51 protein-coding genes, 1 tRNA gene and 1 riboswitch (2 of these 53 cut by a window edge) are annotated in these 57,671 nt (G+C 45.2%); of the genes, 6 read left to right on the forward strand and 46 right to left on the reverse strand.

Annotation, left to right across the window (positions count from 1 at the left end; all coding sequences use genetic code 11):
• Positions 1–535, reverse strand: partial view of an aminoacyl-histidine dipeptidase gene (locus FYJ57_RS06780; protein WP_154432117.1) — the beginning only. It extends 923 nt beyond the left edge of the window; the window shows 535 of its 1,458 coding nt (coding positions 1–535); the start codon lies at positions 533–535; its stop codon lies beyond the left edge, outside the window.
• A gap of 222 nt (positions 536–757) precedes the next feature.
• On the opposite strand from FYJ57_RS06780, the gene FYJ57_RS06785 reads away from it, so the two are divergent.
• Positions 758–1,705 (forward strand): sporulation protein, encoded by a 948-nt coding sequence (locus FYJ57_RS06785; protein WP_154432118.1) that lies wholly within the window; start codon positions 758–760, stop codon positions 1,703–1,705.
• On the opposite strand, the gene FYJ57_RS06790 is transcribed toward FYJ57_RS06785, so the two are convergent.
• Genes FYJ57_RS06790 through FYJ57_RS06805 form a run of 4 tightly spaced genes read right to left on the reverse strand, consistent with a single transcriptional unit; the run spans position 1,679 to position 3,839 of the window.
• Positions 1,679–2,293: a F0F1 ATP synthase subunit B family protein gene (locus FYJ57_RS06790; RefSeq protein ID WP_022171758.1), complete on the reverse strand. Its 615-nt coding sequence runs from the start codon at positions 2,291–2,293 to the stop codon at positions 1,679–1,681. The two genes, FYJ57_RS06785 and FYJ57_RS06790, sit on opposite strands and share 27 nt — an antisense overlap.
• Positions 2,294–2,328: 35 nt before the next feature.
• Positions 2,329–2,808, reverse strand: coding sequence for a pantetheine-phosphate adenylyltransferase (gene coaD, locus FYJ57_RS06795; RefSeq protein WP_118315998.1), 480 nt, complete (start codon positions 2,806–2,808; stop codon positions 2,329–2,331).
• Entirely contained in the window at positions 2,805–3,386 is a 582-nt protein-coding gene (rsmD, locus tag FYJ57_RS06800) for a 16S rRNA (guanine(966)-N(2))-methyltransferase RsmD (protein WP_277663489.1), read from the reverse strand. Before rsmD ends, coaD begins: the two co-directional genes overlap by 4 nt.
• Before the next feature lie 60 nt (positions 3,387–3,446).
• Entirely contained in the window at positions 3,447–3,839 is a 393-nt protein-coding gene (locus FYJ57_RS06805; protein WP_022171755.1) for a methylglyoxal synthase, read from the reverse strand.
• Positions 3,840–4,073: 234 nt separating this feature from the next.
• On the opposite strand from FYJ57_RS06805, the gene FYJ57_RS06810 reads away from it, so the two are divergent.
• Positions 4,074–4,307 (forward strand): alpha/beta-type small acid-soluble spore protein, encoded by a 234-nt coding sequence (locus tag FYJ57_RS06810; protein WP_022171754.1) that lies wholly within the window; start codon positions 4,074–4,076, stop codon positions 4,305–4,307.
• Positions 4,308–4,394: 87 nt separating this feature from the next.
• Here the strand turns inward: FYJ57_RS06810 and FYJ57_RS06815 are convergent, their stop codons facing one another.
• From FYJ57_RS06815 to FYJ57_RS06830, 4 genes are all read right to left on the reverse strand, one after another.
• On the reverse strand, positions 4,395–4,847 hold the full coding sequence (locus FYJ57_RS06815; protein ID WP_235904471.1) for a DUF6465 family protein: 453 nt from the start codon (positions 4,845–4,847) through the stop codon (positions 4,395–4,397).
• Between the two features lie 160 nt (positions 4,848–5,007).
• Positions 5,008–7,071, reverse strand: a complete 2,064-nt coding sequence (gene recG / locus FYJ57_RS06820; protein WP_154432120.1) for an ATP-dependent DNA helicase RecG — start codon at positions 7,069–7,071, stop codon at positions 5,008–5,010.
• Between the two features lie 195 nt (positions 7,072–7,266).
• Positions 7,267–8,919, reverse strand: a complete 1,653-nt coding sequence (locus FYJ57_RS06825; RefSeq protein ID WP_117524583.1) for a DAK2 domain-containing protein — start codon at positions 8,917–8,919, stop codon at positions 7,267–7,269.
• 23 nt (positions 8,920–8,942) lie between these two features.
• Complete coding sequence (locus tag FYJ57_RS06830) at positions 8,943–9,299, reverse strand: Asp23/Gls24 family envelope stress response protein (RefSeq protein WP_022171750.1); 357 nt, start codon at positions 9,297–9,299, stop codon at positions 8,943–8,945.
• A 354-nt stretch (positions 9,300–9,653) separates the two neighbouring features.
• Between FYJ57_RS06830 and rpmB the strand changes: the two genes are divergently transcribed.
• Complete coding sequence (rpmB, locus tag FYJ57_RS06835) at positions 9,654–9,839, forward strand: 50S ribosomal protein L28 (RefSeq protein ID WP_022171749.1); 186 nt, start codon at positions 9,654–9,656, stop codon at positions 9,837–9,839.
• A 231-nt stretch (positions 9,840–10,070) separates the two neighbouring features.
• On the opposite strand, the gene FYJ57_RS06840 is transcribed toward rpmB, so the two are convergent.
• The 4 genes from FYJ57_RS06840 to FYJ57_RS06855 all read right to left on the reverse strand — a co-directional run bounded on the left by FYJ57_RS06840 (position 10,071) and on the right by FYJ57_RS06855 (position 15,303).
• Positions 10,071–11,186, reverse strand: coding sequence for a D-alanyl-D-alanine carboxypeptidase family protein (locus FYJ57_RS06840; protein ID WP_205839930.1), 1,116 nt, complete (start codon positions 11,184–11,186; stop codon positions 10,071–10,073).
• A 41-nt stretch (positions 11,187–11,227) separates the two neighbouring features.
• Positions 11,228–11,905 (reverse strand): SH3 domain-containing protein, encoded by a 678-nt coding sequence (locus FYJ57_RS15790; protein ID WP_205839931.1) that lies wholly within the window; start codon positions 11,903–11,905, stop codon positions 11,228–11,230.
• A gap of 182 nt (positions 11,906–12,087) precedes the next feature.
• Entirely contained in the window at positions 12,088–13,101 is a 1,014-nt protein-coding gene (locus FYJ57_RS06850) for a nucleoid-associated protein (protein ID WP_117524579.1), read from the reverse strand.
• A gap of 9 nt (positions 13,102–13,110) precedes the next feature.
• Entirely contained in the window at positions 13,111–15,303 is a 2,193-nt protein-coding gene (locus tag FYJ57_RS06855) for a DNA topoisomerase III (protein WP_154432122.1), read from the reverse strand.
• 233 nt (positions 15,304–15,536) lie between these two features.
• Between FYJ57_RS06855 and FYJ57_RS06860 the strand changes: the two genes are divergently transcribed.
• Positions 15,537–15,609, forward strand: a tRNA-Thr gene (locus FYJ57_RS06860).
• Between the two features lie 144 nt (positions 15,610–15,753).
• On the opposite strand, the gene FYJ57_RS06865 is transcribed toward FYJ57_RS06860, so the two are convergent.
• The 5 genes from FYJ57_RS06865 to FYJ57_RS16215 all read right to left on the reverse strand — a co-directional run bounded on the left by FYJ57_RS06865 (position 15,754) and on the right by FYJ57_RS16215 (position 22,302).
• Entirely contained in the window at positions 15,754–16,923 is a 1,170-nt protein-coding gene (locus tag FYJ57_RS06865) for a pyridoxal phosphate-dependent aminotransferase (RefSeq protein ID WP_154432123.1), read from the reverse strand.
• Between the two features lie 75 nt (positions 16,924–16,998).
• Positions 16,999–18,438: a L,D-transpeptidase family protein gene (locus tag FYJ57_RS06870; protein ID WP_154432124.1), complete on the reverse strand. Its 1,440-nt coding sequence runs from the start codon at positions 18,436–18,438 to the stop codon at positions 16,999–17,001.
• A 164-nt stretch (positions 18,439–18,602) separates the two neighbouring features.
• Complete coding sequence (locus FYJ57_RS06875) at positions 18,603–19,436, reverse strand: mechanosensitive ion channel family protein (RefSeq protein ID WP_154432125.1); 834 nt, start codon at positions 19,434–19,436, stop codon at positions 18,603–18,605.
• Complete coding sequence (glgB, locus tag FYJ57_RS06880) at positions 19,433–21,883, reverse strand: 1,4-alpha-glucan branching protein GlgB (protein WP_154432126.1); 2,451 nt, start codon at positions 21,881–21,883, stop codon at positions 19,433–19,435. Before glgB ends, FYJ57_RS06875 begins: the two co-directional genes overlap by 4 nt.
• 122 nt (positions 21,884–22,005) lie before the next feature.
• Positions 22,006–22,302: a DUF6783 domain-containing protein gene (locus FYJ57_RS16215; protein ID WP_321069980.1), complete on the reverse strand. Its 297-nt coding sequence runs from the start codon at positions 22,300–22,302 to the stop codon at positions 22,006–22,008.
• On the opposite strand from FYJ57_RS16215, the gene FYJ57_RS16220 reads away from it, so the two are divergent.
• Entirely contained in the window at positions 22,222–22,428 is a 207-nt protein-coding gene (locus FYJ57_RS16220; RefSeq protein ID WP_328597442.1) for a DUF6783 domain-containing protein, read from the forward strand. The genes FYJ57_RS16215 and FYJ57_RS16220 overlap by 81 nt on opposite strands.
• On the opposite strand, the gene FYJ57_RS06885 is transcribed toward FYJ57_RS16220, so the two are convergent.
• From FYJ57_RS06885 to tgt, 7 genes are all read right to left on the reverse strand, one after another.
• Positions 22,373–23,536 (reverse strand): phosphoglycerate dehydrogenase, encoded by a 1,164-nt coding sequence (locus FYJ57_RS06885; protein ID WP_022171740.1) that lies wholly within the window; start codon positions 23,534–23,536, stop codon positions 22,373–22,375. The genes FYJ57_RS16220 and FYJ57_RS06885 overlap by 56 nt on opposite strands.
• Position 23,537: 1 nt before the next feature.
• Positions 23,538–24,620: a 3-phosphoserine/phosphohydroxythreonine transaminase gene (serC, locus tag FYJ57_RS06890; protein WP_277663473.1), complete on the reverse strand. Its 1,083-nt coding sequence runs from the start codon at positions 24,618–24,620 to the stop codon at positions 23,538–23,540.
• 237 nt (positions 24,621–24,857) lie between these two features.
• On the reverse strand, positions 24,858–26,543 hold the full coding sequence (gene ilvB, locus FYJ57_RS06895) for a biosynthetic-type acetolactate synthase large subunit (protein WP_154432127.1): 1,686 nt from the start codon (positions 26,541–26,543) through the stop codon (positions 24,858–24,860).
• A 17-nt stretch (positions 26,544–26,560) separates the two neighbouring features.
• Entirely contained in the window at positions 26,561–28,231 is a 1,671-nt protein-coding gene (gene ilvD, locus FYJ57_RS06900; RefSeq protein ID WP_022171737.1) for a dihydroxy-acid dehydratase, read from the reverse strand.
• A 36-nt stretch (positions 28,232–28,267) separates the two neighbouring features.
• On the reverse strand, positions 28,268–29,353 hold the full coding sequence (gene leuB / locus FYJ57_RS06905) for a 3-isopropylmalate dehydrogenase (RefSeq protein WP_106492572.1): 1,086 nt from the start codon (positions 29,351–29,353) through the stop codon (positions 28,268–28,270).
• A 451-nt stretch (positions 29,354–29,804) separates the two neighbouring features.
• On the reverse strand, positions 29,805–30,071 hold the full coding sequence (gene yajC / locus FYJ57_RS06910) for a preprotein translocase subunit YajC (protein WP_408636463.1): 267 nt from the start codon (positions 30,069–30,071) through the stop codon (positions 29,805–29,807).
• 157 nt (positions 30,072–30,228) lie between these two features.
• Positions 30,229–31,365 (reverse strand): tRNA guanosine(34) transglycosylase Tgt, encoded by a 1,137-nt coding sequence (tgt, locus tag FYJ57_RS06915; protein WP_154432128.1) that lies wholly within the window; start codon positions 31,363–31,365, stop codon positions 30,229–30,231.
• Between the two features lie 619 nt (positions 31,366–31,984).
• Between tgt and FYJ57_RS06920 the strand changes: the two genes are divergently transcribed.
• Entirely contained in the window at positions 31,985–36,238 is a 4,254-nt protein-coding gene (locus FYJ57_RS06920) for an acyl-CoA dehydratase activase-related protein (RefSeq protein ID WP_328597441.1), read from the forward strand.
• Positions 36,239–36,346: 108 nt separating this feature from the next.
• Here the strand turns inward: FYJ57_RS06920 and FYJ57_RS06925 are convergent, their stop codons facing one another.
• From FYJ57_RS06925 to FYJ57_RS15385, 21 genes are all read right to left on the reverse strand, one after another.
• Positions 36,347–36,832 (reverse strand): acyl-CoA thioesterase, encoded by a 486-nt coding sequence (locus tag FYJ57_RS06925; protein WP_022171731.1) that lies wholly within the window; start codon positions 36,830–36,832, stop codon positions 36,347–36,349.
• A gap of 312 nt (positions 36,833–37,144) precedes the next feature.
• Positions 37,145–38,770 carry a putative polysaccharide biosynthesis protein gene (locus FYJ57_RS06930; RefSeq protein WP_154432129.1) on the reverse strand — a complete coding sequence of 542 codons (1,626 nt, stop codon included), beginning with the start codon at positions 38,768–38,770 and terminating at the stop codon, positions 37,145–37,147.
• Positions 38,771–38,855: 85 nt separating this feature from the next.
• Positions 38,856–39,530, reverse strand: coding sequence for a uracil-DNA glycosylase (locus FYJ57_RS06935; protein WP_022171729.1), 675 nt, complete (start codon positions 39,528–39,530; stop codon positions 38,856–38,858).
• Positions 39,531–39,665: 135 nt separating this feature from the next.
• On the reverse strand, positions 39,666–40,427 hold the full coding sequence (gene hisF / locus FYJ57_RS06940) for an imidazole glycerol phosphate synthase subunit HisF (RefSeq protein WP_154432130.1): 762 nt from the start codon (positions 40,425–40,427) through the stop codon (positions 39,666–39,668).
• A 1-nt stretch (position 40,428) separates the two neighbouring features.
• Positions 40,429–41,052 carry an imidazole glycerol phosphate synthase subunit HisH gene (gene hisH / locus FYJ57_RS06945; RefSeq protein ID WP_022171727.1) on the reverse strand — a complete coding sequence of 208 codons (624 nt, stop codon included), beginning with the start codon at positions 41,050–41,052 and terminating at the stop codon, positions 40,429–40,431.
• Between the two features lie 272 nt (positions 41,053–41,324).
• Entirely contained in the window at positions 41,325–41,819 is a 495-nt protein-coding gene (locus tag FYJ57_RS06950) for a pyridoxamine 5'-phosphate oxidase family protein (RefSeq protein WP_106492579.1), read from the reverse strand.
• Positions 41,820–41,853: 34 nt separating this feature from the next.
• Positions 41,854–42,861, reverse strand: a complete 1,008-nt coding sequence (locus FYJ57_RS06955; protein ID WP_154432131.1) for an aldo/keto reductase — start codon at positions 42,859–42,861, stop codon at positions 41,854–41,856.
• Positions 42,862–43,028: 167 nt separating this feature from the next.
• On the reverse strand, positions 43,029–46,610 hold the full coding sequence (locus tag FYJ57_RS06960; RefSeq protein ID WP_154432132.1) for an ABC transporter ATP-binding protein/permease: 3,582 nt from the start codon (positions 46,608–46,610) through the stop codon (positions 43,029–43,031).
• Positions 46,611–47,064: 454 nt separating this feature from the next.
• Positions 47,065–47,742 (reverse strand): MgtC/SapB family protein, encoded by a 678-nt coding sequence (locus tag FYJ57_RS06965; protein WP_022171723.1) that lies wholly within the window; start codon positions 47,740–47,742, stop codon positions 47,065–47,067.
• 259 nt (positions 47,743–48,001) lie between these two features.
• Positions 48,002–49,141 (reverse strand): GntR family transcriptional regulator, encoded by a 1,140-nt coding sequence (locus tag FYJ57_RS06970; protein WP_154432133.1) that lies wholly within the window; start codon positions 49,139–49,141, stop codon positions 48,002–48,004.
• The gene (locus FYJ57_RS06975; protein WP_154432134.1) at positions 49,104–49,685 is read right to left on the reverse strand and encodes an HAD family hydrolase; all 582 of its coding nucleotides are present in this window, start codon (positions 49,683–49,685) and stop codon (positions 49,104–49,106) included. Before FYJ57_RS06975 ends, FYJ57_RS06970 begins: the two co-directional genes overlap by 38 nt.
• Before the next feature lie 295 nt (positions 49,686–49,980).
• Positions 49,981–51,084 (reverse strand): RNA-guided endonuclease TnpB family protein, encoded by a 1,104-nt coding sequence (locus FYJ57_RS06980; protein ID WP_154432135.1) that lies wholly within the window; start codon positions 51,082–51,084, stop codon positions 49,981–49,983.
• A gap of 317 nt (positions 51,085–51,401) precedes the next feature.
• Complete coding sequence (locus FYJ57_RS06985) at positions 51,402–52,649, reverse strand: chloride channel protein (protein WP_154432136.1); 1,248 nt, start codon at positions 52,647–52,649, stop codon at positions 51,402–51,404.
• Between the two features lie 157 nt (positions 52,650–52,806).
• Positions 52,807–52,880: riboswitch (Fluoride riboswitch) on the reverse strand.
• 76 nt (positions 52,881–52,956) lie between these two features.
• Positions 52,957–53,403, reverse strand: a complete 447-nt coding sequence (locus tag FYJ57_RS06990; protein ID WP_328597443.1) for an FtsX-like permease family protein — start codon at positions 53,401–53,403, stop codon at positions 52,957–52,959.
• A gap of 51 nt (positions 53,404–53,454) precedes the next feature.
• Positions 53,455–55,527 (reverse strand): ABC transporter permease, encoded by a 2,073-nt coding sequence (locus FYJ57_RS06995; protein WP_154432138.1) that lies wholly within the window; start codon positions 55,525–55,527, stop codon positions 53,455–53,457.
• Entirely contained in the window at positions 55,517–56,197 is a 681-nt protein-coding gene (locus tag FYJ57_RS07000; RefSeq protein ID WP_154432139.1) for an ABC transporter ATP-binding protein, read from the reverse strand. The genes FYJ57_RS06995 and FYJ57_RS07000 overlap by 11 nt, the downstream gene beginning before the upstream one ends.
• A gap of 78 nt (positions 56,198–56,275) precedes the next feature.
• Positions 56,276–56,638, reverse strand: a complete 363-nt coding sequence (locus FYJ57_RS07005; protein ID WP_205839933.1) for a sensor histidine kinase — start codon at positions 56,636–56,638, stop codon at positions 56,276–56,278.
• Positions 56,598–57,128 (reverse strand): histidine kinase dimerization/phospho-acceptor domain-containing protein, encoded by a 531-nt coding sequence (locus FYJ57_RS07010; protein WP_205839934.1) that lies wholly within the window; start codon positions 57,126–57,128, stop codon positions 56,598–56,600. The genes FYJ57_RS07005 and FYJ57_RS07010 overlap by 41 nt, the downstream gene beginning before the upstream one ends.
• Before the next feature lies 1 nt (position 57,129).
• Positions 57,130–57,288, reverse strand: coding sequence for a winged helix-turn-helix domain-containing protein (locus FYJ57_RS15375; protein WP_022171431.1), 159 nt, complete (start codon positions 57,286–57,288; stop codon positions 57,130–57,132).
• Positions 57,289–57,299: 11 nt separating this feature from the next.
• Positions 57,300–57,614, reverse strand: coding sequence for a response regulator transcription factor (locus FYJ57_RS15380; protein ID WP_235904472.1), 315 nt, complete (start codon positions 57,612–57,614; stop codon positions 57,300–57,302).
• Positions 57,569–57,671: the final stretch of a response regulator transcription factor gene (locus tag FYJ57_RS15385; protein WP_235904475.1), read on the reverse strand. Its footprint extends 131 nt past the window's final position; the window shows 103 of its 234 coding nt (coding positions 132–234); the start codon falls outside the window, past its right edge; the stop codon is at positions 57,569–57,571. Before FYJ57_RS15385 ends, FYJ57_RS15380 begins: the two co-directional genes overlap by 46 nt.

Genomic DNA, 57,671 nt, shown 5'->3' on the forward strand with positions numbered 1-57,671 from the left:
TGATCCACAGATATCCTTCTTCCTCAGAATCCATGTTGATCATATGTGTTCCTTTCAGTACGGAAGTATCCAGTGCCTTTGCTCCCAGAAGTCCGATTTCTTCGTCTGTGGTAATCACACACTCAAGTGCCGGATGTTTTAATGTATCATCATCCAGAATTGCCAGCATATAGGCAACAGCGATTCCGTCATCACCGCCAAGGGTTGTTCCCTCTGCTGTCAGATAGTCTCCTTCCACTTTCAGTTTCAGACCATCTTTTGTAAAATCATGATCTGAATCCGGTGTCTTTTCTGCAACCATATCACAATGTCCCTGTAAAATAGTAATCGGAGCATCTTCATAACCGGCAGATGCCTCTTTATAGATCACTACATTGTACGCCTCATCCTGATAATATTTCAGATTTCTTTCTTTCGCAAAGGAAACAAGATAATCACTGATTTCTTTCATGTTGGTGGAGCCATGTGGAATCTCACACAATTTTTCAAAAAAATAAAATACTTTTTCCGGTTTTAATCCTTCTAATGCTGTCATTTGCTATAACCTCCTGTAATCTGACGTACTCCGTTCGCATCGTCAGTTTTTGAGCCGCATACCTTACCCTCCGGCCGCAATACATTTATTTTAGAATAAATACATTCAAAAATCAAGGCATATATATAACCAGCCCCATTGAGAGTCACTGTTCGCTCTGTTCCCGGTAACACGCTTTACCCAATGAGCCGTCACTGTAATATCAACTGTAAGGAGATGTCCATGCGTTCTGTAATTCTGTGTATCCTTCTCTTTTTCGTTTTTATTTATCTGCTGTGTTTTCCCCAGGAAGCTTTTCAGTCCTCTGCCTCCGGAGTAACACTCTGGTTTTTTCATGTGCTTCCTTCTCTGCTTCCCTTTATGATTTTCTCGGACTTTTTCATTCATACCGGTCTGGTCTCGGTATTGCTTCGAAAGATCAAAACTGTCTTCCGCTTTTTATTCGGGCTTTCTATGTACGGCTCCTATGCACTCCTGCTTGGCCTTATCTGTGGGTATCCTATGGGCGCAAAACTGACTGCTGATCTGTTCCGTGAGGGAAAAATCACCAAAAGTGAAGCGCAGTACCTGCTGACATTCTGTAATAATCCGGGACCTGTGTTTATCAGCTCCTATATTCTCACAGACACCCTCCATCTTTCTCACGCTTCCGGATATACCTTTTTTATTTTGTATCTTTCTTTATATCTTACTTCGCTGATTTTCCGTCTGATCCTCCGGCCGGACTGTCGTGATGTCACTGTCCCCTCGGATTCTCCGTCGGCACAGACACTCCGCCATTCTCTCAGCCATATGGTCGATGCTTCCATCATGCACGCATTTGAATCTGTCACCAAACTGGGAGGCTATATCATCCTGTTTTCTATTCTGGCATCTCTGGTGGTGCATCTCACTGCTCCCGTGCCTGTACTATCGTTATTTCTCACCGGATTCACGGAAATGACTACCGGAATCGCCCTTGTTGGTGCTTCTTCTATGCACTTGCCCCTCCGTTACCTTCTTTCCCTGACTTTTGCCTCTTTTGGTGGATTGTCCTGTATAGCACAAACAAGGGGAATGCTCTGCGGCACTCCCCTCTCGATTCGTACTTATATTGCAGGAAAAACAGTTCATGGAATCTGTACCCTGCTGGTTGGCTGGCTCTTACTCTTCATCCAGACCTTCCAGTGAAGCATCTGCTTCTGCAGTTTCTTCTGTTTCTGTTGTCTCCGCACCGGATACCTGTGGTGCCAGTTCGGATCTGTTCTGTCTTACTACATCATAGCAACTCTGAATGGATGTAAGATAATTTTTGTACTTTTCTCCTGATTCATTGATTGCAGTAGCAAGAATCTGTTCCATGTTTGCCATCATATCATCGGTATATGAAATAGCACTCAGACGAATATTATTTGCATCCATTGTTGCTTCATCCAGAATCTGCTGTGCCTGTTTGTTTGCATTGGCAATAGTCTCATTTGCCTGTGCATATGCCTGCTGCATTACTTCATGCTGGCTGACCATCTCTTTGGTCTTAGCCTGTGCTTCTGCGATCAGGCTGTCTGCTTTTGCCTGTGCATCAGCCAGTATCGCATCTTTATTGCTGATGATCTTCTGATATCTTTTGATCTCATCCGGTGTTTTCAGACGAAGTTCTCTTAACAGTTCTTCCAGTTCTTCTTTATTGACAACAATCTTTGTTGTAGATAATGGCTGATATTTACAGCTTTCTACAAATTCTTCGATTTCTTCAATAATCTGTTCAATTCTGCTGCTCATCTTTCTTCTCTCCTTATCGATAAGTTCCTGCTTTACTATTTTTTTAATTTTTTATGTACCTCATCCATCACAAATCCAGGTACAAATTTGGAAATATCACCGCCGAACGCTGCCACTTCCTTTACTGTTGTTGAACTGAGATAAGCATATTCCAGACTGGTTGTCAGAAACATTGTATCCACATCCGGTGCCAGCACGCGGTTGGTCTGCGCCATCTGCAGTTCATATTCAAAATCTGTGATTGCCCGAAGGCCACGGATAATCACTTTCGCTTTACACTGTCTGGCAAAATCCACAGACAGTCCACTAAATGCGACGATCTCCACATTTGTCAGATCTTTGGTCGCCTCGTTTAATATTCTAACACGTTCTTCCACAGAAAACAACGGACTTTTTGTAGAATTGTGTAAAACGCCCACAATCACTTTATCAAAAAGCTCTGCGCCCCGTGATATTACATCTAAATGTCCATTTGTAACCGGATCAAACGAACCAGGATAAACAGCAGTTGTCATAATTCTCCTCTTTTTTTCAGAAATACGTGCTGATTTGTCTTGTATTTCTTCACTTTTATGATTTCATAACCAAGTTCCTCCGCCCGCTCCCAGGTAACATCCAGTGACTCCTCGATGATGATCTGTGTATCTTCATCAACAAGAGTAGTTCCCTGTAACGCTTCCAGAACCTGAAATTCCAGTCCTTTTCCATATGGCGGATCCATAAAGATCCAGGAAAAGGCATCCTCTCCATCCAGCTTGTTCACCGCAGACACCGCGTCCGTCACCAACAGAGTAGCATCCTCTTTCAATCTGGTAAATGCCAGATTCTCCCGGATACACTCTGCTGCTTTCCTCTGTTGCTCCACAAACACACACCAGGAGGCACCGCGGCTTAACGCCTCGATACCAATGCCACCGCTTCCCGCAAACAAATCCAGAAATCTGCTGTCTGCTATGGATGGCTGAATCATATTAAATAATGTCTCTTTAATTCGATCGGTAGTCGGTCTGGTGTCCATACCCTCTATGGTTTTAAGACGCAGACTACGTGCTTTTCCCGCAATTACTCTCATATCTTTTATTTTCTTTCTTATCTCTTCTTATCTTGTGACTGTTCAGCGCCCTCGCGGGATACTACCTGCCGAATCGTTACCTTATATCTGGTTTCTCCAGTCAAGGTCGCCTCTGTCAAGTCCCAGAATCAGTGACTCTGCCGTTGCAATATTGGTTGCTACCGGGATATTGTACTGATCACAACAGCTTGCAATCTGGTACACGTTCGGTTCCTTCGGACTTGTCATGTTCGGATTGTGAAATAAAATCACCAGATCCATAGCGTTTCTCTCGATCATCGCCATAAACTGCTTATCTCCGCCCACAGACCCTGCCAGGAACTTATGCACTCTCAGATTAGTAACTTCCTCAATTCGCCGGCCGGTAGTGCCCGTTGCGTATATTTCATGTTTTCCCAAAATCCCTTTATACGCAATACAAAAATCTTCAATCAATGTTTTTTTGCTGTTATGCGCAATAATGCCAATGTTCATCCTCTAACCCGCCCTCTCATCCAAATATAGTTTTATTATATCAAATCACCTGGTTATCTGCAATTGTTTTTGTAAGTTTGTACCAAAAAATCTAAGGTTATCCAGTATTTGCAAAAACTTCTAGTGTTATTTTTTTCTCCTGTCACATACTAACAGCGTAACAACAAGTTACACACACGTAACTGTTTCATACTATCACAGTTACCAAAAAACAAGTCAAGGAGGAAACCAATCATGTCCAAAACTTCTACTAACACAGCAGCAGTACCAGAAGCAAAAGGTGCGTTAGACCGTTTCAAATTTGAAGTAGCAAACGAACTGGGTGTACCCCTTTCTGACGGGTATAACGGAAACCTGACCTCAAAGCAGAACGGATCTGTCGGTGGCTATATGGTCAAGAAAATGATCGAAGCTCAGGAAAAACAGATGAGCCAGGGATCCGGTTATACAGGCGGAAGCATGCAGTAATCGACTGCTGACTTCCTGAACGCACAAAATCTCCCGGGAAAACGCTCTCCCCGGGAGATTTTTCGTTGCATTGTTTTTCAGTCTCTATTATAAGCCAAAACTTCCAGTCTCTTCATTGTTGATCACATAATAAGCTGCATTCTCTTCCGGTTTTACATATACTTTGATGTCCTTTAAGTCTGCTGCTTTTTTACCCATCTCTTTCCAGATCTCTTTTACTTTTGCGGTCAGATCTGCGGATGAGAATTCTTTTCCCGCATACTGCAGATATACTTCTTCTGTCACTACAGCCGCTTTCTTTGTTGTCGTTCTCTTTGCCGGTGTTTTTCTTGCGGTTGTCTTCTTCGCAGGTGCTTTCTTTGCAGTTTCAGTTGTCTTTGCTTCTGCTGCTTTCGCGGTAGTTTTAGCTGCTTTTGCTTCTTCAGCTTTCACTTCGACTTTTGCTGTCTCCGCTTTCACTGTTTTTGTCTCTTCAGCTTTTACTTCCTTTGTTTCAACTGCCGGTTTTGCTGCTTTCGTAACTGTTTTCTTAACTGCCATATTCATAATCCTCCTCAAAATCACACTCAAGTTAACGTTACCGTTTCCTTCGTTACCGGCCATCTGCTTCACAGAATATCTTCTGTAAGTAATAGCCAACTACAGCAGTTAGTTTACCCCATCTTTCCACATTTTGCAAGTTTTTCTTCAAAAACACAGCTTACAGGCCCGGATCTTCTATCTGTCTTCCGGCATATTCTTCCAGTTTTTCTTTCAGCAGACGATGCTGTGGAAGTTCCAGTGTACCATCCAGTGACAGGATATATCCGGCTGCATCACTGGCTTTTTTCAGGATCGATGCATCCCGGAAGATATCAGCGATCTCAAAGTTTAAATCTCCGCTCTGACGTACACCAAACAGATCACCCGGCCCCCGCAGTTTCAGATCTTCCTGCGCAATATAGAAACCATCATTTGACTTATTCAGGATCTGAAGCCTCTTTGATTTTTCCGCCTGATTTTTGCCATGAATAAAAATACAATACGACTGCCACTGTCCACGCCCTACACGGCCGCGCAGCTGATGCAACTGTGCAAGACCAAACCGTTCGGCATTTTCTACCATCATCACCGTGGCATTGGGCACATTGACACCAACTTCCACAACGGTCGTGGAAACCAGCACCTGGATCCTGTTCTCACTGAACGCTTCCATGATCTCATTCTTTTCTTTCGGTTTCATCTTTCCGTGAAGAATCCCAACAGTGACAGAAGATGAAAGTTCATGGCGCAGCCGTTCGGCATAATCGATGACGTTTTCTCCGTCCATTCCCTCACTCTCTTCCACCATCGGACAGATCACATAAACCTGATGACCTTCCTGCACCTGTTTTTCGATAAAGCGGTAAGCCTTGTTCCGATAATTCGTGTCCACAACACAATTTTTTATTGGCAGTCTCTGCGCAGGCAGTTCATCGATGATTGAGATATCCAGATCTCCATAAAGAATAATGCCGAGAGTTCGTGGAATCGGAGTAGCACTCATAACCAGAATATTCGGTTTATGTCCTTTGGATGAAAATTCTTCTCTCTGACGTACACCAAATCGATGCTGTTCATCCGTGATAACCAGACCCAGACTTTCATATGTGACCTTTTCCTGAATCAACGCATGTGTTCCTACAATCATCCTTGTCGCTCCGGATGCGATTGCTTCATAGATCTGACGCTTTTCTTTTGCTGTATTGGATCCTGTCAGAAGCACCGGCCGATATTGTTCCAGCAGCTCATTTTCTTCCAGAAGCTTTGTCAGAGCTTCATAATGCTGTCTGGCGAGCACTTCTGTGGGGACCATGATGGCGCTCTGATAGCCATTTTCTGCTGTCATGATCATCGCAAGGAATGCCACGATAGTCTTACCGCTGCCCACGTCTCCCTGTACCAGACGGGTCATCAGTTTTTCCCCCCGCAGATCCTGTTCAATCTCATACCAGACATTCTTCTGTGCCCCGGTCAGCTGATATGGCAGATTTTCCATCACTTCCTCCGTCTTCCAGACTTCTTTCATCCGGTAATGGTTTTTATCCGCTGCGTTCTGTTCCTTTAGCTGTTTCAGACCCATAATAAAAAGTAAAAACTCATCAAATGCCAGTCGTTTTCTCGCTTCCAGATACTGTTCCTGACCGGATGGAAAATGAATCTGTACCGCCGCAAAATTATATTCTGCCAGTTCATACTCCAGACGAATCTCCTCCGGCAGATAATCCTGTGACAGATCCAGCTGTTCCAGAGCAGCCCTTACCATTTTTGTTACCATATTGTTGCTGAGACCTGCGGTAAGTGCATATTTGGGTTGCATACTGTTCAGTTTTTCTTCATACGCCGCCGGTGTGCAGACCTCAGGTTGTTCCATCACAGACAGATTTCCCTTTTTACTGATTTTTCCGCGAAAAACAAAAGTCATGCCCCGCCGCAGCTGATTACGAAGATAGGGCTGATTAAACCAAGTCACCCTGCATCGCCCGGTTGCATCGGCAATGGTTCCGGAGATTACAGTCAGATTCCGCACTTTTTTCATATCCAGCGATGATGTCAGTGTTGCTAGCACTGCACCAGTCTCCTGATCATTCAGGCTCTCCACGGTCACCGGCTCCCGGTAAATATCATAATCTCTTGGATAATACCGGAGAAGTTGCCCCACCGTAGAAATCCCCACTTTCTGAAATAATTTCTCTGTCTTTTCTCCCACACCTTTCAGTGTTCGGATAGATTCCTTTTCTTTCATCCTTCCCTCTCACCTCTCCGCAGATCCAATATTCCTGTTTTCTTCCCGATCAGATTTTTCTTTTCTTTCTCTGCTGACAGAAAAAGATGCTGAACTCTTAATACTGTCCAGCATCTTTTTCTATTTTCACCCTGTCTCACCGTCAGAACTTTAAACAGACATCCTTTTCAAACGTTCCATAAAACCGTACAGTTTTTATTCTACAGAAATAATACAGTAGTAGATTGGCTGACCTCCGCAATTTACTTCCACATCACAGTAATCATACTGTTCTTCCAGTTCTCCTGCCAGTTTCTCTGCCTCTTCTTCTGTAAAACCTTCTCCGTAATAGATGCTGATCAGTTCCGTCTCATCATCCACCATCTGTTCTACAGTTTCTTTTGCTACTGCTGCCACTTCTTTTCCGACAGCCAGCATACCATGATCTCCGATACCCATGATATCACCTTCATGGATCTCTTTATCATCAATATGAGTATCTCTTACCGCATATGTGATCTGACCGGTCTTTACGCGGGTAATTTCTTCTGTCATATCTTTTTCATTGTCTTCCACAGATTTTTCCGGTACATAATTGATCACTGCTGTAATACCCTGTGGTACAGTCTTGGTAGGAATAACAATGATATCTTTGTCTTTCGTCAGTGCTTTTGCCTGATTTGCTGCCAGAATAATATTTTTATTATTTGGCAGGATAAAGATATGCTCTGCATTCACTTTACTGATCGCATTCAGCATGTCTTCCGTACTCGGATTCATCGTCTGTCCACCCTCGATCAGGTAATCCACACCAAGATCGCGGAAAATCTGTCCGAAACCTTCGCCAATGGACACAGAAATAAATCCTACTTCTTTCTTCGGTGCTTTTGCTGCCTCTTCTGCCTGCTGTGCAGCAATTTTTTCCGCATCTTTAATCAGTTTTTCCTGATGTTCTTCACGCATGTTATCGATCTTGATTCTGGACAGAGAACCATAGGTAAGAGCACGCTGGATCGCCAGTCCCGGATCATTGGTATGTACGTGAATCTTAACCACTTCATCGTCAGCCACGCACACGATAGAATCACCCAGAGAGCTGAGATATGCCTTAAAGTCCACCTCATCTTCTGCAGTAAATTCTTTATTTAATACAATGATAAATTCCGTACAGTATCCAAACTTGATATCTGCTTCTGCCTGCGGAGTAATTTTTACAACTTTTGCACTTTCTCCTCCGTCAAAAGTCAGATCCACTTCTTTTCCCATAAACGCGTCAAAGGCACCTTCCAGGACAACCATCAGACCCTGTCCGCCGGAATCCACAACACCTGCTTCTTTCAGTACCGGCAGCATATCCGGAGTTTTCGCAAGAACTCTGCGTCCTTCTTCCAGTACATCTTCCAGGAATGTCTGCAGATCTTCCGCATCCTCAGCCAGTTCCAGTGCCTTGTCTGCAACACCTCTTGCTACAGTAAGGATTGTTCCTTCTTTGGGTTTCATAACTGCCTTGTATGCAGTCTCCACGCCTTTATCTACGGCACGTGCCAGTGCTACAGCATCCAGTTCCTCCAGATCACGGATTCCTTTGGTAAATCCACGAAGAAGCTGAGAAAGAATAACACCGGAGTTTCCTCTTGCACCACGTAAAGATCCTGAGGAAATAGCCTTTGCCAGGGATGTCATCTGTACATCTTCCAGATTATTGACTTCTTTTACCGCTGACATGATCGTCAGAGTCATGTTGGTTCCAGTATCACCATCCGGTACCGGAAACACGTTTAACTCATTGATCCACTCTTTTTTCACTTCCAGATTCTTAGCTCCTGCCAGAAACATCCTGGCAAGCAGTTTGGCATCTATTGTATTCATCGCTTTCTAAAGCTCCTCCTTCATTAATCAATTACGCGAACGCCTTCTACCAGAATATTGATGTTTTCCACTTCAATACCGGTAAACGCTTCCACTTTATATTTTACATTGGCAATCAGGTTGTCAGAAACCGCACGGATACTTACTCCGTAAGCTACAATGACATGGAAATCCAGGGAAATCTTATTTTCATTTAATGTAACATTGATTCCATGTTTCAGACTGTCTTTCTTCAAGAGTTTTACCAGACCGTCTTTCATATTTACTGCAGCCATACCTACAATACCAAAACACTCCACAGCCACACTGCCTGCATAAGTGGCGATCACATCTGTGTTGATGGTAATTTCTCCCATTCCCGTGTTCATACGCCCTTTCATAGGTCAACCTCCATTCCCGGTTATTGTTCTGTCCGTCTTCTTCATTCCCCGGTTCCTCCCGGTATTGCTGTGCTGACGTATTTTATTTGTTTACAATAACCTGCTCTTTTCTCATTTTATAGCGCTGCTGTTCACTCCGTTCTCAACAACTTTATAACTCATTTTGGGGTGGAAATTCCCTCGCTGATGAATTATACTGTATGTATTATAACCTGTTTTTGTAGAAAAAGAAATATAATTTTTGAAAAATTTATATTTTTGCTTGCAAAATGATAATTCTTCTGTTAGAATATCTAGTGTTGCGAATCTATGATTACGAACGATTACGATAAATAGTGTTAAGGAGGTGCAGTCATGGCAAAGTGTGCGATCTGTGAAAAAGGTGCTCATTTCGGAAACAACGTGAGCCATTCCCATAGAAGATCTAGCAAAATGTGGAAATCCAATGTAAAATCTGTAAAGGTTAAGGTAGACGGTGGAGCTAAGAAAATGTACGTTTGTACTTCTTGCCTGAGATCCGGCAAAGTTGAAAGAGCATAATATTTGCATCCCTTAACTTGAGAAAAAGACCTGGAGGCTGACGCTTTCGGGTCTTTTTTTGTCTGTACACAAAAAGTATACACAAAAGAAGCGTTTTCCATGCGGCCGCACGGAAAACGCTTCTGTCTATTCAAACCTGTTAGTATAGTAAGATCTCTTTTGATGATCTTATCATACCATACACTTCTGACGAATCTTTCTTCTTTTTTCTTAACTTTTCCTTAAAATCTCTCAGGCAGCTCCGTCCGTCTCTGTCATTGCCTGGTCATCCTGTGAATCAGCGGCCGTATCTGCTGCAGATCCCTGTTCTCCTGCCTGTATACGATTATAGACAGCTTTTGCATCCTCGATATGGTATGGCTCGGTGGAAGGTCCTCCCGGGGCTCCTGCAGTCACCAGGATGTATTCTACATCATCTACTTTGGCAAGACTTGCCAGACACTGTCCTGCTTCGCCGGTATATCCGGTCTTACCGCCTTCGATCTCTCCGCCATTTACCTCCGGAGAATCCATCTTCTTGAACATCGTACTCAGAAAATGCAGACCTTCCGGTGCGGATGCTGTAGCACTTGTCGTATATTCTGAGGTGCAGTAGATCTGTCGGAATGTATCATTCTGCAGTGCGTAACTTAACAGCTTGGTCAGATCACGCACTGTTGTATAATGATTTTCATCATGCAGTCCGGTACAGGTTACAAAATGTGTACTGTCCATGCCAAGTTCTGCCGCTTTTTCATTCATCTTTGCCACAAAGTTTTCCTCAGATCCAAACAGATGCTGAGCCAGTCCCACACAGCACTCCGCGCCGGAAGGAAGCATCACACCATAAAGGATATCGATTGCCTTTACCTCATCTCCAGCTCCGAAGCCTGCCAGAGAAGCTCCTTCGGTATACAACCGGTCATAAGTATCCCTGTCGATCGTGATCGTCTCATTCTGATCCGACAGATTTTCCAGACCGACAACTGCTGTCATGATCTTCGTCATGGATGCCGGATAAATCTTTGCATCTGCATCTTTTTCTGCCACCACTTTACCGTCAGAAAGTCTTACCAGAATCCCGGACCGGCTGTTGATATCGCTGATGTCGACCGATGGTACCGGCTCTGGCGTCGGTGTCGGTTCGGCCGTCGGCGCCTCAGTGGCCTCCGCAGACGGTACGGCTTCAACCTCATCTCCCTCTGCTTTTGATGTTCCGCATCCTTTAGAACCGAGCAGAAGCAGGATCACAGTAAACACAACCGCCACAAGCAGTAATCCACCGCCAAACATCATTCTCTGTCTCCGTCTTCTCTGACGCATTCTTTCCTTTTTTGTCATTCTCTTTTTCGCCATAGTCTTTTCCATGCCAAAAAGCATGCCCTCCGTAAATTCTTATGATAAACCTGTCAATCCGTCTGTACCTTCTCATCACTTTCAAAACTGTAGGTTTCTGATTTTTTATCGGCAGAATGATCTGTCTGTTTCGATTTTTCTGTCTTTGTTTCTTCTTTCCTGCTGTTCTTCTCTGACATATAATCTTCGTATACCCAAGCTTCCTGACCCTGATAGCGGATCTTTACCCAGCCGCCGTCCTCACCAAGTTTTTCTACCTGATCTCCCTTGGCAAGTTCACCGATCACACGGCTCTGACTGCTTGCCGCATCACGGACGTTGACCGGAGAGGTGCAGGTGATCATATGACCGCTTTTCTCTTTCTTTTCTATTCCGGACGGTGTCGGTGTTGGTGTCGTCGTCGTTGTATGACTTGGTTCCGGTGTCCCGGAAGGCATCGTCACTCTCTTTTTATCCGTCCTATCACTGCCTTTTGTGGTATTCTTTTTTGTGTCTTTCTCTTTTTCGTCATTTCCGGAAGTTATTTTACTGTCTGCCGTTTCCAGATCCGTACTGTCATCATCTTTTACCTCCGGTGTCTCTCCCTCAAGATCTACTTTCGGTCCGTCATCCTTCTCCACTTTTGTCGTTCCGACAGCCAGTATATCACAGACCACATCCCAGGTTTTGCAGCCGGACAGTCCCATGACTCCCGCCAGCATAAGCGCCAGCAACACTGTTTTTTTCTTCACACTCATAACCCTCTTTGTCTCTTATTTATTATTTTATTGTAACTGTTCAGTACCTTCACAGTTACGAGCCAAAATGCATTGAAAATCACCTTCAGTGATGGCATTTTGGCTTGCATGTCTCAGTGTTTTGGCATATTCATGCCAAAACATTTCGCGGGACAGTGACTACTGAATAGTTACATTTATTTACTGATAATACTTCCTACATTTTTTATTAATACCGAGATTGTTCCGTCCGGATTCGTGATAAAATCAACTTTATCTTTATTCTGATACTGTTCCATCGGGATACGGATCTCGATACCGGTATCGGTGATCAGATTCTGTTTTCCGTATTTTCTGGTCGTCGCCGGATTCTGTGGTTCCACTTCCGTCTCCGTCAGATGGTATTTTTCCAGCTTTTCAATCACCTGTTCCTTCATCTCTTCCTGTTCTTTGAAAATCTTATCGATCAGTACCGGCACGGCAAAGCCCCCATCTTCTTCCAGTGCCTGATTGATGATACTTTTTGTCTCCATCTGCACCTCAAACTGCTCGGACTCATGATAAAACTTTTTCTGCACATCGTCCACTGCTTTTGCCACGATCGCCAGTTTGGATTTTGGTGACAAAGAACCGTGGCACTGTAAAAACAGCTGAGAAAAATAATTTGTTTTTACTCCGTTGACATCATATTTTTTCTCGATGATCTTCAGATTTTTATCTGTCATATCAATCAGTGCCGCCTCTGCCAGTTTCTGATTTTCTCCCGGCAGGATCGCCTTCTGTTTGATGACAGAATTGCTGTTTCCCCATGGATCCGAGTCCGTCATGTGGGTATAATACGTTTTATAGTTCATCTTTAACAGGGCCAGAAAATGCTGCTGTTCCACCTCATATTCTACCACCAGAAGATCCGCCGGCGGAATGTCAATATTTTTATTCATAACACCGTAAAGCAGTTCCCCCAGTTTCTGACTGACCGGGATAAAGTTTTCTTCGTTGTACGCTTCCAGTTCTGCCTGTACCTTAGAATCTTCATCAAAAGAACATTTTTTCATATCATCGCTCTCTAACAGCCGGAAAATATGCGCCCGCAGAAAATCCCCGAAATCTGATCCAAAATCAATCACCTGATCAGACAGAACCGGCATCCCCATCGTAGAATCCATAATATGTATGATCACCTGTCGTAACCGAATATCTTCTTTTTGCATCTTTCCCTCCTAGTTCAGCCGGATATTCTTCAGTGCATCGGCAAATGCGGAATTCACCGGTTCTTTTGCCTCTTTCTGCTGTTTCTTCATATACGCATGCACATCCCGTTTGGATACACCTCCGCCCTCTTTTTTCCGTCGCTCCTGGAATTTGGAAAGGCGTTCTTTGTGTCCGCAGGAGCAGACAAACATACTGTCGTCCCCTTTTCCGATCATTTCCATCCGTTTGTGGCAGATCGGGCATCTGGCGTTCGTTGTCCGGGATACAGTTTCCCGGTATCCGCAGGCACGATCCTGGCACACCAGAAGTTTCGCATTCTTTCCATTGACGGCAAGTAATCGTTTCCCGCAGTTCGGACATTTTTTATTTGTCATGTTTTCATGGCGGAAGGTTCCCTCTTCCCTGCGGATCTCCTGCAGCAGCTCTTTTGTATAGCCGCAGATCTCATTCATAAATACACGGTCATCCAGCTCTCCTTTTGCGATTTTTGAAAGCTTCATCTCCCACTCTGCAGTCAGTTCCGGCTTTTTCAGATCCTCCGGCACTAACTCCAGAAGCTGTTTTGCCTTAGATGTAATATGAATCTCATTTCCTTTCTTTTCCAGCAAAAAGGTGTGAAACAATTTTTCAATAATATCCGCTCTCGTGGCAACCGTTCCCAGCCCTCCGGTTTCTCCTATGGTTTTTACCATCTCACGGTCTTTGTTCTCCATGTATTTTACCGGATTTTCCATTGCCGAAAGCAGTGTTGCCTCAGTAAATCGTGGCGGCGGCGTGGTTTTTCCTTCCCGGATATCCACCTGCACCTGCTTAAACTCCATACCCTGACCGATTTTCGGAAGGGTCTGATCTTTCATATCACGGGAGGACTCATCCTCATCCTCACAGTTCATCTCCTGTACCTGACGGAATCCTTCGTCTATCATGACTTTTCCTCTGGCAACGAACTGTTCTCTTCCACTCTCTGCATAAATAACTGTCTCTTCGTATCTGCACGGCGGACAGAACGCACTTAAAAAGCGGCGCACCACAAGATCATAGATTTTTCGTTCCTCATTTGTCATATGTGTCAGATCCACAAACTGTTCTGTCGGGATGATAGCATGATGATCGGATACTTTTTTATTGTCCACAAAAGACCATTTTTTCGTCTCCGGGTGCTGTGCTTTTACTGTCAGTGCCATCTTCCGGTACGGACCGACCGCACAGGCATCCAGACGCTCGGATAAGGTTCCGACGACATCCGAAGTCAGATATCGGGAGTCTGTTCTTGGATAAGTAAGTACTTTATGATTTTCATAGAGACGCTGCATAATATTCAGAGTTTCCTTTGCAGACAATCCAAACCGTTTGTTCGCATCCCTCTGCAGTTCGGTCAGATCATAAAGCAGCGGTGGATAAACTTTTTTCTCTTTCTTTTCTGTCTTTCTGATGATCAGACTGTGCTTCTCACATTCCTTTTTTATCTCCTGGGCACGCTCCTTCTGATAGGTACGAAGGCTGCCTGTTTTTCCTTCTTTCCAGGTAAAAGTAATACCGTCTGCTTTTGCTGTGATCATATAATAACTTTCCGGTACAAACCGTCGAATCTCATTTTCTCTCGCCTGGATCATCGCAAGCGTAGGAGTCTGTACCCGACCACAGGATAACTGTGCGTTATATTTACAGGTCAGTGCTCTGGTGGCGTTGATTCCGACCAGCCAGTCCGCTTCCGCACGGGACACCGCCGCCCGGTATAAGGGGTCGTACTCTTTGCTGTTTTTCAGATGGGCAAACCCATCCCGGATCGCCTTGTCTGTTACGGAAGACACCCACAGTCTCCGGCACGGTTTCTGGTTTCTTGCTTCTTTTAAGATCCAGCGTGCCACCAGTTCTCCCTCTCTTCCGGCATCCGTCGCGATCACGATTTCTTTGACATCCTGTCGCTGTACCAGTTTTTTCACTGTCTGGAACTGTTTTGCCGTCTGTCGGATCACTTCCGTTTCCAGTTTTTTCGGCATAATCGGAAGTTCTTCCATCTTCCATTCTTTATATTTTTTATCGTATCCTTCCGGGTCTTTTAAGGTTACCAGATGTCCCAGTCCCCAGGTAACGATATAATCCTTTCCTTCCAAAAAACCGTTTCCCTGCGGAGTACAGTGAAGCACCCGGCCAATGTCCCTTCCCACAGAAGGTTTTTCTGCCAATACTAAGGTTTTCATTTTTATCCTCATTTCTGTCTGTTCCGACATCCTTCTTATTCTTTATTTTTCACTCTGGCATTATAGCATACTCTTTCACATATTTCAAAGTCCAACCCCGGTTCCGGTATCCTCTCATTCCCTTCTGATTTTAACAAGTTTTCCTGTTTTTTCAAAAAATTTCATGAAAATGCACAAAAAGTCTTGCCTTTTCCATACAAATCATATATAATATCTTTTGTATTGATTCACAGGCTGAAATAGCTCAGTTGGTAGAGCACTTCACTCGTAATGAAGGGGTCGTGGGTTCAAGTCCCATTTTCAGCTTTTCAGAAACGTTCGCCATTTATTTTCAGGTGGTGGGCGTTTTTTCGTTATCTACCTGCTGAACAGTCACTGACTTTTAAGAAAAGGTGATGGAACTTCTCTGTTCCACCACCTTTTCTTTTGCTATATCTTCTCTTATTTCTTTTACAGTTTTCGGAATGCATACAGAGAACGTTCTACCTTCTCCGTCTCGATGCAGTAAGCCATACGGAAATATCCCGGGCAGCCGAAGGTATCACCGGGCACTAACAGCAGATCCTGTTTCATTGCTCTCTTACAGAATGCAACCGCATCCGGTTCCGGAGCTTTCGGGAACATGTAGAAGGTTCCGCCCGGGCGTACGATCTCAAATCCCATACCAGTCAGGGCATCATAAAGAATATTTGCATTTTTCTCATATACTGACAGGTCTGCGGTATCGTACAGACAATCAGCCACTGCAAGCTGGATCAGGGATGCCGGGCAATTATGCCCGATACCACGGGAAATCTGTCCGCACATATCTACAATGGTTTCCGCCTCATTACAGCTCGGTGACACTGCCACATAACCGATTCTCTCTCCAGGAAGGGACAGCGATTTGCTGAAGGAGTAACAGGTGATGGTATTCGGATAATACTTCGCGATAAACGGTGCATCCACACCCTCAAAAACAATCTCACGGTACGGCTCATCTGAGATCAGATATATCTCATGACCGTATTCTGCTGCTTTTTTCTCCATGATCCGCGCCAGTTCTCTGACTGTATCGGTGGTGTATACAATACCGGACGGATTATTCGGCGTATTGATCAGAACTGCGGTAACATCGTTTGTCAGCATGGTCTCGAATTTTTCAAAGTCAATCTGGAATCCTTTCAGATCCGGCGGAACAACTTTCAGTTTTGCTCCTGTCAGATTGACATACGGGTTGTATTCCGGAAAAAACGGTGCGAAAGTAAGGATGGAATCTCCCGGAACAGTTACTGCACGGAATGCATGTGCCAGAGCTGCTGCCGCACCGGAGCACATGAAAATATGTTCTTTTTTATATGGCAGACCGAAACGTTTTTCCAGAGATACCGCTACCGCCTCACGCACACTGTCGATACCGAGGCTCGGGCTGTATCCATGAAGGGCTACCGGGCTTTCCGTCTCCAGCAGTTCGATCATTTTCTTTGTAAATTTTTCCGGAACCGGCACAGACGGATTACCGAGACTGTAGTCAAATACATTCTCTTTTCCGATCTCTTTTGCCCGTTCGGTTCCGTAAGTAAACATCTCACGGATTACGGATTTTGCTCCTAACATCTTTTTATATTCCTGTGCAATCATAGTTGGTCTCCTTACTTTCTGTCCAGGTTTCCAATCCTTTTTTCTTATCGTTCAGAAACCTGCTTTTCCTTATGCTTAATATACAATTACCGGTGTTCCCACCGATACTGTCTCGTAGATAGTTTTTGCAGCTTCCAGCGGAGTATTGATACATCCGTGGGAGCCATTGGTTTTATATATATCACCACCAAAATTATTACCACGACTCGCCAGATCATGAATACCGACGCCACCGTTAAATGGCATCCAGTAATGAACGAAAGCCGTATATTCCGGTTGCCCGTTCGCATCTTTTGGCCCCTTCATGGTGTATTCTGTGGTCTTCCAGAAGATTGGCCAGCAACCGTTTTTCGGAGTGGCTCTTCCTTCTTTTGATATATCACCGGTAACCACCGGAGTCTCCACCACAAGTTGTCCGTTTTTGTAGCACCACATTGTCTGCCTGTCGATGCTGATTTCTACATAGACATCGCCAAGATCGTTATCACTTGTTCCTTTTGCCTTATGGCTGTAAGAAAGTTCCATCTCCTGCTCTTTTCCTTCAGCCAGTGCCGTTTTCAGGTTTTCCAGGGATTTTTCCCGGTCTACCTGCCAGCCGTATCTGTTGGTTGCCAGTGTGATCTGTGCACCGTCGTGAGTTGTAAATTTTCTGGACTTTCCATAGGTATCAGTCTGATCCGCAAGTTGCTCAATAAACGCCTTTTCCTTCGATTCATCAATAGAATAATTGCCGTTTTCGTCCTGTACAAGCCAGGATTTTAACACCTCATGATCAATCGTGGATACGGTACCTTTCACTGTATAAGTCAGTTTTGCATCGGTCAGCGAATTCAGCGTATTCATCTGTTCGTTCAGAGATTCATCATTTTGATACACTGCCGGTTTCAGATAACAGTCCTGATCCACCAGAGAAAGTTCTGTCGTGCCATTTTGTATGGCATCCTGTACCAGAGAAATAACTTTTTCTTCATCCACCGCATTACCTTCCACCTCAGGGGCTATCCTATACCCATCTGCAGTTTCCTGTAGTGCCGCATCCCGGGGCTGTACCATATTTGCCTCGCTCATAAACGGAAGGCTTTTTATAATCGGTTCCACCGCATCTTCTTCGTAGGTGGTATTCGCCGATACTTCATACTTACCTCCCCGGAACGCATGGAGAATCCACTCCAGTGGTTTCTGATCTGTCAGTAACTGATCCACACCATTGTCATCCACATACGTCAGATGAAACTGTGGTCCGGTAACAGTATATGTTTCCCCTTCTTTCGTGGTGATGTTCAGTGTATATTCACTGATTTTTTCCTGCAGAAGCTCCTTTACTTCCGAAGCTGTCTTATCGCTGCAGTCCTGTCCGTTGATCCACGTATCTTTATAAAAATGGATTTTGTAATAATTACTTCTCCATATATACGCTGCTGCCACTCCAAGCAACAGGATCAGGCAAAGATACACGCTGATGATTACTTTTTTCTGTTTCTTCTTTTTTCTTTTTTTACCCTTCTTTTGTGCCATGATTCCCCTTTATTCTTTTACTCCCTTTCTGTATACACACCGCGCTCTGTCTGCGTTTTGCAAGTATATCCTTTTTCTGGATAATTATATACCATTTGTCGAGGAATACAATTTCAATTCTCTTAATATTTTTTTACACTTTGTAAACTCTTTATATTTTCCTTTCACCGGTGCATATGCACATCCATCTGCGGATACGGAATCCGAATGCCCCTCTTATCAAATTCCAGTTTGATCTGTTCATTCATACGCCACTTGGTATTCCAGAATTCTTCTGTTTTTACCCAGGCACGAAGCCCTAAGATCACTGCACTGTCCCCCAGTTCATCCACAAAAATCTGAGTTTCTTCCCGATCCATAAGTTCCGGATCTTTTTCGATCAGTTCCCGGAGAATCTGTTTTGCCAAAAGCAGGTCGGATTCATAGGAAATTCCCACTTTGATCTCCAGTCTTCTTTTTTCCATTGCCGTTACATTCGTGATACTGTCGTTTGTCAGCACAGAATTGGGGATCACGATCCGACGGCTGTCGATGGTCATCAGCGTAGTGTAGTACAGTTCGATCTTCTGTACCGTTCCCTCGGTCTTTTCCCCATTTTCGATGATGTAATCGCCAACGGAAAACGGGCGCAGGAACATGATGATCAGTCCGCCTGCAAAGTTGGATAAGCCACCCTGCAAAGCCAAACTGATCGCCACGCCGGCAGAACCTACAAGTGCAGCCACCGAAGTCTTGTCCACGCCAAGATTTCCGGCAATCGTCAGGATCAGGATCAGATGCAGCCCAATCTTAATTCCTGATAAAAGAAAGCTTTTTGCTGCCTCATCACTTCCGAATTTTACCAGATGTTTCCGCAGATTTTTGCAGAGCCATCCGATCAGTTTTGTTCCGATAAAATAAACGATCAGCGCCAGGATGACTTTCAGCACGAAATCAAGAAGTCCGTCCTGTGGAATACTCCCCTTCCACTGAGCCAGCGCCTTTATTGCATTCGTCATTCTGTCTTAGTCTCCTTTTTAGCTGTTACCGTCTTTTTCTCTTTTGGCTTCTTCGCAGCTTCTGCTTCTTTTGCTGTGCGTTTTTCTTTCTCTTCTGCACCTTTCTTCTCAGCCGTCTCCAGCTTCTGCTGGATGACTTTACGAAGTCCTTCTTTTTTCTCAGTTGCAGACAGCATCTTTCTTTCTGCTTTTCCGGCTGTCTTTTTCGCTGTTTTTGCCGTTCTGTTGGTAGATGTCTTTGCTGCTGTTTTTGTAAAGCTGTAAATTGCTACGCTTAACGGTGCAACTTTTACTTTGATCGTATACGGACGATCATCCGTCTCTTCTTTCTTCGCAATCTTTACACGTGGATTGACCACACCGGTTCCACCGTATTCCTTTGCATCACTGTTCAGGATTTCTTTATATTTTCCTGCATACGGGACACCTACCAGTTCCTCCTCATAAGCAACATCCGAGAAATTACAAATAACAACCAGTGTATCTTCCTGTTTTTTGGACTTTCGAAGAAAAGTCACCATACTCTTTTCCCATTCCACGCAGTTGATCCATTCAAATCCATCGGGATCATAGTCCAGTTTCCACAGTGCCGGATGCGTCTTATAAAGCTGAATCAGGGCTTTCGTATAGTTCTGCATCTGTCTGTGTGCCGGTTTTTCCAGGTCTTCCCAGTCAAGAGCTTTATTTTCTGCCCATTCATGTACCTGACCATATTCCTGTCCCATAAACAGAAGTTTTTTACCCGGATGTGTCATAAAAAAGCCATACGCCGCACGCAGATTTGCGAACTTTTTATCCTCGATTCCAGGCATCTTCTCCAATAGCGATCCTTTCTGGTGTACCACTTCATCATGGGATAAGCTCAACATGAACCGTTCACTGTAAGCATAAACCATACTGAATGTCAGTTCGTTATGGTGTGCACCACGAAAATACGGATCATTACTCATATAGCCGACGAAATCATTCATCCATCCCATATTCCATTTGTAATCAAATCCCAGACCATCTTCCGTGTCCACACTTCCTGTCACTCTCGGCCATGCTGTGGACTCTTCTGCTATCAGAAGAGCATCCGGATGTTTCTTTTTAAAGATAGAATTCAGATGTTTTAACAATTCCACAGCATCCAGATTTTCATTGCCGCCGTAGATGTTTGCAACCCATTCCCCATCGTTCTTTCCATAGTCCAGATACAACATGGAAGCCACTGCATCAAAGCGGATACCGTCTGCATGGAATTTTTCTGTCCAGAACAGTGCGTTGGCAATCAGGAAGTTTTTCACCTGCGGTCTTCCATAATTGTAGATCAGTGTGCCCCAGTGTGGATGATACCCCTGTCTCGGATCGAGATGCTCATACAGACAGGTTCCGTCAAAGTTGGCAAGTCCGAAGGTATCCCGTGGGAAATGCGCCGGTACCCAGTCCAGAATCACACCGATACCCGCCTGATGGAGCGTATCCACAAAATACATAAAATCTTCCGGTGAGCCGTAGCGGCTGGTCGGTGCATAATAGCCGGTCACCTGATAGCCCCAGGAGGCATCAAACGGATGTTCCATCACCGGCATCAGTTCCACATGTGTATATCCCATCTCTTTGACATAAGCCACGATCATCGGTGCAAGTTCCCGGTAATTATAGAATTCTCTTCCGTCTTCCGGTTTTTTCCAGGATGCCAGATGCATCTCATAGACGAACATCGGGGCATCCTCTGTCTGAATCTTTTTTCGTTCCTTCATCCATGTCTGATCTTTCCAGACATACTGTGTAAGATCTGCCACCACCGAAGCAGTTGCCGGGCGAAGTTCTGCCTGGTTTGCATAAGGATCGGCTTTCAGGTAAGTCAGACCGTCTTTTAATTTTAGTTCATACTTATACAGAGACCCTACCGGAATCTGTGGGATAAACAGCTCATAGATTCCCGATACCGAAAGGCGCTGCATCTGGTATACTCTGCCATCCCAGTGGTTAAAATCTCCAACCACACTGACACGGGCCGCATTCGGTGCCCAGACTGCAAAATACACACCATCCACACCATTGACAGTCATCGGATGTGCACCCAGTTTTTCGTAAATATCATAGCAGATACCATTGATAAACTTCTGTTCTTCTTCCAGTGTGATCTGACAGGGAAACGCATATGCATCATAGCATTCGATCTGTTCCCCCTCCTGCTCCACCAGATAGGTATACTCCGGAATCTTTCTCCCGCTCAGTAATACAGCAAAATATCCTGCATCGTCCTCTTTACTCATCGGATACTCTCTGCCGTCTTTTGTCATTTTCACTGTTACTTTGTCCGCCCCCGGAAAAAAGCACTGTATCAGCACTCCGTCACCGGTTACATGTGGTCCGAGGATCTCTCTCGGCGCATATTCTTCAGAATATACAACTGCCTCAATTTCCGGCCAATCCATCAATTCATATAATTTGTCAGACATAAACCCCTACCTCCTGCGATTTCGTAACCGTTCAGTACCTTCACAGTTACAAGCCAAATGCGTTTTAACTGTATGTCTCGGGATTTTGGCATATTCAGGTCAAACGCCTTCCGGCATACTGCCTACTGAATAGTTACAATTTTTTTATATATTATATTTATCATACCATTTTCATACTCGAAATACAATCGTAAGAAGAAGTAACCGAAATATATATTACACTGAATCTTAAATTCAAATCTTCCTCGTGAAAAGAGAGCCGTTTTGCCCTTTCGGATGTAACGACTCTCCTTTCTTCTTCCTGCGCTAGAGCGTGTCTGAAAAAGGCTTTTCGTGAGCTGCGAGACCCAGTTTGTGGGAGATTTTATCCGAATGAGGGCGGCGTAGCGGGCTACGGCAACCGAATGAGGGTAAAATATACCGCAAAGTGGGGCTTGCAGATTGCGGAAATGATTTTTCAGGCACGCTCCAGCACGTTTTATTTTCTATTTATTTTATTATCCTTACTTTCAGAACGCCCTCGATCTCGTCTAATTTGTCGATGATCTCCTGTGTTGCCGGCGTCTCCAGATCGATCAGAGTATATGCATAATCCCCTTTGCTCTTGTTGGTCATATCAGAGATATTCATACCTGCTCCACCCAGGACTGTTGCGAACTGGCTGATCATGTTTACTACATTTTTATGGTTGATGGCGATTCTTCCGGCCACACCACAGATACCCATATCGCAGTTTGGATAGTTGACAGAATTATGGATATTACCATTTTCCAGATAATCTCTCAGTTCTTTGACTGCCATGCATGCACAGTTGTCTTCGGATTCAGCTGTGGATGCTCCCAGATGTGGTGTTACCAGTGTATTTTTTGCGCCTGCAACGGTGGGGTTTGCAAAATCTGTGACATATTTTTTCACTTTTCCTGTTTCCAGCGCGTCTATCAGAGCAGTTTCATCCACCAGAAGGTCTCTGGAGAAGTTTAACAGAACCACACCGTCTTTCATCATTGCGATGCTGTCTTTGCTGATCATGCCCTTTGTGCTGTCAAGAAGCGGCACATGAAGGGTAATGTAATCACACTCTTTGAAAATATCTTCCACGTTGGCGATATGTTTGATCTCTCTGGAAAGCTTCCATGCGGTATCCACAGAAATATATGGATCATATCCGTATACTTCCATACCAAGATAAATCGCAGTGTTGGCAACCATGGCTCCGATGGCTCCCAGACCGATGACACCGAGTTTCTTTCCTTTGATCTCGCAGCCGGCAAACTGTTTTTTCTGTTTTTCTGCCAGTTTTCCAACATTTTCGTTATCTTTTTCCTGTTTTACCCATTCCACACCGCCTACGATATCACGGGATGCAAGGAGCATGCCGGCGATTACCATTTCTTTGACACCGTTTGCGTTAGCTCCCGGTGTATTGAATACGACGATACCCTGCTCTGCACAATCCTGTAACGGAATGTTGTTGACACCGGCTCCGGCACGGGCAATAGCCTGAATGTTTTCCGGTAATTTCATCTCATGCATCGAAGCACTTCTTACCAGGATCGCATCGGCTTTTTCTATTTCTTCGGTTTTTGTGTAATCATTTGTAAATCCATCCAGTCCCACTTTGGAGATCGGATTCAGACATTGATACTGAAACATCTTACAGATTCTCCTTCTCAAATTTTTTCATGAACTCCACTAATTTTTCCACACCTTCAATCGGCATAGCATTGTAGATACTTGCCCGCATACCACCGACAGTTCTGTGTCCTTTCAGATTCTCCAGACCTGCTTCTTTCGCTTCTTTTACAAACTTTGCATCCAGATCCGGGTCTCCTGTTACGAAAGGAACGTTCATCAGAGAACGGGAAGCTTTTTCTACGGTTCCCTTGAACAGTTTACTTTCATCCAGATAATCATACAGGATCTTGGCTTTCTTTTCATTGCGCTCTTTCATTGCTTCCAGACCGCCCTGTTTTTTCAGCCATTTGAATACTTTACCACAGATGTAGATGCAGTAACAGTTTGGTGTATTATAAAGAGAATTTGCATCAGCATGTGTCTTATATTTCATCATGGTCGGAGTTCCCGGCAATACATCGTCTGTAATCAGGTCATCTCTTACGATTGCGATGACCATACCGGCCGGTCCGATATTTTTCTGTACACCACCGTAGATGATTGCATATTTGCTTACATCTACCGGTTCAGACAGGAAACAGGAGGAAACATCTGCCACCAGATCTTTTCCTTTGGTATTTGGCAGTTCTTTGAATTTTGTTCCATAGATCGTGTTATTCTCACAGATGTATACATAATCTGCATCTTCGCTGATCGGAAGATCAGAACAGTCCGGGATATAAGAGAATGTCTTGTCTTCGGAAGTGGCAATCTTGTTTGCTTTTCCGTACTTCTGTGCTTCCTGCCATGCTTTCTTTGCCCACTGACCAGTTACGATATAATCGGCAACCTTGTTTTTCATCAGGTTCATCGGGATCATGGCAAACTGCAGAGATGCTCCGCCCTGAAGGAATAACACTTTATAGTTATCCGGGATGTGCATCAGGTCTCTCAGATCTTTTTCTGCTTCCTGAATAATCTGATCAAAAGCTTTGGAACGGTGACTCATCTCCATCACAGACATTCCTGTATCCTTATAATCTAACATCTCTGCCTGTGCTTCTTTCAGCACTTCTTCCGGCAGTACAGCAGGACCTGCTGAAAAATTGTAAACTCTACTCACCTTAGTTTCCTCCTCTTTCTCACATTTTCATAACTGTTCAGCACCTTCGCATATGCCAGCTAAACAGCTGTCCTTTTTCTTCTTTCCCGTTAGCACTTTAGTGTGCTAACATATGAAACACTATACACCTCTGATAAATTATTGTCAATATCAAAATTCTGTTAAATATATTTTTATAGCAATAAAGCAAACCAGATATATATTTTAATGTATCAGGTTTGCTTTATTTATTAATTCCTATTTTTCTTTCTTCGCAAGATCCTCAGCATCAAAGACTTCCTCGATCGGAGCTCCTGCAGGAACCATCGGGAATACTTTGTCATCACAGTCGATCTGGCAGTCCAGCACAACAGTTGTGTTCAGTGCGATTGCTTTTTCGATCGCCGGACCCACTTCTTCTTTTTTGGTCACACGGATGCCAACTGCACCCATGGATTCTGCAAATTTTACAAAATCTACTTTGTCATCCAGTATGGTGCTTGAATAACGGTGATCGTAGAACAGAGTCTGCCACTGACGCACCATGCCCAGTACGTGATTGTTAATAACGATCTCAATAAGCGGCAGGTTATTTCTTGCTGCCGTAGCAACTTCGTTCATGTTCATACGGAAGCATCCGTCACCTGCGATATTGACTACCACTTTGTCCGGACGACCGAATTTTGCACCGATTGCTGCTCCAAGACCATAACCCATGGTTCCCAGTCCGCCGGAAGTGATCAGAGTACGCGGTTCTTTGTATTTGTAATACTGGGCAGCCCACATCTGGTGCTGTCCCACATCGGTAACGACGATCGCATCACCCTTTGTCACACGATACAGTTCTTCGATGACATACGGTCCGGTCAGACCTTCCTGGTTATATTTCAGCGGATATTTTGCTTTCATATCTTCCACTTCTTTCACCCAGGCATCGTGATTCTTCGGATAGATCTTTTTGTTTAATTCTTTTAATACTTCTTTGACATCGCCGATGATACTGCAGTCTACTTTAATGTTTTTGTTGATCTCTGCGGCATCCACATCGATCTGGATGATCTTTGCATTCTGTGCAAATTTTGCAGTGTTACCGGTTACTCGGTCAGAAAAACGTGCTCCCACAGTGATCAGAAGATCACACTTTGTCACACCCAGGTTGGATGTTTTGGTTCCGTGCATACCAAGCATGCCGGTATACAGTTCGTCTTCTCCGGAAAATGCGCCTTTTCCCATCAGGGAATCCGTTACCGGAGAATTAATGGTGTGTGCAAATTTGCGCAGTTCTTCTGCCGCTCCGGAAGTGATCGCACCTCCGCCCACGAAAATGAATGGTTTTTCTGCCTCACTGATCAGTTTTGCTGCCTGATCTAGGTCAGATTCCATCATCTCGGCAGTATACGGAGCAATCGGTGTCGGCTCCTGATAAGTATATTCTGTAACAGCTGCTGTCACATCTTTTGTCACATCCACAAGTACCGGACCCGGTCTTCCGCTCTGTGCAATGGTAAATGCACGGCGGATCGCAGGTGCAAGGTCATGGATATCTTTTACGATCATACTATATTTGGTGATTGGCATAACAACGCCGGCAATATCAATCTCCTGGAAGCTGTCACGTCCGAGAAGCCCTGTTGCCACGTTAGCTGTGATCGCTACCATCGGGATAGAATCCATATGGGCTGTCGCGATACCGGTTACCAGATTGGTTGCTCCCGGACCGGAGGTTGCCATACATACACCTACTCTTCCGGTAGCACGGGCATATCCGTCAGCAGCATGGGAAGCACCCTGCTCATGAGATGTAAGTACATGGTGGATCTCATCACTGTGTTTATATAAAGCATCATAGACATTCAGGATCGTTCCTCCCGGATATCCGAATACGGTGTCTACGCCCTGTTCTTTCAGGCATTCAATAATAATTTCTGATCCTGTAAGCTGCATCAGTCTTTCCTCCTAAATTATTTCTTCGGTACTTCGAGAATGGCACCACGGTTACCACTAGTTACCATAGCTGCATAACGTGCCAGATATCCGGTCGTTACTTTCGGCTCACGCGGCTGCCAGTTTGCTTTTCTCTTTGCCAGTTCCTCGTCAGATACCAGCAGTTCCAGACTGGTTTCCGGAATATTAATACGGATCATGTCGCCTTCTTCTACCAGTGCGATTGGTCCGCCTACGGCTGCTTCCGGTGATACGTGTCCGATAGAAGCTCCTCTGGATGCTCCGGAGAATCGTCCGTCTGTGATCAGTGCTACGGAAGATCCCAGTCCCATACCTGCGATTGCGGAAGTCGGGTTCAGCATTTCTCTCATGCCGGGACCACCTTTTGGTCCTTCGTAACGGATCACAACAACATCACCCGCAACAATTTTTCCGCCTTTGATGGCTGCAATAGCATCTTCTTCGCATTCAAATACACGAGCCGGTCCTTCGTGTACCATCATTTCTTCGCAGACAGCACTGCGTTTTACAACACCACCGTCCGGTGCCAGATTACCTGTCAGAACAGCAAGTCCTCCGGTCTGGCTGTATGGATTGTCTAACGGACGGATAACTTCCGGATTCCGGTTAACGCAGTTTGCAATATTTTCTCCTACTGTTTTTCCGGTTACTGTCATGCAGTCCAGATTCAGCAGATTTTTCTTTGATAATTCATTCATGACAGCATACACACCGCCTGCTTCGTTCAGGTCTTCCATGTAAGTCGGTCCTGCCGGTGCCAGATGACACAGGTTTGGTGTTTTAGCACTTACTTCATTTGCCAGAGTGATATCGAAGTCAAATCCAATTTCATGTGCGATTGCAGGCAGATGCAGCATACTGTTAGTAGAACATCCCAGTGCCATATCTACAGTCAGTGCATTCATGACTGCTTCTTTTGTCATGATATCTCTCGGACGGATATTCTTTCTGTACATTTCCATAACCTGCATGCCGGCATGTTTTGCCAGTTTGATACGTTCGGAATATACAGCCGGGATGGTTCCGTTTCCACGAAGTCCCATACCCAGTACCTCAGTCAGGCAGTTCATACTGTTGGCTGTATACATACCGGAACAGGAACCGCAGGTCGGGCATACTTTATTTTCAAATTCTTCCACATCGTCCTCTGTCATAGTTCCGGCTGCGTAGGATCCTACTGCCTCGAACATACTGGACAGGCTTCGTTTCTGACCGTGTACATGACCTGCAAGCATCGGACCACCGCTGACAAATACGGTCGGTACGTTCAGTCTGGCTGCTGCCATCAGAAGTCCCGGTACATTTTTATCACAGTTTGGCACCATAACCAGTGCATCGAACTGATGGGCCATCGCCATCGCTTCTGTGGAATCAGCGATCAAATCACGGGTTACCAGGGAATATTTCATTCCGATATGTCCCATGGCGATACCGTCACAGACCGCAATCGCCGGAAACATGATCGGCGTACCGCCTGCCATGGCAACTCCCTGTTTTACTGCATTAACGATTTTATCCAGATTCATATGACCGGGAACGATCTCGTTATAAGAGCTTACGATACCGACTAACGGTCTCTCCATCTCTTCTTTTGTCATTCCCAGTGCGTTAAACAGGGACCGGTGAGGTGCCTGCTGCATTCCAGTTTTTACTGCATCACTTCTCATATTCGTTACGCTTCCTTTCTGTTTTCTCATTCAGTTTTAGTGAATCCGTTCTGCGATCAGGTCACCCATCTGTACGGTTCCTACCTGTGTGCATCCTTCAGACATAATATCTCCGGTACGGTATCCTTCTTTTAAGACTGCCTGAACAGCTGTTTCCACTGCATCTGCTTCTTTGTCCAGATTCAGGGAATAACGAAGTAACATTGCTGCGGACAGAATAGTTGCGATCGGGTTTGCAATTCCCTTCCCTGCGATGTCCGGTGCAGAACCGTGGCTTGGCTCATACAGTCCAAAGCTTGTCTCGTTCAGACTTGCGGAGGAAAGCATACCGATGGATCCGGTTACCATACTTGCCTCATCGGAAAGGATGTCTCCGAACATATTCTCTGTCAGAATGACATCAAACTGACCCGGGTTATGTACCAGCTGCATCGCACAGTTGTCTACAAGCATATGTTCCAGGGTTACTTCCGGATAGTCTTTTGCTACTTCCTCTACGATTTTTCTCCACAGACGGGAGGAATCCAGTACGTTTGCTTTGTCTACGCTTGTTACTTTCTTTCTTCTCTTCATCGCGATCTCAAATGCTTTGACAGCGATTCTTCTGATTTCTTTTTCATTATAAGACAGGGTATCCACAGCTGTCATCACGCCATCCTGTTCTTCGGTCTTTCTTTCTCCGAAGTAAAGACCTCCGGTCAGTTCTCTGACGATGATCATGTCAAATCCGTCACCGATCCGATCTTCTTTTAACGGGCATGCAGCTTTCAGTTCATCATACAGGTATGCCGGACGAAGGTTTGCGAACAGGTTCAGAGCTTTACGGATTGCCAGAAGCCCTGCTTCCGGGCGTTTGGATGGCTCTAACTGATACCACGGGGATGTTTTTGCGTCTCCTCCGATGGATCCCATCAGAACAGCATCGCTGGATTTTGCTTCTGCGACAGCTTCATCAGTCAGCGGGACACCGTGTACGTCGATGGATGCACCACCCAGGAGTACGTTGGTGTATGTGAATGTGTGCCCGTATACCTGACATACTTTATCTAATATTTTTTTTGCTTCATTCACAATTTCAGGACCGATTCCGTCTCCGTGAATTAATGCAATTTTGTAGTTCATAATCGTTTCATCCTTTCTTTCTTTACCTCTTTAATCTGTTACAGACTATCATAATCTATTTTCATGGTATTTTCAAGGGAAAGTTGAGGGGGTATTGGGAACGGACGCCGGAAAGGAGCAGGGACAGGGTGTGGCGGCAGCGTGCAGAGCGGTTTTCAGCTAGTCTCTAAGAAGAACTAAATGCCGGTTCGCGGAGAGCCGCTCACCGTCAAGTTCTTCTAAGAGCCGGATCTGAAAACACTCTAACCGCACGCAAAATGTCACCACACCCTGTCCCTGCTCCTTTCCGGCTGACATTGGCAAATACTCTATTTCCTGATCATTAAAGCTTTTCAATATTCTATAAAAATATTGATTTTGCCTTCTTTGTCACATAAAAAGAAAAAAACGACCAGCCAAGTTCTCTGTTGAAAACCTGATTGGTCATTTTATTTATCTTGCTTATGTCATTTTATTCAGTTGCGTCAGATGCTTTTTCTACTTCTGCGATAGCTGCTTTTTTCATTGGGATTCGGCAGTTTTTGTTGTTTCCGAATTCTACGATTACATCTTCATCGGTGATATCGATGATAACTCCGTAGAAACCACCGGTGGTAACTATTGCATCGCCTACTTCCATATCATTCAGCATGGCTGTGACCCGTTTTTGTTCTTTTTTCTGCGGACGGATCATTAAAAAATACATCAGAGCGAACATGATAACCAGCATAGCGATCATATAGATAGTGCTTGCTGCTCCTGCTGCCTGTGTTGAAGTCATTACTACTCCCATTGCACATTCCTCCTGCTTTTTCTTTTCCGTTTACGGACGTTATTACTACTATACACAAAAACAGGGGTTCCATCAAGCTGTTTTTGATATTTTTATTGTTTTTTTACTTTTTGTCGTTTTCCAGGAAACCTTCCAGCTTCTGTTTTTTATATTCTTTGTATCTGCCTTCTTCGATGGCCTGACGAATCTCGCTCATCATTGTGTTATAGAAATACAGATTATGCAGGACGCAGAGACGCATGCCCAGCATCTCTTTCGCTTTTAACAGATGACGGATATAGCCGCGGCTGTAATTTCGGCAGGCCGGACACTGACATCCTTCTTCGATCGGACGCTGATCCAGTTCATATTTGGCATTGAACAGGTTTCTCTTTCCCTGGTTGGTGTATACATGTCCGTGACGGCCGTTTCGGCTCGGGTATACACAGTCGAAAAAGTCCACACCACGATCTACTGCTTCCAGAATGTTGGCCGGGGTTCCGACACCCATCAGATACGTTGGCTTTTCCAGTGGCAGATGAGGTACGGTCACATCCAGGATATGGTACATTTCTTCATGGCTTTCTCCTACAGCCAGTCCACCTACCGCATACCCATCCAGATTCATCTCACTGATCGCTTTTGCGTGATCGATACGGATATCATCAAAGATAGCTCCCTGATTGATACCGAACAGCAGCTGATTTTTATTGATCGTATCTTCCAGGCTGTTCAGTCTGGCCATCTCGGTTTTACATCTTGCCAGCCAACGGGTGGTTCTTGCCACGGAATCCTCCACATAGCTTCGTTCTGCCACGCTGGACGGGCACTCATCGAAAGCCATCGCAATGGTGGAAGCCAGGTTGGACTGGATCTGCATACTCTCTTCCGGTCCCATGAAGATCTTGTGACCATCGATGTGGGAACGGAAAGTTACGCCTTCTTCCTTGATCTTTCTTAAACCTGCCAGGGAAAATACCTGAAATCCGCCGGAATCCGTAAGAATCGGACGATCCCAGTTCATGAATTTATGGAGGCCTCCCATCTGTTTTACAATTTTATCACCCGGACGCACATGGAGATGGTAGGTATTGGACAGTTCTACCTGTGTGCCGATTTCTTTTAAATCTGTAGTCGCCACTGCTCCTTTGATGGCTGCGGCAGTACCTACGTTCATAAATACCGGAGTCTGGATGGTTCCGTGAACGGTCTGAAATTCTGCACGTTTTGCATTTCCATCTCTGGCTATGAGCTTATACATATTTTTATCACCTTTCTCTTTTCTTTTACCGGATGTTCCGGTATATGGTCCATATGTTCAGTTTTTCTGATCCTCTGATTTTAAAACATCATTGCTTTTTTTCTTCAATAATGCCCATGTTCTTTCATACAGTACCGCTTATTATATCTGTTTCCACCTTTTTTTTCAATAAATATTTCACAATTATTTTCTCTTTTTTTAAAGATTATCTCTTTTTTCTACATTGCCATATTCCAATAAATGTCATATAATAAGTCAGTCCGGATTTTCGGACATGTTCCTATTTAAATATGTAACTGTTTATATGACAGTTTTCATATCTGACAGGATGTAGGATTCGTAGAAAGTAATCCCTTTGTGGCATTCCATCTGTTGTCTTTCCATGAATAACGGAATGCACGCAGACACCTATGTAACTGTTGAAACTCAGGAACGGTTACTCATATACATGTAACTGTTCAGTACCTTCACAGTTACGAGCCAAAATGCATTTAAACGATAAAAACACCTTCGGTGATGGCATTTTGGCTTGTATGTCTCGGGATTTTGACATATTCATGTCAAAACACCTCGCGGGACAGTGGCTACTGAATAGTTACATATACATACAGAAAAGGAGGTGGCAGTTATTACTGCTACAACAAACAACACACCAAATTATACCCTGGGAATCGATATCGGTTCCACAACGGTTAAAATTGCCATTCTGGATGAGTCTCATCAGATTCTGTTTGCTGACTATGAACGGCATTTTGCCAATATTCAGGAAACTCTGGCTTCCCTTCTGTCAAAAGCCATTGATAAACTGGGAGAGATGACCGTACATCCGGTTATCACCGGTTCCGGCGGACTGGCTCTTGCCAATCATCTGGAAGTTCCTTTTGTACAGGAAGTAATTGCAGTTTCTTCCTCGTTGCAGGAACTTGCCCCAAAAACAGATGTAGCCATCGAGCTTGGCGGCGAGGACGCCAAAATCATTTACTTTGAGGGCGGCAACATCGAACAGCGCATGAACGGTATCTGTGCCGGTGGTACAGGATCCTTCATCGACCAGATGGCTTCCCTGTTACAGACCGATGCTACCGGACTGAACGAATATGCAAAAAACTATCAGGCTCTATATCCGATCGCAGCCCGCTGCGGCGTATTTGCAAAATCGGACATCCAGCCGCTGATCAACGACGGTGCTACCAAAGAAGACCTGTCTGCTTCTATTTTCCAGGCAGTTGTCAACCAGACCATCAGTGGACTGGCCTGCGGAAAACCGATCCGCGGTCATATCGCATTTCTTGGCGGTCCGCTGCATTTCCTGTCCGAATTAAAACAGGCCTTTATCCGTACTCTGAAACTTGATGAAGAGCATACCATCGTTCCGGAAAATTCTCATCTGTTTGCAGCAATCGGTTCCGCACTGAATGCCAAAGAAGAGGTTTCCGTATCTCTGTCTGCTCTGAAAGAACGGATGGCACAGTCTATCAAACTGGATTTTGAAGTTGCACGTATGGAACCGCTGTTCGCTTCCCAGGAAGACTATGATGCGTTTAACGAACGCCAGAGTCAGTACAACGTAGCCACCGGTGATCTGGCTTCCTATGAAGGCAACTGTTTCCTTGGTATCGATGCAGGATCCACCACAACAAAAGCCGCTCTGGTCGGTGAAGATGGTTCCCTGCTGTATTCGTTCTATGACAACAACAACGGGAATCCACTGGCAACCACCATCCGTGCCGTCCAGGAAATCTATTCCCAGATGCCGGACACTGCCCGGATCGCCTACTCCTGCTCCACCGGTTACGGTGAAGCACTGATCAAAGCTGCTCTGATGCTTGATGAGGGCGAGGTTGAAACTGTATCTCACTATTATGCGGCCGCTTTCTTTGATCCAAAGGTCGACTGTATCCTCGATATCGGCGGTCAGGATATGAAATGTATCAAGATCAAGAATCACACCGTAGACAGCGTACAGTTAAATGAAGCCTGTTCCTCCGGATGCGGTTCCTTCATCGAGACCTTTGCAAAATCCCTGAACTACAGTGTACAGGATTTTGCAAAAGCAGCTTTATTCGCAGAGAATCCGATCGACCTCGGTACCAGATGTACCGTATTCATGAACTCCAAAGTAAAACAGGCTCAGAAAGAAGGTGCTTCCGTTGCAGATATCTCCGCCGGTCTCGCTTACTCTGTTATCAAGAATGCGTTATATAAAGTAATCAAAGTTTCTGATGCTTCTGAGCTTGGTAAAAATATTGTCGTACAGGGTGGTACATTCTATAACGATGCGGTACTGCGAAGCTTTGAAAAAATCGCCAACTGTGAAGCGATCCGCCCGGACATTGCAGGTATCATGGGTGCTTTCGGTGCCGCTCTGATCGCAAGAGAACGGTTCGAAGATGGCAAAGATACAACCATGCTCTCCATCGACAAAATCAATGATCTGAAATACACCACCAGCATGGCAAACTGTAAGGGATGTACCAACAGCTGCCGTCTGACTATCAACCGTTTCTCCGGTGGTCGTCAGTATATCAGCGGTAACCGCTGTGAGCGTGGTATCGGAAAACAGAAAAATAAAGAAAATATCCCGAACCTGTTTGATTATAAATACAAAAAAATCTTCGGTTACACACCGCTTGATGCCGATCAGGCTGTCCGCGGTAAAGTAGGTATCCCGAGAGTCCTGAATATGTTTGAGAACTATCCGTTCTGGTTCACCTTCTTTACAAAGCTGAAATATCAGGTGGTACTCTCTCCTACTTCCAACCGTAAGATCTACGAACTTGGTATCGAATCCATCCCAAGTGAATCTGAATGTTATCCGGCAAAGCTGGCACACGGTCACGTGACCTGGCTGCTTCGTCAGGGTGTGAAGTTTATCTTCTATCCATGTATTCCATATGAACGTACCGAGTTCCCGGAAGCAATTAACCATTACAACTGCCCGATTGTAACCTCTTATGCAGAAAACATCAAAAATAATGTAGATGAATTAAATGATCCATCCATCACCTTCCGCAACCCGTTCCTGGCTCTGACGAATGAAGAGACAGCCACAAAGCGTCTGGTGGAGGAATTCTCCGATCTTCCGAAAGAAGAAGTTCTGGAAGCGGCACATGCTGCGTGGGCAGAACTGGAACATATGAGAAACGATATCCGCAGAAAGGGAGAAGAAACCCTTCGCTATATGGAAGAAACCGGAAGACGCGGCATCGTTCTGGCAGGTCGTCCGTACCACATTGATCCGGAGATCCATCATGGTATCCCGGATATGATTAATTCCTACGGAATCGCCGTACTGACCGAAGACTCTGTGTCTCATCTGGCACCACTGGAGCGTCCGCTTCGTGTCAATGACCAGTGGATGTATCATACCCGATTATATGCTGCTGCAAACTTTGTCAAAGAACGTGACGATCTGGATCTGATCCAGTTAAACTCCTTCGGCTGTGGTCTGGATGCCGTAACCACCGACGAGGTACAGGAAATTCTCTCCAACAGCGGAAAAATCTATACCTGCCTGAAGATTGATGAAGTAAACAACTTAGGTGCTGCCAGAATCCGTGTCCGCTCTCTGTTGGCTGCCATTCGAACCAGACAGAAACAGCAAAAGAAACGGGAGATTCAGCCTTCTTCTATCAAGCGGGTACCATTTACCGAAGAGATGCGAAAAGACTACACTATCCTCTGCCCACAGATGTCTCCGATGCATTTTAATATTCTGGAGGCAGGTTTCAATGCCAGCGGCTATCATCTGGAAGTCCTTCCGAATGATAACAAAGAGGCCGTCGATGTAGGACTGAAATATGTAAATAACGATGCCTGCTACCCGTCCCTGATGGTTGTCGGACAGATCATGCAGGCACTGTTATCCGGCAAATACGACCTGCACAAAGTAGCGATCATCATGTCACAGACCGGTGGTGGATGCCGTGCTTCGAACTATATCGGATTCATCCGCCGTGCATTGAATAAAGCGGATATGGGACATATCCCGGTAATCTCCATCAACCTGAGCGGTCTGGAGAGCAACCCCGGCTTCAAGATTACTCCCGGCCTGGCACGCAGACTGGCTTACGGATGTATCTTCGGTGATATCCTGATGAAATGTGTATACCGCATGCGTCCTTATGAAATCAAAAAAGGATCCACCGACCGCTTACATAGAAAATGGGAAAAAATCTGTATCGATTTTGTATCCGGCAAACATCTCAGCCATACCCGGTTCAAACAGATCTGCCGTACGATCATCCACGATTTTGACCGTCTGCCGATCGATGAGAACTTAAAGAAACCGAAAGTCGGTATCGTAGGTGAGATCCTGGTAAAATTCCTTCCTGCTGCCAACAATCATCTGGCTGAGCTTCTGGAACAGGAAGGTGCCGAAGCTGTCGTTCCGGATCTGGCTGACTTCATGTGCTACTGCTTCTACAACCAGAACTTCAAGCATGAGAAACTGGGCTTTAAGAAGACTTCAGCTATCACCGGAAATGCCGGTATCGCCGCTATCAACTGGCTGCGCAGTGCTGCTACCGAAGAGTTCAAGAAGAGCCGTCACTTTGATCCGCCGGCAAATATCTCGGATCTCGCCCGCATGGCTTCACCGATCGTATCCATGGGTAACCAGACCGGTGAAGGATGGTTTCTGACCGGTGAGATGATGGAACTGATCCACGGTGGTACACAGAATATTGTGTGTACGCAGCCATTCGGATGCCTGCCGAACCACATCGTTGGCAAGGGTGTTATCAAAGCGATCCGCAGAAGCCATCCGGAGGCAAATATCGTAGCCATCGACTATGATCCGGGCGCTTCTGAAGTAAACCAGCTGAACCGTATCAAACTGATGCTGTCTACGGCTGTAAAGAATATGAAGTAAAAGCAGAACAATGGATCTGCGAAAATCATTACACTACAGATCTTTTTTGCAATAAAAATGGCTGAGGATTCGTCATAGAACGTTTCCTCAGCCATTTTCATTTTCTTTTTAAAATCCTTCTTTTCTCCGCTGTTTTCTTAACCTATATCGTTTTTCTCCGCCTTCCCATTCTGCCCTGTCATTTTCCGACTCGACGATCAGTCCCGGGACCGGAATCGGGTGATGGTGTTCATCAACGGCTACCATTACCACATATGCACGGTTGATCACCTTCCGGATACCGTGACGACTTTCTACATATGTGTCCACACGTACTTCCATCGAAGTTCTTCCCACATACGTAATCTTTCCCCGAAGAACTACTACATCATTTACAGTAGCTCCCTCTTTGAAATTCAGGTTATCGATCGCCGCTGTCGTGATGTCCGCCTCGCAGTGACGCATCGCCACGATACTGGCAATTTCATCAATCCAGCCCATCAGCTGTCCTCCGAACAGATTTCCATAACAGTTCAGATAATTGGGGCGCATCAGATACGTCTGTTCCGTCTGAGAATCCACTACCCTTTTACATGGTCTCTGTGTTTCTTCCATTGTAATATCCTTCTTTCTTCCATTACACAAATCATTGCTGTTCTATTCTTCATTAATTGCAGGTAACTATTCAGTACCTTCACAGTTACGAGCAAAAACGCATTTAAAATCACCTTCGGTGATGGCATTTTTGCTTGTATGTCTCGGGATTTTGGCATAAATATGCCAAAACACCTCACGGGATAATGGCTGCTGAATAGTTACAATTGCAGCTTCATTATCTGTATAGAAAACAAAGCAAAGCTGGCGTTCTGTACAGAATCTACCAGCCATACTCAAATTACTTTATTTCAGGAAATCCCATTCCTGTCTTTATCGGAATACTTTCAGGATCCGTAGCACTTTCACCACATAATTTCCCATCGGGAACCGCCGCATCTGTTCCACCGTTGTTTTCGTAACGATCACATACAAAATCAGATATACCAGTGCTGCCAGAATTACAGAAACACCCAGACACACGATACGGATCGGCACCAGAAGATGTAGTCCGTAATATACGATCCATGCCACAACACCCATACCTGCTGCCGCTGCCAGTGGTTTTCCGTAACCGTTGACAAAATCGTTCTTGTGACCCAGATATTTTTTCAGGGACATGGCATTTAATACACACATGGCGACTGCAAATACCAGACTGGCGATCAATACAGAGAACACGCCCATCTGTGGAGCTGCAAAAGAACATACCGCCACAGTGATCACATTCAGCACCAGAGAAATCGCAGAGTTTCGAAGCGGAATTCTCGCTTTACCGATTGCCTGCAACACTCCGTTCGTAATCGTAGACAGTGCGGAGAAAATAACCGTTATGGAACCTGCTAAAAGCAGCTGTCCCGACAGTGTTCCACTGGATGGAAACAGCACTTTTGTGATTTGAAACGCCAGCACAGCCAAACCAACTGCTGCCGGGATACACAAAAACATCGTCAGCTGGATTCCCTCGTTGATCTTTTCATTTGCCTCTTTATACTCATTTTTGATAAATCTCGTTGCAATCTCCGGCATCATCGCAGAGGAAGTGGCACTTGAAAGTGCCAGCGGAATATTGATCAGCGTAATGTAGTAATTACTGTATTCTCCCCACTGACCACTGACTACTTTTGCAGCGATGCCTTTCATATTCAGGATATCCGAGAAAATCTTGGAATCCAGGTAACTGCTGGCATTGTATACAAAAGTATTGAAAATAATCGGCGTTACCATCAGGAAAATGATCTTCATAACGCCCACCATGGACTCTTCCTGTGTATGTTTATCTCTGGCTATCTTTTTATGGATTGATTTCCGGTTTGCCGCATAGACAATCAACATAAATGCCAGACCGGTCAGCACACCGGCTCCGGTACCCATCGCACCACCGGCTGCACCATAAATCGCATGCGTCTCCTCGTCCACTGCAAACTTCTTGATCAACAGCCATGCCGCCAGAATACTGACGATCGCATTGGCGATCTGCTCCAGAATCTGAGAGATCGAGGTTGGCATCATCGTGCTGTGCGCCTGAAAATATCCACGCATAACGCCAAGAATTGCTGAAAAGAAAATTGTCGGCGCCAGCATCCGCAAAGCCAGAAGTGCCTGCTGCTGATTGACCGGAAGCAGATAATTACCAAAGAAAAAGGCAACCAGAGCTGCCACTCCACCCACGATCATTGCATATAATAACGCCCCATGAAAGACTTTCTGGGCATTTCGATATTGTTTCAGTGCCAGACGTTCCGATACGACCTTCGATACTGCCATCGGAATACTGTAGGCAGAAATCAGAAGCAAAATAACATACACGTTATTCGCATATCCATAATATCCAAGTCCTACCGTTCCCAGCACAACCCCCAGAGGGCTTCGATACAAAAGACCGATCACCCTGGAGATCAAAGTCGCCATCATCAGAAATGAGGCGTTTTTCACTAATCCATTTTTCTCACTCATCATTTACTCCTGCTTTATCTCTTTTTCGGTTTTTCCGGCTTTCATGGAAAAATCCCGGCAAATACCTGATCTGTCTTCTATAGCCGGACTACCTATTCTCGATCTGCCAGTCAATCGGCTCCAGACCATGTGCTGTCAGATAAGCATTTGTCTTACTGAACGGCTTACTTCCAAAAAATCCCCGGTAAGCGGATAGCGGACTGGGATGAGGAGCCTCCAGAATCAGATGTTTGTCCGGGTCAAGCATGGATTTTTTACTCTGAGCCGGTTTGCCCCAGAGGATAAAAACCATCGGGCGATCCTGCGCCGCCAACACCCGAATTGCCGCATCGGTAAATTCTTCCCAGCCGATCCCCCGATGGGAATTTGCCTGATGAGCACGTACGGTCAGAACTGTGTTTAACATCAGAACACCCTGTCTTGCCCATTTTTCCAGATATCCGTTGTTTGGGATATAACATCCCAGATCATCTTCCAGTTCTTTGTAGATATTCACCAGTGAAGGCGGAATCTCCACATCCGGTTTTACCGAAAAACAAAGCCCGTGCGCCTGTCCGTCTCCGTGGTACGGATCCTGTCCGAGAATCACTACTTTCACCTGATCCAGCGGTGTAAAATGAAACGCATTAAAAATATCATCTCCCGCCGGAAAAATCTGATGGGTTGCATATTCTTTTCCCACAGTTTCAAATAGTTTTTTATAATAGGGTTTGTGAAATTCACCTTCCAGGGCTTTTGCCCATGCTCCTGAAATCGGAGGCATGCGCCCTCCTCCTCTCCTGTGTGTGTAATGGCAATCTTCCTGTATCCGGATTTTACCGGATTTCCACGCACACTTGTATTTTCGTAGCTGTGAAGATACTGAACAGTTACGTATTTTTTTATATTTCCGATATCTTTACAGACGAACCGGAAGTCCTCTGTCCCGAAGATATTCCTTTACTTCCCGGATCTCCAGTTCTTTGTAATGGAACAGAGACGCTGCCAGTGCAGCATCTGCACCGCCCTCTGTCAATGCGTCATAAAAGTGCTCCAGCGAGCCCGCACCACCGGAAGCAATAACCGGAATGGATACTGCATCTGCGATCGCACGGGTCAGTTTCAGATCGTATCCTGCTTTTGTGCCATCTCCGTCCATACTGGTGAGAAGAATCTCTCCTGCTCCCAGGGCTTCTGCTTTTTTTGCCCATTCCACAGCATCCAGACCCACATCGATCCGACCACCGTTTTTATAGACATTCCATCCTGAGCCGTCTGCCCGCTGCTTTGCATCAATAGCAACTACTACGCACTGATTTCCGAACTTTAAGGCTGCTTCATGAATCAGTTCCGGGCGGTTTATCGCAGAAGAATTGATGGAAATCTTGTCTGCTCCTTCCCGCAAAAGCAACCGAAAATCATCCACCGTGCGGATACCGCCTCCTACGGTAAAAGGAATAAATACGTTAGCCGCGACTTTCCGCACCATATCTACCACTGTATTACGATGATCCGAAGATGCTGTGATATCCAGAAAAACAACTTCATCTGCACCGGCCTCGTCGTACGCTTTCGCTACTGCCACCGGATCACCTGCATCCTGAAGATTGACAAAGTTCACGCCCTTTACTACTCTTCCATTATTTACATCCAGACATGGAATAATTCTTTTTGTCAGCATCTTATCGTCCTCCTTTTCCTTCCAGTTTTGCAAAATTTTTCAAAATCTGCAAGCCCACATGGGAACTTTTCTCCGGATGGAACTGGCAGGCAAACAGATTGCCGCTTTCCACAGAAGCATGGATATGGGTACCATATTCGGTTGTCGCAGTCACAATTTTTTCATCCTGTGCTTTCAGATAATAGGAATGTACAAAATACACATATGCATCTTCCGGAACTCCCGCAAACAACCGTCCTTTATTCGGAAATCGGATATTATTCCAGCCCATATGAGGGATCTTTAGCCCTTCTGCCGCAGGAATCCGAAGAATCTCTCCCTTTAAGATGCCAAGGCCCTCCACGCCCGGACTCTCCTCACTTTTTTCAAACAGAAGCTGCAGTCCCAGACAGATTCCCAAAAACGGAGTCTGCTCCTGAACTACCTGGTGAATCACGGGTACCAACCCGAAATGGTGCAGATTTTCCATCGCATCTCCAAAACTACCCACACCCGGTAACACCACTTTATCCGCAGCCAGAATCTCTTTCGGATCTCTGGTCACCAGCACATCCTCTCCTATCAGCTGCAGAGCTTTTTCCACGCTTTTCATATTTCCCGCATCGTAATCAATCAGTGCTATCATGTCTTCACTCCTCATCTGTTTTTCTGACACTGCCGCTACTCCATCACAGCTGTGTCTGCGACCTTTTAGATCGATTGTTTTATCAAATCATAACCGTAATAGATACAACTACAAAAACTGACAAAACATTACAGTTTAGTTTATCATAATTTCAACTCGAATTCCATATCTATTCTGCATAATATACCAGTGCTTTGGATTAAGTGTTACTGTTCACTCCGTTCCCGGTAACAATGAATCTTTCTCTGTAACCTGCAATAATTCAATTATTTTCAGGAATCCTGCTGCATCGCTGCCGGAAGTTTTCTCTCCTTTGCAGTAAATTCTTTCACATCAATACGGATTACATTCACAATTGATACCAGTTTCTCATCAAAGGTAAAGTCCTTTCCCGTCTGCTGTTTCATCAACAGGGACAGTGCTTTTTCCTTTTCTTCCACATCCGCCACCAGGGTTCCATATCCGCGTCCCATCACGCTCCGGTATGCCATCCCGTACTGGCAGGCTACCTTTCCCTCAAACGGAATCATATCTGTCTCCAAAGCAAATGAGACTTTTGGATTCTTCTCCAGAACATCAAATTTGTACCCTTTGGTGGCGCCATGGAGATAAAATGTCAGCTTTCCGTCCACATATTCATATCCATAATTCATCGGCACCACATAAGGCCATCCCTCATCAGACAAACCCAGATGCAGGATCTTTGTTTCGTTGATGATCTGTAATATATCATTGATATCAGTTACTTCTCTTTCCCGTCGTGTCATAATTTTTCTCCTTCACCGTAATCTGATTCTCTCTCTATTCCCCAAAATCAGCTGCACAGATCTTCAGTTTTTCCCGGATCGGCAGGTGGTATGGACAGCGTGGTTCGCATTTGCCACAGCCGATGCAGGCAGAAGCTTTTACTTTTAAGGTACTGTATCGATCTCTGGCCCACTGCTCCAGATCATAACGTTGCAGATAACCGGCAAACAAGAAAACACTTGGAATCTGGATTCCTACGCTGCAAGGTGCACAGTAATTACAACGACGACAAAAATCCGTTCCCAGCTGGTCACGGACTGCCTGAATCTTTTCCTCTTCTTCCTTCGTCAGCGGTTCCTGATTCTCACAGGCTTTCTGATTCTCTTCCAGTTCCCGAATCTCTGCCATACCAGGAATAGTTATCGTCACATCCGGGTTGGAACATACATAACGGAGTGCCAGAGTTCCGTCTTCGATGGCACCTCCTGCCAGTGGTTTCATATCAATAAATCCGATGTTTTTCTCTCCACACCGACGAATCAGTTCAGCCCCCTGCTGTTCCACAATATTATAAGGAAACATAATCGTCTCCACCCAGTCCAGGGTCAGCGCACGCTCAAAAACTTCCGTGGAATGCGCCGTGATTCCGATATGTCCGATCTTTCCAGCGTTTTTCGCCTCCAGCAGTGCTTCCAGTGCCCCACCTTCTCCGATCACCTGATCCAGCTGTTCCATGCTCGGATTATGTACCTGATACAGATCAATATAGCCTGTGCGGAAATTCCGAAGACTCGTCTCGATATCTGATGCCATCGCTTCTTTTGTTCTCGCCATGGATTTTGTCGCCAGCACGAACTGATCCCGGATTCCTTCCAGACCGTAGCCGATATACTGTTCACTGACAGTGTAGCCCCGTGCAGAGTCGATATAATTGATTCCCCGCTTTACCATATCCTGCAACAGCTTTCTTGTTCCCTCTTCATCGATCTTCTGAATCGGAATCCCGCCAAATCCCATGCGGGAAACCTTTAATCCGGTTTTTCCAAGTGTTTTGTATTCCATTTATATTTCTCCTTTTTCTGTGACATATAATCTGATTTTTCATGAGATACATTATAACATCTTATGGGGCGGAATGAAATCTAAAAAGAGCCAGTATTCTTATATTTTGATAAGAAATACCGGCTCTATTGAACTGACTGATTACACTCAGGTTTTCATCAATCCACTTAGTCATTTCTCAGTGCCGTCACCGGATCACTCTTTGCCGCTTTCTTCGACGGGATCAGTCCACCGATAAACGTAAGAAATACGCTCAGCACGATCAGGATAAGTGCCGGAATCACCGGCAGGGATGCACTGACAGCAGTGGTATCTGCCAGTTTGTGAATCAGGGCATTGCCCGGGATCAGAAGTAACAGTGTCAGACCGATACCTATCAGACCTGCACACAGACCGATGATACAGGTTTCCGCATTGAACACCTGGGAAATATTTCCTTTAGATGCTCCTATTGCCCGCAGGATACCGATTTCTTTCCGGCGTTCCAGCACACTGATATAAGTAATCACTCCGATCATGATCGAAGAAACCACCAGTGAGATCGCCACAAACGCAATCAGCACATAACTGATAATATCAACAATATCCGTCACCGAGGACATCAGCGTTCCGACCATATCTGTGTAGCTGATCACCTGCTCGTCTTTTCCTTCTCTTTCCATCTTACTGTTATAATCATCCAGCAGATGCACGATCTGTTCCTTGCTCTCGAAGTTTTTCGGATAGATTGAGATACCACTCGGTTCTGCCTTATCTGCATACCCGAGTTTCTGCAGGTTCGAATCATACGTTGTACTTCCGCTATTTCCCATGGACATCATCAGTTCGGTCAGTTCTTCTCCATCCATGCTTATATCAAATGCCCCGGTAAATGCATCCGCATCAATAGAAAATGCATTCTGCAGATTCTCTCCCAGCTGACGCATCGTCTGAGTCATGACTTGTTCCATCCCTCCGGCGATCTGTGTCATTATCTGCCCCATCGCTTTCGAAATCTGCGTTCCCAGTGCCTGTGACAGAGTATTTCCATAAGAAGAAAATGCACTCTGCATATAGGTTCCGATTGCCGTGGATATCTGTTCTTCCACACCCTTCGTGTCGATCATCTTCATAAGCCCTGCAGAAAGTTCCTGCTTCGCGCTGTCTGTTCCCAGATAATCCATAAAGTACTCACCCATTTTCGCCGGATCCGGGTAACCGTTTTCCTGTACATAGGCTTCATATCCTTCCAGCAGCTCCTTCGAAAGTTTTTCCAGCTGTTCTTTTGTGATATTGACATTTCCGTTAATATGAATATTTTTCTCTGCCCAGGCAGTCAGGATCTGCTGGCATTCTTCTGTCTGGAGATATTCCGTCAGGTATTCATCCAGCTTCGTCATATCCGTATAGCCCTTTTCCTGGGCATACTTCTGAAATCCGGTCATGATATCTTTGATCAGCTGCTGCAGTTCTTCTTTTGATACTTCGACAGAACCGCTCGCTTCGATGATGTCTTTGATATTATTTTTCAGAATTTCCTGTGCTTTTTCTGTATTCAGATAACCGATAAAGTTCTCTCCCAGACCTGAATAATCTGCTTCCGGGTGTTCTTTTGCATAGTCACGATAACCAGTTAACAAAGTCGTAGTAAGTTTGCTCACATCTTCACTGGATGCCTGGATCTTGATTCCACTCATCAGATTACCGAGCGACAGATCCGGTGCTTCCGGAAGCGAAATATTAATGGCACTCAGATCCAGCATGCCCGAAAGATCCAGTGTATTCGGATCGACGGAAAATGCATCTGAGAGATCCGAGCTTCCTGCCATTGCATTTGCCATGACATTTTCATCAAATTTAAATGCATTTTGCAATTTGTCCTCATCGATCTTAAAGAGGGATCCCATATCAAAATCATTATCCGATTCTTTACCAAATTCTTCATTGGTAAAGACATCAATATCTTCATTTTTCATCTGATCTTTTACGATTTTACTGTTTTTCGCTTCCTCGATCACATGATCAGTCAGCTCTGCCGGATAATAGATACCGGTTCGAAGCAGGGCTCCGTTGACATCCTCCGATGGTTGCACGATACCGACCACTTTCAGGTCTTCCCCGTTTTTCACCAGTTTTTTCATATATTTATTATTATCCGATTTGTCTTTCCAGACCTTGTATTCACTGTCATAGCTGTAATAATCCGAAGCATTGACCAGTTTAAAGGTGGTTCCCAGAATATCCTCATAACGGTATGTGCCGATATTATCCGGAGTATCCACATCTTCATCCTTCATAAACTGTTCAATCATATCGTCAAGTTCCATAGCATCTCTGAGTCCCAGTGTGTACAAGAGAAAATCGCTGATACTTCCGTCCGCAGTCATAACTACCACACATTCGTCATAACTTTCCGGCCAGCGACCTGCTTTTACATCATACTGGTTTTTATACAGATTATCCTCTCTCGGCATCTCATAAAACACATCTGTGCTCATCATCGAGGACATCATACTATTTGCACTCGACGAAGAACCAAGCCCCAGAGAAGCAAAGGATTTGTCCGGATTAACCTGACGAATCTTATCTCTATCTTTGTCCAGTCGAAAGATCTGCGGTGTTGCGCTGTAACTGTATTCCACGGATTTTGCGTATTTGCTGACTTTCTTTTCATGATCATCCAGATATTTTTTCAGCGATTTCAGGTCATTGGAGTCCATCGTGGAGAACATATTTGTGATCATCTGCACGACATTGACCTGATCGTCGTCTTCTTTCTCCGCGTCTTTATCATCTGTCCCCATGTTCATCGTCATCATGGAAGTCAGGTCAAACCCGGTACTCTGGATCTCCAGTGGATATTCCGATAACGTTTCTTCTTCCACCGACTGGATATAAGCATTGACACCATTTGACAGTGCCAGGATCAGCGCGATACCGATGATACCGATCGATCCGGCAAAGGAAGTCAGAAGGGTTCTGGCCTTTTTGGTCTTTAAGTTATTAAAACTCAGTGCCAGAGCTGTCGGAAATGACATCGAAGATTTTCCCATATTTTTATGTTCCGGCGGGGACAGTGCTTCCTCATCCACCTCATAGGGATTTGTATCCGAACGGATCTTTCCATCCCGCAGATTGACGATTCTTGTGGCATAAAGTTCCGCCAGTTCCGGGTTATGGGTAACCATCACAACCAGGCGGTCTTTCGCCACCTCCCGCAGCAGATCCATAACCTGTACACTGGTATTACTGTCCAGTGCTCCGGTCGGCTCATCCGCAAGCAGAATCTCCGGATCATTGACCAATGCTCTGGCGATTGCCACTCGCTGCATCTGTCCGCCCGACAGCTGGCCCGGTCGTTTTTCAATCTGTTCTCCCAGACCTACTTTTTCCAGGGCTTCTTTCGCTCTTCTTCTTCGCTCCGCTTTTCCCACGCCGGAGATGGTCAGCGCCAGCTCAACATTGGCGAGCAGTGTCTGATGCGGAATCAGATTATAACTCTGGAAGACAAATCCGATCGTATGATTTCGGTAGGAATCCCAGTCCCGGTCTTTGTATTTTTTCGTGGAAATCCCGTTGATGATCAGATCCCCGCTGCCGTAACGATCCAGCCCGCCGATAATATTTAACAGTGTGGTCTTTCCTGAACCACTGGGCCCGAGAATCGCAACAAATTCATTATCCCTCAGATTCAGACTGACATCATCCAGGGCTTTCTGAACCAGTTTTCCTGTTTTATATTCTTTTCGAATGTGTTGGATTTGAAGCATGTTCTTCTTTCCTTTCTTTTGCTTCGCTGTTTTCATGATAAACCACCATAAAACATACGGCGCCAACACCAAGATCATCCGGTGTCAACGCCGATTTTCGCAGATGATTATATACTAACATAAATTTTGCGGGGTGAAAATAAAAAGAATCTAAACTTCTGTAAAACATATCTAAAGAACCGGGCAAATGCAAGTGCTGACATCTGTCCTGTTCTGTTTTCTACATATTTTTTAAGGATGATAAAGCATGAAAAGACTATTGTTAGCTGTTACTGTTTAATTCGAACTCATGGTAAATTCTACAGTTTCCTGTGCACTGTCCAGTGCCTCATCTACACCCATACCACTCTGTGCTGTGAGAAATCAATACTACTGTCTGTAATATCGTTAAAACCTCATTTCATTCTTGTCCGTAGCTGCCCCATGTTCTTACTCTTACAATACCAGTACATTATCAGATAATGTCTACGCTGTTAACACCCGGAATCTCTTCCAATTGTTCCACATATGTACTTTTGTATGCAGTAGGTAACCGCAAAGTCAACAGCAGAGCGCATGGTGTTTTCTTCGTTTTCCCCTTTATTACATCCATAGTATCTACCTGTATCTGATTCTCCTGAAGTTTTTCCAAAAATTCAGAAATGCTTCCATTGGTTTCCAGTTCCACATAGACGGATAAATATTTACTGCGTCGAAAAAAATATTTTTCCAGACGTGGAAGCACGTGAAGGGAAATCAGTACACACACCGTAATGATAACCCCACCATCCAGAAACCCGATCCCCACTGCAAGACCAACGCATGCACATGCCCATAAACTTGCCGCAGTTGTCAGTCCCCTCACCTGATGCCCGGACACAATGATGGTTCCTACTCCAAGAAATCCTACCCCGCTGATCACCTGCGATGCCATACGCGAAAGATCCGATTTCCCCGGAAAATATACCTCCATATACTGCGCCGTCAACATAACCAGCGTTGCTCCCAGACATACGATCGTATTCGTCTTTGTTCCTGCTCCACGTTTTTTCAATCCTCTGTCGAGACCGATCACACATCCAAGTATCATGGAAACTACGATTCTAATCAAAACATTGGGAATTGTCCATTCCGCACATGAAAAACCAAACATGCGATTCCTCCTTATAATTTTTTGTTCTCGTATTTCTTTTATTATACTATATCATATTTTTATATGCTTTTTTCAAACATTTCAATATACTTTATTTTTTATTTATTATACTTAATTTTAATACATATTATTTTCAACTTTACTGTAATAAAATAATCGTATCTTTCTTCTGCCAGTAAGCTGATTCTTACAAAATGTCATTTTTTATAGAAAGACAGACCAGGTCGGATATCCGGCTCTAGTCTGTCTTTTCACACTTTTATTCTTTTTCAGAAATGATCTTCTCCATAAAGATCCCCGGAATCAGATAGTCTTTTTCCTCTCCGGTATTTCCATTCAGTTTATCCAACATACGCTCCATCGCACACTGCGCAATCTTCTGCTCGTCCTGGCGGATATGTGTCAGTTTGTACTGCCCGGATCCGATGTGGTTTTCATCCATGCAGCACACTTCTATTCTGCCCTTTAACGCTTTTGCTTCCAGAACAGCCTCTATCTCCATGGCAACACTATACTCACCACATACGATACCTTCGAGTTCCTTGCTGTATCTCTCAATATACTCTGCAATCTGTTTTCGATAGATCTCTCCGCGGGCTTCCACCGGATTATCATAGGTAATATACGGGAGACTACACTTTCCGACCGGAGTCATACCATATTCGGAGATGCCCTGATAAAATCCTTCATTGCGTTCTCCAAGTGAAGATGTTCCGGTTTCTTCCACTGTGATAAATCCTATTTTTTTCTTCCCGGTTTCCGCAAAATACCGAACCAGCCGCGACATGCTCTGCACATTGTCCGTCCGTACTGAATCCAGTGAAATTCCATCTAATTTTTTATCAATAAGTACAGTGGGATATCCGTCAATCACCAGTCGAAGAATCTCGGTATTATAATACGAGCCATGGCATGGCATTACAAACATTCCCTTCGCACCGATACCGCGCAGATAGCGGATTGCCTGTGTCTCCAGTTCCTGGTTTCCGTAGGAAAAACATGGGTACAGATGGTATCCCGCCTTTCTGACCAGCTGCTCCAGTTCATACATGATCTGCAGACCATAGCTGGAACTGATATGTTCAAAAATCACTCCGAGAACAGGTTCCCCTGTCTGAGTAATCTCTGATTTTTCCGGTAATACCGCTTTTTCTTCCACCTCAATCCTGCCAACTTCCGGGTATTCCATGACAAAACTGCCTTTTCCTCTGATCCTGCGAATCCTGTGTTCTTCTGCCAGAAGATTCAGTGCTTTTTTTACTGTGATCGCGCTCACTCCGTAATGTGCAATCATATCCTCCTCCACCGCAAGTTTATCACCCGGTTTCAGATCACCACACTCTATCTTCTGTTTCAGATCATTATATACATTTTCGTATAGAAACTGCTTCTTCGCCATGAGTACCCTCCGTTTTTTCTAATTCCGCTTCCAGTTTTTCCACCAGATCCAGCAGTTCCAGTGGTTTGTGGATAATATAATCCGGCACTTCTTCCTCATTTTTCGGCTCCATCGGATACCGCGGACTCCACTTGATAAATACCGAAGTAATTCCAAAACGGTTGGCACCCACAATATCTCTCTCCAGATTATTCCCTACCATAATAATACGCTTTTTATCTTCGTCCGTCAGATGCAGCAGTTTCATCGCCGTCTCAAACATCGCCTGTGACGGTTTTTTTTCTCCTACTTCCTCTGAGATCGTTCTCGCATCGAAAATATTTTTCAATCCATGCTGACCGTAAGAATTATCAAAAGACTGTGTATATCCATCCGCTACCAGTTCAATCGTATACCCTCTTTCTTTCAGAGTAAGAAGCATCTCTTTTGCACCGTCGATCAATTCGCAGCTTTGCACGATCGGTGAACCTTCGTTTCTGTACTCGGTTCCTTCATTTACCAAAGTGTCTCCGCTGTCTATAAATACGATTAATTTTTTGCTCATGATTTTCTCTCCATCTATGTTTTGCTGTCATTTTCTGTTTTCGTATTCTTATTTTAATATAATAAGTATATTTTGCAATGTTTTAAAATATATTTTATATTATTTTTTCATATATTTTACTTATCAGTAGTTATGGTGACATGCTCCCACCACTTAAATCATAGATTTTGAAGTGGGGGCTTCTTGCTCAATGGCTCTACTGAGCCAAGTATCTACAAGCTATCCTCGCGTGCCCCGCGATTTTTTTGCCCGGACACGGGCGTATTTTCTTTCTTATTGTCCGGATACGGACAGTTTATGCCGACAGCATCCTTCTTGCCTCTTCACGGATGTTGATTGCTGCATTTCGATCTCGGTCCATTTCATTCCCACACGTACAGCGGTATACTCTTTCAGATAATTTCAGTTCTTTTTTTATCTTTCCGCATTTACTGCATTTTTTGCTTGAAGGGAAAAAACGGTCTACCTTTACTAATTCTTTTCCTTTCCAGGCAAGCTTATAATCCAGCATATCCCGGAACATCCCGTATCCATTATCCTGTACACTTTTCCCAAAATGCAGGCACTGGCCCATCGCTTTCATATCAATATCTTCCACCGCAACTATATCATACCGGTCTGTGATCCTGCGGCTCAGTTTATGCAGATGATCTCTTCTCTGATTGCGTATTTTTTCATGACACTTGGCGACTTTCTTTTTCTGCCGCACATAATTGTGGCTTCCTTTTACATATCTCGACAGTTTTCGCTGCTCCCTTGCCAGTCTTTTTTCATTTTTTCTGAAAAATCCTGCTTCTTCTGTTTCGATCTCCTCCGAAAACACTGCCATCCCCTGCATCGCATAATCAATCCCCAGTATTTTGGCATTACTGTAATCCTTATCTGCTGCTTGGTTTTCGCAGCTGTATCCTTCATACAGCAGACTTGCAAAATACTTTCCGGATGGCTCCATACGGACTGTCACTGATTTCAGGCGGCAGTTTTCTGCAGGCTCCCTGTGTTTTTTCATGGAGATCCATTTTACTTTTGGTAGCCGGATCCGGCTACCTTCTACCAGAATATTTCCGTTGACCACATTGGTTGTGTAGCTGTTTTTGGAATGATGTTTTGACTTGAAACGTGGAAATCCAACCTTCGGGTCACGGAAAAAGTTTTTATATGCTTTCTCCAGATGAAGCTGGACATTTGCCAGAGCCAGCGAATCTATTTCTTTCAGAAACGGATACTCTTTTTTATACATGGCTGGAGTATTTTTTAACATCTTCTTTGTTTTTTTATACTCCTGGATCTTATCATTAAGCATCTGGTTGTACAGAAAACGACAGCAGCCAAATGTTTTTCCAAGGAGTATCTTCTGTTCTTCTGTTGGATAGATCCGAAAACGGTATGCTATGTTCAATGCTTTTTCTCTCCCTGGATTTCGATGTATTGACGGATTACTAAGTGATAATACATCAAATACACTGAATGTGCATTGTGATTCATATTTTCCATAAAACCAGTCCTTTTTTTGAATAATTATCTTATCAACTGATTCTATAATACCATGGATTTTATTATAGAACAAGTGTTCTTTTTCATTTTTTTGCAATTCATCTCCCACCTGTAGAGGAAGGAGAATTCTTGCTATATATTATTAAGAAAATATAATAAAGTACAAAAAAGTGGTATAGCATCTGTTTGTCAGTCACCATACCACTTTTAGTTGTTATATTCTTATTTTTCTTCAAAACTGCACAGCGCCTTCACCTGTGCCCCATAGATCGAATGATTTCCATTGACCATATATGCCAGCAGGCAGACCACAACCAGAGGGCTCGCATTCTGGCTTCCAAAGACTTCCAGTCCGATCAGAATCGGTGCAATTACCGTGTTGGTTGCACTGCCAAATACTGCTGCATAGCCAAGGGACGCGCAGATGACCGGCGAAATTCCGAACACAGAACCAAGCACCACACCCAATGACGCACCAATGGAAAATAACGGTGTTACCTCTCCACCCTGAAATCCAATCGCGAGTGTTGCGATCGTCAGCAAAAGTTTCAGGATCCAGTCGTATCGGTAGATGGTATCGCCGGTAAAGGATGCCGTGATCAGGTTGGTTCCCAGTCCACTGTATCTTGCACTGAATAATGCCATCAATACAATTGCAAGAGGGATCGCAAGACAGCCGATCCGTACCAGTGGATTGCTGATTTTGTCTCCTGCCAGTTTCTTCGTCTTCTGCAAAAGTACAGAAAAACACCGCCCGGTCAGCCCGAACGCCAGACCGAGAATTACCAGAATAACTACATTTTTTATATTTCCAATCTTCCAGATTTCCTGTACATCCACCGCGAATTTTTTCAGTCCCAGCAGATGTGATGTCGTGGATGCTGTATAGGACGCGATCAGTGCCGGAAGCAGCGCATCATATTCCACATAACCGGAAACCCCCACTTCCATCGCAAAAAATACTGCTGCCAGCGGTGTCTGGAACAGCCCGCCAAATCCCGCTGCCATACCGGTAATCAGCATCACCGGTTTTGTTTCTTTGATATGGAGCCGTCTGCCCGTCTCATGCGAGAGCGTCGCACCAATCTGCACCGCCACCCCTTCCCGTCCGGCACTGCCGCCGAAAAGATGCGTGATCCACGTTCCGATCATCACCAGCGGAACGAGTGCCAGCGGTATTTCTTCCCGTTTTTTCTGTCCCACTTCGAATACCAGTGTCATCCCCTTCAGGCTCAGACTGCTGAAACGCTGATACATCCAAACAATTGCCAGACCAGCCACCGGAAGGATCGGGAGCAGATAACGATAATATTGCTCACGAAAATCCGAAATTGCCAGCAACCCTCTTCCGAAAATCGTGTCGACGATTCCCACGCAGATACCTACTAATACGGCAAGAATCACGTATTTCCCTTGCAGAATCCATTGTTCCTGTTTTTCTGCGGATATTCCTGTTTTCTTCTGTTTCATTTCGTTTTCTCTTTCCTCCATGTTCTTCTGATTTATTTCTCCCCTGAATGAGATAAAATACGCTTCGCGAATCTGACTCATTCCCTGCATAATCAAAGTTGAACCGCCGAACTAATAACTGATAGTTCCTGTAGCAAAAAAGGCTGATACTCCCGTGCCATGCACAGAAGTCATCAGCCTTTTGGCGGTTTCGATCAAAAATCGTGGGAGAACCTCATTCCCGCTCTGGATGAAAGTATAACAGTTTTTCCGCACGTTCGTCAAGGCAAAATCTGTTACATACACTTCTCCCTCTTATCTGTTTCTATCAGAACCCCCTCTCAATTTCCCGGTTCTTCCGCATCCGCCGGAACACCCCTTCCGGGATTGCCACGCAGAGTCCGCCGAGGATCAACAGTACACCGATCAGTTCTCTCCACGGGTACACGAATTTAAAATAACCAACCCGGCTTTTCATCACCACGGCAACCGCACCGAGCACGCCACTTCCCACCGTCAGTACCAGAACCCCGACGATCAGTCCGTAGAAAATCCCTTCCATCCGCGTCATGTTCTTTAGCTGCCGGGTTGTCATGCCGATGCTTTGCATCACGGAAAATTCTTTTTTTCTTACCGTATATCCTGTTACGATCACATGGAAATAGTTCATTGATCCCATAAAAAGCAGCACCAGACAGAGTCCGTACATTATGATTCGACTGGACGCGATATAGGATCTGGCAGCGGACAACAGTTCTGATTTGCTTACCAGCATCAGTGTCCGCGAATCCGAGATATAATCTCCATGGCTGCTTCCCGTCACGAACTACATATTGTAGCTGTCCACGGATTTTTCTACAGATTCCCGGATCATCGGCTCCATCGATCGGTTGACGTCCATCTCCAGTACAAAGGTCTGTACCGGCAGCTGCATCCGCTCCATCCCCTTCTCGCCCGCCAGGAAATATACGATCCCCGGTCCGTTCCAGGTTGTATCGAGTGACGGAGCCCCTTTTTCCTTGAAGTTCAGATAGCCGCAAAACTTCATATCCGCCGTCTTTTCTCCCTGCACCGTATAAGTGGAAAATGTCTCTCCCACATCCTCTCTGCCTTTTTGTGCCTCGATTCTCGAGAACAGATTATAGTGGAGCATGATTGCTCCCGTTCCTGCCTCCACACTGTCAATATCCAGACCCAGATCTTTCTCTTCATTAAACACTTTCAGTTCTTCCAGATAGGTATCACTGACCTGTTCTGCCACAAATTCATAAAGTTTTGGAGCGGTTTCTTCTCTATTTTCCGCATTCTCCTCAGGGATTTGATTCCCTTCCAGCGTCTCTCTTCGAAGATCCAGGATTTTTTCATCCAGCTGTAACTTGCCATAACCGCCCGTTACCTTCGCCACCGTTTCCACCCCGTCAAGGCCTGTCATTTTTTCAATCAGATCTTCCGGAAAATACGTCTCCTCCGTCGGATACTGGCTGATCGTCCCGGAGGATATATTTGTCATGATCTTAAAATCGTGGTTCTCCGCCTCGATCTGGTTGGTCATATCCGTCCCCTTCGTGATCACAACGGCAGAAAGTGCCACGCAGATCCCGAGAGTAAGCGAAACGATCGTCAGCACACACCGTTTCCGAAAACGGAACAGATTTCTCCACGCCATCGCTTTCAGCGGATCTTTACTCTGTCGTCGGCTTTTTCTCCCGGCAGATACTTTTTCCATATACTGTATCGATTCCACGGGAGAAAGTTTTCCGATTTTTCGGACAACACCGGCTGCTCCAAGAAACGTAACCAACATTCCAAAGCAGACAGATGCTGCCAGCATCCACGGACGAAACGCGATCATCGCGGAGGCTTTTCCCAGGCCATGCAGATACATCCTCGAAAGCAATGCGGGAATCACCGTCAGGGTAACCGCAACGCCTGCCACACTTCCCCAAAGGCATCCCAGAACCGCTATTTTTCGGATCTGGCGGTACGCGATGCTTCGGATCTGTTTCCCGGTTGTTCCCAATGTTTTTAACAGACCGAATCTTCGGATATCTTTTCCATAGGAAATATGAAGCACATTATAGATCAACAGCCACGCAGCAAGTAGGATCACGACAGCCATCACCGCTGCGATATCATATCCGCCGACCATCTCGGTCACAGCCTCCAGATCCAGTCCGGTACCGCCGAAAAACTGCTGACTGTCATCCCGCATCGGAATATCCTGATACAGCCGGTCTTCCACCGTCTGACCATCCACAATCCCGCTCTGTTCGATCAGTAACGTTCTCGACACTTTCGAAAGATCCAGCTGATCCAGATAGGTCTTTGAAAAATAGCCGTACGCTTTTCCCATCGAAGGATCTACATATTCCGTATAATATCCAGACAACCGGAAATCCCCGGAGTGTTCTTCTCCCTCACTGTTCGTCATCGTCACCGGGATTACCATCCCTAGCTTCGGTTTGCTAACCCCAAGCAGCTTCAGAGCCCGCATGGACAGCATAATTTCATTCTCTTTCGTCGGATATTCTCCATGAATATCCGTATACGCCGGTTTCTGCATGTTTTCCCACGCCGTCTTGTCTAACACTGTACACAAAAAAGCGTCTGTGGCAGCAAAATCCGTTTCCATTCCCGCAGATCGGATATATGCCAGTTCCTGTATTTTCCGATACTGTTCTTCCGATGGATCCTCCAGTGTTGTGCTGGCTTTCGTTCCTCCGTTTCTTACCATCAGAAGGTAATCTGCCTGTACCTTCCCGATGGCAAGACTGAACACGCAAAATATCATCCACACAGCAAATGCTACCGTCCCGATCAGGATCCGGTTTCGTCTTTTATTTTCCTGATACTCCCGTTTTGCCAGAAGCCGCAGGATCTTCTGATTGTTATTTTTCATCCGAATCACCCGTCACCTTTCCATCCTCGATACGGATGATCCGTTCTGCCATCTGCGCGATCTCTTCGTTATGTGTAACTACCAGAATCGTCTGATAAAATCTTTCCGCGCTTATTTTTAACAGTCCGATCACTTCCATCCCGGTCACTGAATCCAGATTTCCGGTCGGTTCATCTGCCAGGATCACCGCCGGTTTCGTAATCAGCGCCCGTGCGATCGCCACTCTCTGCTGCTGACCGCCGGATAACATATGCGGCATGTGATCCAGTTTTTCCGTCAGTTTCAGGCTTTCGGTAATTTCTTTCAGAAATTTCCGATCGACCTGCATCCCGTCCAGCAATAACGGCAGCGTAATATTTTCCCGGACGCTGAGTGTCGACACAAGATTATAATTCTGAAAAACAAATCCGATATTTCTTCTTCGAAAAACCGTCTTTTCTTCCCCTGACATTTCCTTCAGTGAGGTTCCCCGCACCCATACTTCTCCGCCGGTCGGCTCGTCAAGACCGCCCAGCATATGAAGCAGTGTGGTTTTTCCACTGCCCGAGGAGCCGACGATAGCCCCGAAGGTTCCTTCCGTTACAGAAAGTGAGACACCATCCAGGGCACGCACGATCCCGGATGGTGTCTGATAATATTTTTTTACCTCTTTTGTCTCAAGTATCTGCATCTTTCTTCCTCCTGTCGCAGTTATCTGTTCTTTTTCTCTGCTTTTCTATGATTGTAACAGCCAAAACTTACAAACTGCTTACACGGGAAGAAAAATCGCTACTTCCAGTCCCTGTTCTTTTCTTTTTGCTTTCATGAATCCGCCGTGGAGCGTCACGATCTCCCGGCTGATATACAGTCCCAGACCAAATCCCGGTTCTCCGGTCACTCTGCTTCCCCGGTAAAACCGCTGAAAGATCCGGTTTTCTTCTCCTTCCGGAATCCCGATGCCATCGTCGGATACCACGATTCTTGTATACATTTCATCCTGCCGCACGACGACCCGGATCTTCGAGTGTTCCGGTGCATATTTTACGCTGTTGTCCAATAGATTATAGACCGCCTCGCCAAGCCAGTTCCCATCATGCCACACTTTTGTCTCTTCCGCTCCGGTTACTTCCACTTCTATCTGCTTTTTGTTCTGCCGCTTTCTGTACCAGAAGTACCGCTGAAAATATCGTATCCGCCAGAGCATCGGTTGTTTTTTTAATCTGGATCATCTGTTGTTCCAGCCGCGCCATCTTGATAAAACTTTCTGTCAGAAAATGCAGCCGCTGTTCGGATTGTTCCAGTGCGCACAGGTATGTCCTTCCCGGCTCTCCCGATATCTTGCCCTCTAAAAGCAGTGTGTAACTCTCCACGCCCGCCAGAGGATTCCGCATTTGATGTGCGATCTCTCCGATTAGTGCTTTCGTCTCATCCCGCTCTCTGGTAATCCGTGCTTCCACGCCCTGATTTTTCTCAGAAATCCTGCGAATCTGATAACGGATCTTTGCCGGAAGTGTATCTTCATACCCGATTTCTCCCGGCTGGATACATTCCCCGTTCAGAACCCGCTCCAGCATCCGGGAAATCTCTTCCATCTCCTGCTGTGCTTTTCTTTTTCGAAACATGTTATTCTCCAAACGTATAGCCAAGCCCAAACACATTTTTCACATACACAGGATGTGCAGGATCCGGCTCGATCTTCTTTTTCAGGCGGTTCAGCGTCACATGCAGCGTATTTTCTTCCACAAAATTCCCGCCATCATCCCAGACCTGTTCCAGAAGCATGCGTTTTGTTACTACTTTTTTCTGATTTTGCGTAAGTACTTCCAGAATCCGTACTCTTTCGGTGTCAGCGCTACCGGCTGTCCCTGGATCCTCGCTTCTTTCCGGTCATAGTCCAGGCTGAAATCCTGATAATAAAACACCTGATTCGGCTCACCGCCTGTTCTTCGAAGCACCGCCTCGATATGTTTTAAAAGCACCGCAAATGCCACCGGTTTTACCAGGTAATCGTCCGCACCCGCATCGAATGCCTCCACAATATCCTCTTCTTCATCTCTCGCTGTCAGAAAATAGCCGGCAATTTCTCCTGCCCGCTCCTTTGCCGGCACAGTTCCACGCCGTCTCCATCCGCAAGCCCGCGGTCGATTAAAAGCAGATCCACCGGC

The organism is Oliverpabstia intestinalis (assembly GCF_009696065.1).
GTDB classification, from domain to species: domain Bacteria; phylum Bacillota; class Clostridia; order Lachnospirales; family Lachnospiraceae; genus Oliverpabstia; species Oliverpabstia intestinalis.

Coding starts and splice junctions, on each gene's coding strand:
- FYJ57_RS06885 (WP_022171740.1), bottom strand. CDS start 23,536: ATGTTTCAGTATCAATGTCTGAATCCGATCTCCAAAGTGGGACTGGAT.
- FYJ57_RS06990 (WP_328597443.1), bottom strand. CDS start 53,403: ATGCTGGTAAGCAAATCAGAACTGTTGTCCGCTGCCAGATCCTATATC.
- FYJ57_RS06840 (WP_205839930.1), bottom strand. CDS start 11,186: ATGGAAAAGACTATGGCGAAAAAGAGAATGACAAAAAAGGAAAGAATG.
- FYJ57_RS07000 (WP_154432139.1), bottom strand. CDS start 56,197: ATGCAGATACTTGAGACAAAAGAGGTAAAAAAATATTATCAGACACCA.
- hisH (WP_022171727.1), bottom strand. CDS start 41,052: ATGATAGCACTGATTGATTACGATGCGGGAAATATGAAAAGCGTGGAA.
- FYJ57_RS06870 (WP_154432124.1), bottom strand. CDS start 18,438: ATGGCACAAAAGAAGGGTAAAAAAAGAAAAAAGAAGAAACAGAAAAAA.
- FYJ57_RS06930 (WP_154432129.1), bottom strand. CDS start 38,770: ATGATGAGTGAGAAAAATGGATTAGTGAAAAACGCCTCATTTCTGATG.
- FYJ57_RS06975 (WP_154432134.1), bottom strand. CDS start 49,685: ATGAGCAAAAAATTAATCGTATTTATAGACAGCGGAGACACTTTGGTA.
- FYJ57_RS06830 (WP_022171750.1), bottom strand. CDS start 9,299: ATGAAAGGGCGTATGAACACGGGAATGGGAGAAATTACCATCAACACA.
- FYJ57_RS06955 (WP_154432131.1), bottom strand. CDS start 42,861: ATGGAATACAAAACACTTGGAAAAACCGGATTAAAGGTTTCCCGCATG.
- FYJ57_RS06875 (WP_154432125.1), bottom strand. CDS start 19,436: ATGACGAATGCAATAAAGGCGCTGGCTCAGTGGAAGGGGAGTATTCCA.
- FYJ57_RS06985 (WP_154432136.1), bottom strand. CDS start 52,649: ATGAAACAGAAGAAAACAGGAATATCCGCAGAAAAACAGGAACAATGG.
- FYJ57_RS06815 (WP_235904471.1), bottom strand. CDS start 4,847: ATGGCAGTTAAGAAAACAGTTACGAAAGCAGCAAAACCGGCAGTTGAA.
- glgB (WP_154432126.1), bottom strand. CDS start 21,883: ATGTCTGACAAATTATATGAATTGATGGATTGGCCGGAAATTGAGGCA.
- FYJ57_RS07010 (WP_205839934.1), bottom strand. CDS start 57,128: ATGTTTCGAAAAAGAAAAGCACAGCAGGAGATGGAAGAGATTTCCCGG.
- FYJ57_RS06785 (WP_154432118.1), top strand. CDS start 758: ATGCGTTCTGTAATTCTGTGTATCCTTCTCTTTTTCGTTTTTATTTAT.
- ilvB (WP_154432127.1), bottom strand. CDS start 26,543: ATGCAGCTTACAGGATCAGAAATTATTATTGAATGCCTGAAAGAACAG.
- FYJ57_RS06790 (WP_022171758.1), bottom strand. CDS start 2,293: ATGAGCAGCAGAATTGAACAGATTATTGAAGAAATCGAAGAATTTGTA.
- FYJ57_RS06965 (WP_022171723.1), bottom strand. CDS start 47,742: ATGTTTGGTTTTTCATGTGCGGAATGGACAATTCCCAATGTTTTGATT.
- FYJ57_RS06995 (WP_154432138.1), bottom strand. CDS start 55,527: ATGAAAAATAACAATCAGAAGATCCTGCGGCTTCTGGCAAAACGGGAG.
- yajC (WP_408636463.1), bottom strand. CDS start 30,071: ATGATCGCTATGCTGGTTATCATGTTCGCTCTGATGTATTTTTTAATG.
- recG (WP_154432120.1), bottom strand. CDS start 7,071: ATGAAAGAAAAGGAATCTATCCGAACACTGAAAGGTGTGGGAGAAAAG.
- FYJ57_RS06970 (WP_154432133.1), bottom strand. CDS start 49,141: ATGGCGAAGAAGCAGTTTCTATACGAAAATGTATATAATGATCTGAAA.
- leuB (WP_106492572.1), bottom strand. CDS start 29,353: ATGAACTACAAAATTGCATTAATTCACGGAGACGGAATCGGTCCTGAA.
- hisF (WP_154432130.1), bottom strand. CDS start 40,427: ATGCTGACAAAAAGAATTATTCCATGTCTGGATGTAAATAATGGAAGA.
- FYJ57_RS06865 (WP_154432123.1), bottom strand. CDS start 16,923: ATGATTGCACAGGAATATAAAAAGATGTTAGGAGCAAAATCCGTAATC.
- ilvD (WP_022171737.1), bottom strand. CDS start 28,231: ATGAGAAGTGATGCAGTAAAAACTGGAATGCAGCAGGCACCTCACCGG.
- tgt (WP_154432128.1), bottom strand. CDS start 31,365: ATGTATAAGCTCATAGCCAGAGATGGAAATGCAAAACGTGCAGAATTT.
- FYJ57_RS06825 (WP_117524583.1), bottom strand. CDS start 8,919: ATGAATACAATAGATGCCAAACTGCTTGCCAGGATGTTTCTGGCAGGA.
- coaD (WP_118315998.1), bottom strand. CDS start 2,808: ATGACAACTGCTGTTTATCCTGGTTCGTTTGATCCGGTTACAAATGGA.
- FYJ57_RS06935 (WP_022171729.1), bottom strand. CDS start 39,530: ATGCCTCCGATTTCAGGAGCATGGGCAAAAGCCCTGGAAGGTGAATTT.
- FYJ57_RS06950 (WP_106492579.1), bottom strand. CDS start 41,819: ATGACACGACGGGAAAGAGAAGTAACTGATATCAATGATATATTACAG.
- FYJ57_RS15375 (WP_022171431.1), bottom strand. CDS start 57,288: ATGCTTCTGGAACAGGTCTGGGATGATGGCGGGAATTTTGTGGAAGAA.
- FYJ57_RS06960 (WP_154432132.1), bottom strand. CDS start 46,610: ATGCTTCAAATCCAACACATTCGAAAAGAATATAAAACAGGAAAACTG.
- FYJ57_RS06850 (WP_117524579.1), bottom strand. CDS start 13,101: ATGCAAAAAGAAGATATTCGGTTACGACAGGTGATCATACATATTATG.
- FYJ57_RS06810 (WP_022171754.1), top strand. CDS start 4,074: ATGTCCAAAACTTCTACTAACACAGCAGCAGTACCAGAAGCAAAAGGT.
- FYJ57_RS06805 (WP_022171755.1), bottom strand. CDS start 3,839: ATGAACATTGGCATTATTGCGCATAACAGCAAAAAAACATTGATTGAA.
- FYJ57_RS06855 (WP_154432122.1), bottom strand. CDS start 15,303: ATGAAAACCTTAGTATTGGCAGAAAAACCTTCTGTGGGAAGGGACATT.
- FYJ57_RS06925 (WP_022171731.1), bottom strand. CDS start 36,832: ATGGAAGAAACACAGAGACCATGTAAAAGGGTAGTGGATTCTCAGACG.
- rpmB (WP_022171749.1), top strand. CDS start 9,654: ATGGCAAAGTGTGCGATCTGTGAAAAAGGTGCTCATTTCGGAAACAAC.